This is a genomic window from Streptomyces sp. NPDC052721, from assembly GCF_040678315.1.
GTDB lineage: Bacteria > Actinomycetota > Actinomycetes > Streptomycetales > Streptomycetaceae > Streptomyces.
In genome coordinates, this window is the sequence record NZ_JBFATL010000008.1 from 168,327 (window position 1) to 225,641 (window position 57,315).

Here is a 57,315-nt window from a genome sequence, read left to right on the forward strand (position 1 = left end):
GAGGGCCTCGACCGGCTCGTCGGCGAAGAAGACCAGTTCGGCCAGCGGGCGGGGCAGGAAGCCCTCGGCCTCCATGCGGCGGAACTGTTCGCGCAGGCCGTCGTAGAAGCCCGCCGTGTTCAGCAGCACGACCGGCTTCCCGGTGCGGCCGTGCTTCTTCAGCTCCAGGATCTCGGTGGCCTCGTCCAGCGTGCCGGTGCCGCCCACCATGATCACCACGGCGTCGGCCTTCTCCAGCAGCAGCTTCTTGCGTTCGGCGAGGTCGGCCGCGATGACCATCTCGTCGGCGCCCGGCCGCGCCTTGTTCGCCAGGAACTCCACGGAGACGCCCAGCAGCCTGCCGCCCGCCTCCTGCACGCCGTCGGCAACCACCTTCATCAGACCGACGTCGGAACCGCCCCAGACGAGCGTGTGGCCGCCCTTGCCGAGCAGTTCCGCGAACTCGCGCGCGGGACGCGTGTAACGCTCGTCGAGGTCGGCGGCGGACAGGAAGACGCAGATGTTCATGGCCCCTACCGTACGGTCCCCGCGCCGGGCGGGAAGAAGCGCGGCCCGTCCGGGCGCTGAACGGGTATGACCCAAGGACACACGATCACGATCCAGAAGAGCGAGCGGCACGTGCGCGTGGTGCACGGCGACCAGGTTCTCGCGGAGTCCGACCGGGCCCTAGCGCTGCGCGAGACGGGCTGCCCGGTCAGGTACTACATCCCCGCCGAGGACGTCCGTCTCGATCTGCTGACGCCCTCCGACACGCACACCGTGTGCCCCTTCAAGGGCACGGCGTCCTACTGGTCGCTACCGGACGCGCCCGACCTCGTCTGGGCCTATCCGGACCCCAAGGACGGGGTGGCGGAGATCAAGGACCACTACTGCTTCTACGACACCGAGGTCGCATGACCACCCCCGGCATCGCCGTGTCGTGACCGATGAGTGCCGCGCCGTGCGGCAGTCTGCACGGCCATGGACAAGAAGACGACTTCCCGCGACGGCACCTCCCTCGCGTACGGAGTGATCGGCCAGGGGCCCACGGCGATCCTGGTGAGCGGCGCGATGTCCACCGGCGGCACCGTGGCGCCCCTGGCCCAGCGCCTCGCGGCCCGCTGCACGGCCGTCGTCTACGACCGCCGGGGCCGCGGCGCGAGCGGCGACACGGCGCCGTACGAGGTCGACCGCGAGATCGAGGACCTGGCCGCGCTGATCGACGCGGTGGGCGGCGATGCGGCGCTCTTCGGGGTCTCCTCGGGCGGCGCGCTGGTCCTGCGCGCGGCGGCGAGCGGGCTGCCCGTCGCCCGCGCGGCGGTGTACGAGGTGCCGTACGCCGACCACCTGGCGGGCGGTGCCGCACGTGAGGCCACCTACAAGGAGCAGCTGACCAAGGCGCTCGGCGAGGGCCGGCGCGGGGACGCGGTGGAGCTGTTCCTGCGCCTGACCGGCCTCGGCGAGGAGATGATCCAGCGTGCCCGGGAGTCGCCGATGTGGGCCGGAATGGAGGCCGTCGCCCCCAGCCTCGCCCACGACGACGCGGTCATGGGCGACGGCCTGCTCCCCCGGGACCGGCTCGCCGCGATCGGTGTGCCCGTGCTCGCGGTCGCGGGCGGCGCGAGCCCGGAGTGGATGCGCGCGGCGACCCGGGAGATCGCAAAGACGGTGCCCCAGGGCACGTACCGGGTGCTGGAGGGCCAGACCCACATGGTGGAGCCGGACGTGCTGGGGCCGGTGCTGGCGGAGTTCTTCGCGGGCTAGGCGTGTCGTTCCTCGCGGGACGAAGGCCGGTTCAGACCGCCGCGGCCGTCGCGCGCGTGGTCGACGCGATCGTCGCCGAGCCCACCACGCGCGTGCCGTCGTACAGGACGATCGCCTGGCCGGGGGCGACGCCGCGGACCGGCTCGGCGAACGTCACGCGCAGCTCGCCGTCGACCGGCTCGGCGGTCACCTCGGTCTCGCCGCCGTGGGCGCGCAGCTGGGCGGTGTAGGTGCCGGGGCCGGTGGGGGCGGTGCCGCACCAGCGGGGCCTGATCGCGGTGAGGGCGGTGACGTCCAGGGCGTCGGCCGGGCCGACGGTGACCGTGTTGGTGACCGGGGAGATGTCCAGGACGTAGCGCGGCTTGCCGTCCGGGGCCGGGGTGCCGATCCGCAGGCCCTTGCGCTGGCCGATGGTGAACCCGTACGCGCCCTCGTGCGTGCCCAGCTTGGCGCCTGACTCGTCCACGATGTCGCCCTCGGCCTTGCCGAGCCGCTTGGCCAGGAAGCCCTGGGTGTCGCCGTCGGCGATGAAGCAGATGTCGTGCGAGTCGGGCTTCTTGGCCACGGCCAGGCCCCGGCGCTCGGCCTCCGCGCGGATCTCCTCCTTGGTGGTGACCGTGTCTCCGAGCGGGAACATCGCGTGCGCGAGCTGCCTCTCGTCCAGCACCCCGAGGACGTACGACTGATCCTTCGCCATGTCGGAGGCGCGGTGCAGTTCGCGGGAGCCGTCCGGGTTCACGATCACCTTGGCGTAGTGGCCGGTGCAGACGGCGTCGAAGCCGAGGGCCAGCGCCTTGTCCAGCAGCGCGGCGAACTTGATCTTCTCGTTGCAGCGCAGGCAGGGGTTCGGGGTGCGGCCGGCCTCGTACTCGGCGACGAAGTCCTCGACGACGTCCTCGCGGAAGCGGTCGGCGAGGTCCCAGACGTAGAACGGGATGCCGATGACGTCGGCCGCGCGGCGGGCGTCACGCGAGTCCTCGATGGTGCAACAGCCCCGCGCACCGGTGCGGAACGACTGCGGGTTCGCGGAGAGCGCGAGGTGGACGCCGGTGACGTCGTGGCCTGCTTCCGCGGCGCGCGCGGCGGCGACGGCGGAGTCGACTCCGCCGGACATGGCGGCGAGGACGCGGAGGGGGCGGGTGCGCTGCGGGGTGTCAGTCATAGCCCTTCCAGGGTACGGGGCGCGGGAACCGCGTCGGCCTGATATCCGTTGACGATCGCAGAGGGTGACGACGGGGCCGGCGATGCCGGCGGCGACGGGGGCGGACATGGGCACGGCGAAGGACGACACGGACCGGCGGCTGGGACGGCGGGCCCTGCTGGTCGGCGGGGCCGCGGCGGCCCTGGGCACGGCCGTGCTGGCCCGGGAGGAGCTGTCCCGGCTGTGGTGGCGGATGCCCGGGGTGGACAAGCCGCGGGTGGCGGGCGCGGTGGACTTCCGGGGCGCGCGCTGGGTGGGAGCCTCGACGGCGAACTACCGGCTCGCGGACCGGCCGTCCGACTACCGGGTGGACCGGGTGGTCATCCATGTCACCCAGGGCGGCTACGCGTCCGCGGTGAAGGTCTTCCGGGACCCGGGGCACGGGGCGGCGGCGCACTACATCGTGCGCAAGGACGGGCGGGTCACCCAGCTGGTCCGGGAGCTGGACGTGGCCTTCCACGCGGGCAACCGGCAGTACAACGAACGCAGCGTCGGCATAGAGCACGAGGGCTTCGTGGAGGACTCCTCGTCCTTCACGGACGAGATGTACGCGGCCTCGGCGCGGCTGACGGCGGCGATATGCGAGCGGTACGGCATACCCGTGGACCGCGAGCACATCATCGGGCACGTGGAGGTGCCGGGGACGGACCACACCGATCCGGGGCGGTTCTGGGACTGGGACCGGTACATACGTACGGTCCGCGCCGAGCGGGAGAAGGCCGGGGCGTCTGCGTCCCCCCGCGCGGCTACGTGAGCCCGGCCGCGTGGGCGCGTTCCACCGCCGGGCCGATCGCCTTGGCCACGGCCTCGACGTCCGCCTCCGTGGAGGTGTGGCCGAGGGAGAAGCGCAGCGTGCCGCGGGCCAGGTCCGGGTCGGTGCCGGTGGCCAGGAGGACATGGCTGGGCTGCGCGACGCCCGCGGTGCAGGCGGAGCCGGTGGAGCACTCGATGCCCTGGGCGTCCAGCAGGAGCAGCAGGGAGTCGCCCTCGCAGCCGGGGAACGTGAAGTGGGCGTTGGCCGGGAGCCGGCCCCCGGGCGCCGGGTCGCCGCCGAGGATCGCGTCCGGTACGGCACTCCGCACGGCGTCGATCAGCTGATCGCGCAGGGCGCCGATCTCGCGCGCGAACCACTCGCGCTGCTCGGCGGCGAGCCGGCCGGCGACGGCGAAGGAGGCGATGGCCGGGACGTCCAGCGTGCCGGAGCGCACATGCCGCTCCTGGCCGCCGCCGTGCAGGACGGGTACGGGGGTGTGCTCGCGGCCGAGGATCAGCGCGCCGATGCCGTACGGGCCGCCGATCTTGTGCCCGGAGACGGTCATGGCGGCCAGGCCGGAGGCCTCGAAGTCGACCGGGACCTGGCCGAAGGCCTGGACCGCGTCTGCGTGCAGTGGGATGCCGGACTCGGCGGTGACGTCGGCCAGTTCACGGACCGGCATGACCGTGCCGATCTCGTTGTTGGCCCACATCACGGTGGCGAGGGCGACGTCGGCGGGGTTGCGGGCGATGGCCTCGCGCAGCGCCTCGGGGTGGACGCGGCCGTAGGAGTCGACGGGGAGGTACTCGACCGTGGCGCCCTCGTGCTCACCGAGCCAGTGCACGGCGTCCAGTACGGCGTGGTGCTCGACGGGGCTGGCCAGGATGCGGGTGCGGGCCGGGTCGGCGTCGCGGCGGGACCAGTACAGGCCTTTGACGGCGAGGTTGTCGGCCTCGGTGCCGCCGGAGGTGAAGACGACCTCGCTGGGGCGGGCGCCGAGGGCTTCCGCGAGGATTTCGCGGGATTCCTCGACCGTGCGGCGTGCCTGGCGGCCGGATGCGTGGAGGGAGGAGGCGTTGCCCGTGATGCTCAACTGGGCGGTGAATGCCTCCGCCGCTTCCGGGAGCATCGGGGTGGTCGCGGCGTGGTCGAGGTAAGCCATGGTGAGGCGATTCTACGGCTCCCCTGCAGTTGGCTTCGGCCTTGAGTGGGTGCCGTCGGCTTCGGGCGCCTCGCCTTGGCCGCACCTGGGCTTGGTGGCGGCGCACCCGGCGCTGTCGGCCGTGCCCACCCGTTCCGCCCTGGGGAACGATTGCCCACGGCGGGTGCGGCGGCTACGGCGGGGCGGCCGGTCAGCGGGTGCGGCGGCCGTGCGGGGGTGGCGGGGCGGCCGTGCCGCGTTGCCGTGGCACGCCGGCGTGGGTCACAGGCTCCAGGACACCGTGCCCGAGAGTTCCATCGCCGTCACCAGGACCGCCAGGTCGGCGATGCCCAGGGCCAGGCCGAGATAGGCGCGGCCCCGGCGGGTCGTACCGCGCCAGAGGGCGACCGCGGCCAGGACGATGGCGATCGGGCCGAGGAAGAGGTTGAGGACGAGCAGGCCGAGGAGGCCGAGGACGAAGGACGCGACGGCCATGCCGTCGGCGTCGCGGGTGCGCGGGCGGGCGTCGGTGCGGGTGCGGCCGGTGGCCGGTGCGGTGAGGTGCATGATGCTCAGCTCCTGAAGTCCTTTCCGGGGTCGGCTGGCCGAAGTCGGGCGGTCAGTTGGCCGAGGTGTGGCGGCGGCGCCCGTGGCGCTCGCGGATCGCGAAGACGCCGAGCCAGACGGCGATGACGGCGGCCAGGACGGCGGTGACGGTCAGCGGTGCGTGAGCGACGGTGCCCAGCACGACGCCGAGCAGCATGAGTGCGGCGACGAGGAACAGCATGGGATGAGATCCCCCCTCCGGTGGCCTCGTGTTCAGCCGGTGTGAAGTTTCGGTAAACAGTTGTAGTAACAGTTGTTCACTGACTTCGAGTCTAGCGCTCCCGACGGCTTCTCAATTCCAGAGAACAGTTGTTAACTGGATGACATGAGTCACACCCTCGGTATCCGGCAGGCCCAGAAGCAGAAGACCCGGCAGGCGTTCCTTGACGCGGCGCTCGCGCTGCTGGAGGAGCAGAGTCTGAGCAGCCTGGGTCTGCGCGAGGTCACCCGGGCCGTCGGTGTCGCCCCGACGGCCTTCTACCGGCACTTCCGCTCGACCGCCGACCTCGGTGTGGCCCTGGTCGACGAGGCGCTGGGCAGCCTGCATCCGATGGTGCGGACGACGGTGTCCACCACGGGCGACAGCGAGGAACGCATCACGCGTGCCATCGAGTTGATCGCCCGTCATGTAGACGCGTACCCCGCACATGTCCGTTTTATCGCCCGAGAGCGACATGGCGGAGTCCAGCCGGTGCGCGAGGCGATCCGGGCCCAACTGCACCGGTTCGCCGAGGAGGTGAAGGCCGAGCTGGCCAAGGATCCGGAGGCGGCGGGCTGGAGCGACGACGACCTGCTGATGCTCGCGCACCTCTACGTCGACCAGATGCTCATCACCGCCTCCCTGTTCCTGGAGGCGCTGGAGGCCCCGGCGGAGGATCGGGAGCGGGTGACGCGGCTCGCCACCCGCCAGCTGCGGCTCATCAGCATCGGCCGCAGCCACTGGCTGGATTGAGCCGTCCCCGACGCAGGAGCCGCCGCTCAGCCCTGCTGGTACAGGGCCGCCACGGAGCGGGCCCCGGCCAGCAGTTCCGCGCGGGCCTCGGGCGGGTCCAGGATCTCCACGCGGTCGGAGAAGGCGAGGAGCTGGCGTACGGCGCGCAGCACCGGGTAGGCCAGCCGCGCGGTGACCCACTCGCTCGCGCCGTCGTCCTCGGGCGGAGCCGTCAGCTGTGCGGCGACCATGCGCTGGAACATGTCGAGCAGTTCACGCCGTACCCGCACGGTGACCTCGATCTCGTTCTCCCGCTCCTCCACCTGCCGGCGCAACAGCTCCCAGACGTCGGCGAGTTCGACCCCGGGCCGGCGCCTTACGGGCTCGTCCAGCAGACGGGCCGAGCGCACGCGGTCGGCGCGGAACAGCCGGGGCCGGCCGCGCCGGTCGGCGACCAGGTACCAGACCCCGGCCTTGGCGACGAGGCCGTACGGATCCACGGTGTACGTCCGCGGTTCCCGCTCCCCGCCGTGCCGGTAGCGCAGCCTCAGCCGCCGGTCGGAGAACACCGCGTCCTGGAGCACGTCCAGGTCGACGGCCTGCCGCGGTCCGCTCTTCCAGCGGGTGGCGTCGACCAGGATGCGGCGGCTGGTCACCTCGGCGGCGGGCCGGTGCGGCGCCGGCAGCGCGGCCATCACCTTGCGCAGCGCCGAGCCGAGGGCCGCGTCGAGGCCGAGCGCGGCATGGGCGCCCTGTGCGGCGAGGATGAACAGGGCGCGGGACTCGTCGGCGGTCAGCCCCGTGACGTCGGTACGGAAGCCGGGGAGGAGTTCGATGCCGCCGTGCCGGCCACGCTCGGCGTACACCGGGACGCCGGCGGCGGACAGCGCCTCGACGTCGCGGTAGATGGTGCGGACCGACACCTCCAGCCGGTCGGCGAGTTCGGGCGCGGGGACGCGGCCCCGGGTCTGGAGGAGCAGCAGGATCGAGAGCAGTCGGTCGGACTTCACCGCGCCAGGATCTCGTCGTACGGGTGGCCGGATCAATGCCTGACAGTGGTTGTCAGGTTTTTCGGAGAGCCTCTTCCCAGCACCGACGCGCATCCATGTGAGAGAGGCCTGGCATGTCCATCGATCCCCGCCCCCTGTACGTCCGCGCCACCGCCCAGGCGGCCGAGCTCGTCCGGACCGTACGCACCGACCAGCTGACCCTCCCGACGCCCTGCACCGAGTTCGACGTGCGGGCGCTGCTGAGCCATGTCGTCGGCGGCACCCGCCGGATCGCGCTCGTGGGTGAGGGCGCCGACGGCCAGTCCGAGCCGATGACCGCCCCCGACGTCCCGGACCACCGCTGGGCGGAGGCGTACGACGAGGTCAGGGAGCAGGCCGTGAAGGCCTGGGCGAGCGAGGAGCGGATGGCGTCGTCCGTGCGCGTGCCCTGGGGCGAGATCCCCGGGCGGGCCGCGCTGTCCGCGTATGTGATGGAGATCGTGGCGCACACCTGGGATCTCTCCGAGGCGGTCGGCCATCCCCTCGCGCTCGATCCGGAGCCGGCCGAGTTCGCGCTGGCCGCCGCGCGGGAGACCCTGCCCGAGGGGCCGCGTGAGGGCCGCCCCTTCGAGGCGCCGGTGCCGGCCCCCGAGGGAGCCGGCCCCTACGAGCGGCTGGCGGCCTGGCTGGGGCGCAAGCCGCTCAGCCGAGCCTGACCCGGGCCAGCTGACGGGACTGGGCGACCAGGCGGTCCGCGCTGTCCCACACCTCGGCGTCCTCCTCCAGGAAGCCGCCGGCCAGGTTGCGGGTGGTGATGGACACCCGCAGCGGGCCGGGGGCCGGGCGGTGGCGGACGTGGACGGTGAGTTCCACGGTCGGCACCCAGCCCTTGAGGCCCAGCTCGAAGGCGGTGGGCGGGAGGGCGTCCACGGCGAGGAGCAGCGAGAGCGGGTCGGCGTCCCGGCCGTCGGCGAGGCCGAACCAGGCGCGCATCTCACCGTTGCCGGAGGGCGCGCCGAGTGCCCAGCCGAGGGTGGCGGGGTCGAGCTTGAGCATCAGCCGGTCGGCGATGGCGGAGCTGCCCTCGACCGGGGCAGGCCCGTCCTCGGGGCCGAAGCACTGCTCCAGCGGGGGCATCGCGGGCGGGGTGGCGGTCGTACGGACGTCGTCGGGGAGGGTGGTGAGGTCGCCGTAGGAGGCGAGGACGCGGATGCGTTCGACCTCGTTGCCCTCGTCGTCGTACTGGAAGAGCGAGGCCTGGCCGGTGGAGAGGGTGCGGCCGGTGCGGACTGTCTCGGTGCGGACGACCGCCGGGCCGGGCCGGGAGGCGGTCAGGTAGTGCGCGGTGATGGAGAAGGGGTCCGGGTGCGGGAGGGTGTCCGCGAGGGCCCGGCCGAGGACGGCCAGCAGATAGCCGCCGTTGACGGCGCTGACGATGGTCCAGCCGGCCGAGAGGTCGATGTCGTAGACGCCGGGCTCGCGCCGGGTGACCGCGGTGTCGCGGTCGAACTCGCTGTCGCCGGTCAGGGCCCGCGCTGGGGAGGGGGCGGAAGCTGCTTCTGGCATGGCTGCACGGTACAGCAGAAAACTACTAAGCGGTAGCTTTCTTGTCGTGCGGTGAGGCGATCGGCGGTTGATCCGCTCCCGCTCCCGGGTGAGGTTCCGGCAATTTCTCGGTAAGTGTCCGGACTCGTCCACAACCCGCTGCTGCGGATTCCCCTCTATGGGGACATGAGCCTCACCGGGACCGCGTTCCTCTACACGACCGTCCTGCTGTCGGTCGTCGCCCTCATACTGCCGCTCGTCCTGTGGTCGCGGATGCGCGGGCCGAAACCCCTGCGGATCACGGCCCGGGTCCTCATGCTGCTGTTCGCCCAGGGCACGGCCGTCACCCTGGTCTTCGTACTGGTCAACAACCAGAACAACCTCTACGACAACTGGGCCGACCTGCTCGGCACCGGCGACCACGTCCAGCAGGCCGCCGACCTCGGCAAGGACGGCACCGGCGGTATCACGGTGACCCGGCTGCCCAAGGTCGGTCAGACCTTCACGGCCGCCGACGGGCCCGGCATGCGCGCGGCCGGCGGAGTCCGCGTCACCCAGCTCAAGGGCCGGGTCTCCGGCGTGAACGCCGAGGTCTACGTCTGGCTGCCGCCGCAGTACGGCGAACCGGCCTACCGGAACAAGAAGTTCCCGGTGGTGGAGCTGCTGCCGGGCTACCCCGGTTCCGCGAAGGCGTGGTTCGGGTCGCTCAAGGCGCACGAGCAGCTGCTGCCGCTGATGAGGAGCGGCCGGGTGGCGCCGTTCATCCTGGTCGCGCCGCGCACCAACCTGCTGGCGGGCGTGGACACGGGCTGCGCCAACATCCCGGGTCAGGTCAACGCCGACACCTGGCTCAGCATCGACGTCCCGAAGATGGTCATGGACAACTTCCGGGCCCAGCCCGCCCCGCAGGGCTGGGCGGTGGCCGGGTACTCGGCGGGCGCGCACTGCGCGGTGAAGCTCGCCGTGGCCCACCCCGACCGGTACCGGGCCGCGGTGAGCATGTCCGGCTACAACGACCCGATCGGCGAACGCGACTCCCTCGCCGCCCAGACCCCCGCCCTGCGCGCCGCGAACAACCCCTGTCTGCTGCTCAGGCAGGCGGCCGTGCCGCCCCGGATCGCGCTGTATCTCTCCGGCGAGTCCGGCGACGGCTACCAGGCGGGCATGGCCCTGGAGGCCGTCGCCAAGGCGCCGACCACCGTGCGGGTGGTGTTCCTGCCGCGCAGCGCGGGCGGTCACACCATGGCGCTGTGGCGCCCGCAGGTCGACACCGTGTTCCGCTGGCTGACCCTCCAGATGGGCCAGAGCCACGCCGAGGGGCAGGACACCTCCGTCGTCGGGACGGCTCGCGGGACTACTCCTCGGTCACCGTCGACCGGCGGTTCCACGCACGCGGCGCTCGCCAGTGGAACCGCATCGCGAGCAGCCGCAGCACGAAGGCAGTGATCACCGCGAGCCCGCTGGTGAGCGGGGTCAGGACGTCGTAGCGGATGCACAGGACGACCATCGTGGCGCCGACCATCGCCGGGACCGCGTACAGGTCGCGGTCCCAGCGCAGCAGCGAGGGCACCTCGTTGGCCAGCACGTCCCGCAGGACGCCGCCGCCCACGGCGGTGGCGAGGCCCAGCGTCGCCGACGCGGTCAGGCCGAGGCCGTAGCTGTACGCCTTCGTCGTACCGCTGACACAGAACAGGCCGAGGCCGGCCGCGTCGAAGACGAGCACCGCCGCCTGGATGCGCTCCACGTGCGGATGCAGGAAGAAGACGACGAGCGTGGCGAGCAGCGGGGTGACGAAGTAGCCCAGGTCCGTGAAGGCGGCCGGGGGCACGGCTCCGATCACCAGGTCGCGGAACAGCCCGCCGCCCAGCGCGGTGACCTCGGCGAGGACGGCGATGCCGAAGACGTCGAAGTTCTTCCGTACGGCCAGCAGGGCGCCGGAGATCGCGAAGACGAAGATGCCGATCACATCGAGCGTGTGCTGGACGGAGGGACTGAAGAGTTGCTGGAGCTGCACCCTGACATTCTCACCTGTCGGAGTGCGCGCACCTTACAAAGCCAGGCTCACAGCGCGGGTTTCCCTGTGGTGAACAGCCAGGTGTCGAAGAGATCGTCGAGCTGCTGCCCACTGACGCGCTCGGCGAGGCGGATGAAGTCGGCGGTGTCCGCGTTGCCGTACCGGTGGAGCTTCGTCCAGGCCGGGATCAGCTTGAAGAAGGCCGTGTCGCCGATCCGCTCGCGCAGCATCTGGAGCGTCATCGCGCCGCGCTGGTAGACTGCGGAGGCGAACATGGTGTCCCGCTGGGGGTCGGCGACCTTGATCTTCCAGAAGGCGGAGTCGGCGGGGCGGGAGGTGTAGCCGGCCAGGAAGGAGTCGTGGGCGGTGCGGGTGCCCTGGTGCTCGGCCCACAGCCACTGGGCGTAGGTGGCGAAGCCCTCGTTGAGCCAGATGTCCTTCCACTGCGCGACGCTCACCGAGTCGCCGAACCACTGGTGGGCCAGCTCGTGGACGATGGTCGACTCGTTGCGCACGGCCGAGTAGGCGGGCTTGCTCTGCACCTCCAGCGAGAACCCCGCCTCCGGCATGTCGTCGACGATCGCGCCGGTCTCCTCGAAGGGGTACGGCCCGAAGACCTGCGACCAGTAGTCGGTGGCGGCGGCCGTGACGGCGTAGACGTCGACGTTGTTGCTGTTCTTCAGCACGGGGTCGACGGCGACGTAGATGGGGGTGCCGCCGGGCGTGCGCCCGGTGCGCACGTCGAACTTCCCGATGGTGGCGGTGGCGAGGTAGGTCGCCATCGGCTTCGACTCCCGCCAGTGGGTGTACGTCGAGCCGCCCTTGTCGTACGTCGACACCAGCCGGCCGTTGGAGACGCCGGTCAGGCCCCGGGGAGCCTTGATCCGGATGTCGTAGGTGGCCTTGTCGGCGGGGTGGTCGCTGGACGGGAACCAGGTGGAGGCGGCGTTGGGTTCGCAGGCGACGAAGACGCCGTCGGGGGTCTTCATCCATCCGTAGTCGGAGCCGAAGACGATCGGCCCCCCGAGGGCCTGCGGTACGCCGCCGTAGGTCACCGAGACGGTGAAGTCCCGTCCCTCGGGGAGCGGGTGGCGCGGAGTGACGGTGATCTCGTCGCCGTCGCGCGTGAACCGCGCGGATCTGCCGTCGACCTGGACACCGGTGACCTCCAGCTGCTGGAGGTCGAGGTCGAAGGAGGAGAGCTTCTGGGTGGCGCGCGCCGTGAGGGTCGTACGGCCGTCCAGGCGGCCGGTGTCCGGGGCGTAGGCGACGTCCAGGTCGTAATGGCGGGCGTCGAAGCCGCCGTTGCCCAGCCGGGGGAAGTAGGGGTCGCCGATGCCGGGGGCGCCGGGGGTCGGGGCGGAGGAGGCGGCGACGACGAGGAAGGAGGCTGCCGCGGTGGCGACAGCCCCCAGACGTGCCGAACGGGAGAGTGCCATGTGTCGTCCCTTTCGAGCGTGCCGATCAGTGGTCGGACACGGACGACTCTGCACTCTCCCGCTCAGGCATGTGCATGACTTTACCTAGTCGTCATGTGCTACTTGCCGGTTGACTCCTGAGAGTCGGCGCCGGACGCCTTGCCGGTGGCCTCGGCCTCGCGGCCGGTCTCCTCGGCGACGCCCCCCGTGTCACCCGACCCCTCCGCCGGATCGTCGGCCCCGGCACCGGTGGCGGCGGTGGGCTCCTCGGCGGGGGCGTCGGCCTCGGGCGCGGTCTTCCCGGCCGCGACCTTCGCGCCGGGACCGGTCTTCACACCGGAAGCCGCCACCTCTTCGGAAGCCGCCGCCTCAGAAGCCGCCACCTCTTCTTCGGAAGCCGATTCCTCCTGGGAAGCCGCCTTGGCGGAAACCGCCTCTTCCTCGGAAGCCGTCTCGTCCGTGGAAGCCGACTCCTCCTCAGAAACCGCCGCCTTGCCGGACGCGGCCCCCTCCTCGGAAGCAGCCGCCTCCCCAGAAGCCGACTCCTCCTCAGAAGCCGCCGGCTTCTCGGAGACCGCCGCCTGTTCGGCAGCCGTCTCCTCGGCAGCCGTGGCCTTCTCCGGCACCGGTTCCTTCTCGGCCGGACCCTCGGAGAGAACCGCGTCCGGTACCAGCTCCGACGCCTCCTTCGCCGCCGTCAGCAGGACCGTGTCCTGCGGGGCCTGGTCGGCGAAGTTCTCGGGGTGGTGGCAGGCGACCCGCTGGCCCGGCCGCAGCTCCACGAGCCGGGGCTCGGTGGTCTGGCAGATCTGCGTCGCCTTCCAGCACCGGGTGTGGAAGCGGCAGCCGGAGGGCGGGGCGATGGGCGAGGGCACATCGCCGCGGAGCAGGATGCGCTCGCTCTTCTGGCCCCGGCGCTTCGGGTCCGGCACCGGCACCGCCGACATCAGCGCCTTGGTGTACGGGTGCATCGGCGACTCGTACAGCGAGGTGCGGTCGGCGAGTTCCACGATCTTGCCGAGGTACATCACCGCGATGCGGTCCGAGACGTGCCGGACGACCGAGAGGTCGTGCGCGATGATCACGTAGGTCAGGCCCAGCTCCTGCTGGAGGTCGTCCATCAGGTTCACGACCTGCGCCTGGATCGACACGTCCAGCGCGGAGACCGGCTCGTCGGCCACGACCAGCTTCGGCTTGAGAGCGAGCGCGCGGGCGATGCCGATGCGCTGGCGCTGACCGCCGGAGAACTCGTGCGGGTAGCGGTTGTAGTGCTCGGGGCTGAGGCCGACCAGGTCGAGGAGCCGCTGGACCTCCTTCTTCACCCCGCCCTCGGGCTCCACGCCCTGCAGCCGGAAGGGCGCCGAGACGATGGAGCCGATGGTGTGCCGGGGGTTCAGGGAGCCGTACGGGTCCTGGAAGATCATCTGGATGTCGCGGCGCAGCGGGCGCATCTGCCCGGTGCTCAGCCGCGTGATGTCCTGGCCCTCGAAGGTGATCTTCCCGCCGGTCGGGTCCTGGAGGCGGGTGATGACCCGGCCCATGGTCGACTTGCCGCAGCCCGACTCGCCGACCACGCCGAGGGTTTCGCCCTTGCGCACCTCGAAGTCGATGCCGTCGACGGCCTTCACGGCGCCGACCTGGCGCTGCAGGATGCCCTTCTTGATCGGGAAGTGCTTGGTCAGCCCCTCGACCTTGAGCAGCACGTCCCGCTCCTCGGGAGCCGACGCCTGCTTCGGGACCGCGGCCTCGGCGACGGTGTCCGTCTTCTTGGTCTCACTCACAGCTTGGGCGCAATCTCTTCGGTCCAGATCCGCTGGCGGTCCTCGGCCGAGAGGTGGCAGGCGGACCAGTGCCCGGTGCTCACCTGCTCCAGCTCGGGGCGCACCGTGCGGGTGACGTTCCCCTTGGGGATGTCCGCGTACGGGCAGCGGGGGTGGAAGGCGCAGCCCGAGGGGACGTTGATGAGGCTCGGCGGCGAGCCCTTGACCGGGATGAGCCGTTCGGAGGTCTCGCGGTCGATGCGGGGCATCGAGCCGAGCAGGCCCCAGGTGTAGGGGTGCTGCGGCTGTTCGAAGACTTCGCCGGCCGGACCGCGCTCCACGCACCGGCCGCCGTACATCACGAGGACGTCGTCGGCGATCTCGGCGACCACACCGAGGTCGTGGGTGATCATGATGACCGCGGAGCCGAACTCCTTCTGCAGGTCACGGATCAGGTCGAGGATCTGCGCCTGGACGGTCACGTCGAGGGCGGTGGTCGGCTCGTCCGCGATGAGCAGCTCGGGGTTGTTCACCAGCGCCATGGCGATCATGGCGCGCTGGCGCATACCGCCGGAGAACTCGTGCGGGTAGCCGTCGACGCGCTTGGCCGGCTCGGGGATGCCGACGCGGTCGAGCATCTCGATGGCCCGCGCGCGGGCGACCTTCTTGCTGACGTCGTGGTGCACCCGGTAGGCCTCGACGATCTGGTCGCCGACCTTGTAGTACGGGTGCATCGCGGACAGCGGGTCCTGGAAGATCATCGCCATCTCACGGCCGCGGAGCTTGCGCACCTCGTCCGGGCCGGCGGAGACCAGTTCCTTGCCGTCCAGCCAGATCTCGCCGGACATCCGCACGTTCTTGCCGCGGGTGCCGAGCCGGTGCAGGCCCATGATGGCCTGCGAGGTGACGGACTTGCCGGAGCCGGACTCGCCGACGATGGCGAGGGTCTTGCCCTTCTCCAGCGAGAAGCTGAGCCCGTCGACGGACTTCACCAGGCCGTCGTCGGTCGGGAAGTGCACCTTGAGGTCGCGGACCTCCAGGAAGGCTTCGGGGGCCTTGCCGGACTCGGTGGGCTCGCCCACCGCGGCGCCGGTCTTGGAGAGTTCGGTCACGAGAGCCTCACCCGCGGGTCGGCGGCGGCGTAGAGCACGTCCACCACAAGATTTGCGATGACGACGAAGAAGGCGGCGAGCAGCGTCACGCCGAGGATCTTGGGCAGGTCGTTGTCGGTGATGCCCTGGACCGCGTACTGACCGATGCCGCCCAGCGAGAAGACGCTCTCGGTGATCACGGCGCCGCCGAGCAGCAGACCGAGGTCCATGCCGAACACGGTGATGATCGGGGTGAGGGCCGCGCGCAGACCGTGCCGGACCACGACGTTGCGCTCGCGCAGGCCCTTGGCGCGGGCCGTGCGGATGAAGTCCTCGTTCATCGTCTCCAGCATGCCCGAGCGGGTGAGCCGCGCGTAGATGGCGGAGTACAGCAGCGCCAGCGAACACCAGGCCGGGAAGAGGGTGTTGGCCCACTGCTCGGGGTTCTCGGTGAACGGGACGTAGTCGCGTCCGAAGATCGGCCAGTTGAAGACGAAGAGCAGGATCGCCAGGTTACCCGTGAAGAACATGGGCAGCGAGACACCGGCGAGTGCGACGCCCATGAAGGTGCGGTCGAAGACCGAGCGTGGCTTCAGCGCGGAGATGACACCGATGGCCACGCCCGAGACGAGCCACAGCACGGCGGCGCCCGCGGCCAGCGAGAGGGTGATCGGAATGCGCTGGGTGAGCTGCGGCCAGACCGCGACGTGGTCCTTGAAGGAGTAGCCGAAGCACGGCACGTCGCAGTGCACCGTGGTGGGCCCGAGGTTGTAGTCGGCGCCGGCCACGATCCCCTTGATGAAGTGCCAGTACTGGACGTAGACGGGCTGGTCCAGACCGAGGTTGTGCTTGACCGCGGCGATGTCCGCCTTCGACGGGCTCTTGCCGATGTACTGCTGCGCCAGCTGATCCGCTGTCTGGCCGGCGAGCCGTGGCAGCAGGAAGAAGATGGCAAAGGTGACCGCGGAGACGACCAGCAGCAGGATCACTGCCGCGAACGTCCGGCGGAGGATGTACGAGATCACGGGGATCGGCGCTGGTGCCCGCGGGCCGCGAAGCCCGCGGGCACCAATGCCTTCACCTGCCTTCCGGGGCTGCTACTTCGACGCGACGCCGATGTTGAGGTAGTCGTACTGACCGCTGAAGGCCGCCGTGGAAACCAGGTTGGTGTAGTTCTGCGGGCGGGCCAGCAGGACCTTGAAGTAGGTCAGCGGGACGAGGATGGCGTCGTCCATGGCCTTCTTGTCGATCTGCGTGTAGAGGCTGTTGCGCTCGTTGTCGTCCTGAGTGCCGATCGCCTTGGACAGCAGGGCGTTGACGTCCTTGTTGTCGTACTGCGACAGGTTGGTGTTACCGGACTGGCTGATCGCCTTGCCGTTCAGGATCTGCTGCAGGAAGCCGTAGCCGGAGGGCCAGTCGGCGCCCCATTGCATCATCTCCAGGCCGATGTTCTGCTTCTTGGTGAACTTCGGCACGCCCGCGTAGTCGGTGAAGTACTTACCGGACGGGTACTGCTTCAGGCTGGCGTTGATGCCGACCTTCTTCAGCGAGTTGATGATCGCCGTGGCGGCGTCGATCTCCTGCGGACGGTCCGAACGGGCCGAGATGTTCGTCGAGATCGAGGACTTGCCGCAGGCCTTCAGCTGCTCCTTGGCCTTGGCGACGTCACCCTTGTTGTCCTTGGTGGCGTAGACGTCGGACTTGGCGTAGCCCGGGATGTCCGGCGGGAGGACCGTGGAGGCGATCTCACCACGGATCGGGCCGCCCTCGGCGGTCTGCACGGAGACCTTGTCGATGGCGTACTGGACGGCCTTGCGGCACTCGACCTTGTCGAACGGCGCGACCTTGGTGTTGATCGCCATGTAGACCAGACGGCCACCGTAGGTGTTGTCCGTGTTGGCCTTCTTCGACGGGTCGGTGATGACCTGGGCCTGCGTCGCGGCCTGGACACCCGTGCCGCCGAGGTCGATCGCGTTGCCCGCGAGGACGTCCTTGTCGATCGTCTCCGGGTTGACCTTCAGCTTGACGACGATCTTGTCCGGCAGCTGCTTGCGCAGCGGGTCGGTCTTCGCGTCCCAGTTCTCGTTGCGGACGAGGACGGCCTGCTGGCCCTCCGCGTAGCTCTGGAACTTGTACGAGCCCGAGGAGACGATGTGCTTGACGTAGTCGACGCCCGTGTCCTTCGCCTTGGGCACCGGGGCCGTCTGCGGGGCGGCGACCAGGTAGTCGAACTCCTGGAAGGCCTGCTTCAGGTGGAAGACGATCGTGGTGTCGTCCGGCGTCTGGATGGAGGACAGGCCCTTGTCGCTCTTGTCCTTGTACGGGCCCTTGTACTTGTCGCCGCCGGCCAGGAACTGCTGGAAGTAGTTCGGGCCGAGGGAGAGCACGTCACGCGCGAAGTTGGAGCGCTCGACGGCGTACTTGACGTCCTTCGAGGTGATCGGCGTGCCGTCCTCGTACTTCAGGCCCGAACGCAGCTTGTACGTCCAGGTCTTGCCGCCGTCGCTCGGGACGCCCTTGCTCGCCGCGAGGTCCGGGACGAGGGCGTTGCCCTCCTCGCCGGGGCCGGGCTTGAAGGTCATCAGCGGGCGGGCCCACAGCCGGCTGAGGTTGTACATGTACGCGTAGTACGTGTTGCCCGGGTCGAACGAGTCCGGGACGTCGGACAGCTCGTAGGTGAGCGTGCCGCCCTTCTTGTCGGACGCGTTGACGACGCCCTTGGTCGCGGCGTTGGCCCCGGCCGACTTGGTGCCGTTCTCGTTCTTGTTGTCATCGGCCTTGCTGCAACCTGCAAGAAGCAGGCTGGCGGAGCCGATGGCCGCGATCGCGGCCAGCGCTGACCTTCGCATGATGGGCGCTTTCCCCTCCATTGATCGGAAAATTTTCGGGCTCTCCGCGGCAGGCGTCAGCGGCTGCGCGGGTCGAGAGCGTCGCGGAGACCGTCACCCAGCAGGTTGAACGCCAGGACGGTCACGAAGATGGCGAGACCAGGGACGATCATGAACATCGGGTCGACCTGGTAGAAGTTGACCGCCTCACGGAGCATGCCGCCCCAGGACGCCTGCGGGGGCTGGATGCCGACGCCGAGGAAGCTCAGGGACGCCTCGAAGAGGATGTTGGTCGGGATGAGCAGCGTCGAGTAGACGATGATCGGGCCGACCAGGTTGGGCATCAGCTCCCGGAACAGGATGTACGGGGCCTTGGCGCCCATGCCCCGGGAGGCGTCGACGAACTCGCGCTCGCGCAGGGCGAGGGTCTGGCCTCGGACGATCCGGCCCAGGTAGGGCCAGTTGAAGAAGCCGATGACGAAGATCAGCACGCTCAGGTGGAGCGGCAGTCCGTCCAGGCCGAACGCGCCGCCCTGGAGGGTGGCGGAGATGGAGATGGCGAACAGCAGGAGGGGGAAGGCGAGGAACGTGTCCATCAGCCGGCTGATGATCGAGTCCACCCGTCCGCCGTAGTAGCCCGCGATGACGCCCATGATGGCGCCGATCACGTTGGACAGGATCGTGGCGCCGAAGGCGACCACCAGCGACACCCAGGACCCCTCCAGGACGCGGGTGGCGATGTCCCGACCGAACTTCGGGTCCACACCGAGCGGGTGATCCGCGCTCATGCCGCCGAAACTGCCCTTCGGCAGCGAGGTGTCCGGGCTGATCAGGTCCTGGTTGAAGGCGTTGGGGTCGAGCCCGAACGCGGCCTGGATGGGGCGGGAGAGGATCGCGAGAAGGATCAGCAGGATCACGATGACGCCGCCCGCGACGGCGACCTTGTCCTTCTTGAACCGGGTCCAGGCGATCTGGCCCAGGGAACGACCCTCGATCTGCCCCTTACCGGCACCCTCCAGCACAGCCTCCGGCTGTGCCTCGGCTGCCGCCCCGGTGGTCTCGATCGGTGCGGTCACGGTGAGCGACCCCTCTCGCCGGTGGTGACCGGCCTGCGCCTGCCGCGGATTGCGGCTTTGTCGACTTGCCATCGAGCATGAGGTCTCGACCTCATGTCTGAGTCGGGAGTCTTCAGCGTCTTTGCGATCACCCGCCAGAGCTGACGGCGAAAGTATGCGCAACCGTGATGCAGTCCAGGGGATTCCGTTATCCGATCAGTGGGTAACGGGCATCGGACGCGGGCCAGTTGGGGCAGAACGGCGAAACTGCGCGGTTCGGGGCGATCCGGCGATGTCTACGCGCGCAGAAGTGTGTCGTCCGTGTAAATTCTGCGACCCGGTCTCAAAGTCCCGGCCACTCCGCTCAGTTGTCAGTAACCGCCGTGCACCGGTGGGTAGCCGTACCCGCCGGCCGGGGCCTGCGGCGGGACCGGGGCCTGAAGCTGCGGCTGCGGCACGGGGGCGTGCGCCTCGCGGTCGTAGAACGGGCGCGCGTTGGCCCGCATCCACATCACCACCGGGTCGTAGTCGTCGGTCATCGCGACCGTCGACACCGGCAGCCCCTCCGGGACCGCGCCGATGGACTGCTGCATCATCGCGCGCACCGAGTCGACCGCGGCGGGCGAGGTCTCGTACACGTCCAGGCCGATGGCGAGATACGGCGCCCCGAGCGCGGGCTGCACCCAGGCGCGGCGCAGCGAGCGGAGCGCGGGGGTGCGGTGCGCGTTCTGCGCGAGCAGGGCGTAGAACTGCGGGATCTCGATGCCGGGTTCCGACAGCCGGAGCGGGCCGGCGGGCTGGCGGTCCAGGCCGGTGGCGATGCGGCGCAGATCCAGCCAGGGGATGCCGACGCCGCCGCCCGGAGCGTGCGGGTTGAGCCAGAGGCCGTAGTGGTCGGGGTAGAGGGTGCGGGCCACATCGAGGCCGTCGACCACTTCGTACGAACGGTTCCAGCCACTGGCCGACAGCTCCTGGGCGGAGGTGACGCAGGGGGCGTAGTGGCAGCCGTCCACCTCCATGTCCCCGTACTGGGCGTCCGGGGAGCCGGCCTGGCCGTGCCACAGGAGCATCCAGATCTGGCCGGAGGAGGGGGTGGCGAGGGCGCGGAGCAGGGCCTCGTAGGCGTCGTAGCGTCCGGGGGTGACCTGGCGCAGCATGTGCTCGACGCTGCCGCTGTGGCTCGCGCTCACCTGTTGTACCGGCCCTTCTTCGTTTGCCCCTCGTTTGGAGACAGCTTAAGCGCCTGGCAGCCCGGGGCTTTGGGTTCGTGCGCGGGCGCGGGTTGCGGGTGACTGGTCGCGCAGTTCCCCGCGCCCCTGCGATGCCTTCAGTGGCCGTACTGGTAGAACGGCCGGACGTTCGTCTTCAGCCAGTCGGAGACCGGGTCCTCGGCCACGTCCATGAGGATCAGGTTGACCGGCCACTTGACCGGGACTTTGCCGAGCGCTCTGCCGAGGGCGTCCAGGGGCAGGGCCCGCAGGTCGCCTTCCCACTGGGAGAGTTCCACGCCCACGAACATCACCGGGTCGGCCGTCTCGATGGCGGCCAGGCAGCGGCGGGCGGTGAGGACCACGCCGGTCTCGGCGAACTCGGCGGAGGCCGCGGAGAGGAAGTCGACCGGGTCGTCCTGCCAGTCGGGCTCGAAGAGGCGGACCCGGGCGCCGGTGTTGGGGCCGTCGAGCGGGGTGCGGCCGGCGCGGCACAGCTCGGCCACGGCGTCGGGCGGCAGCGGGACACCGACCACACCGCCCGGGTTCACCGCGATGCCCGCCTGCGGCGGCAGGCCGCGCGCGAACTCCACGGCGGGGGCGATGGTGTACGACATGTGGGAACCGGTCACCTGGCGCAGCTGCTCCTCGGAGCTGAACACCGGGACGTAGACCTGGCCGTCGATGTCCATCGTCGGCAGGTCCAGCGGGCCGCTGTGCGGGCCCCCGCCGCCCGGCAGCGGTATCCACAGAAAGCTCCGGCCGAGGACCTCGATGATCCGGCCGCCCGCCGAGGGGATGCCGAGGGAGGCCGACAGCACCTCCTCCAGTTCGTTGCCGGGCCAACCGCCGTGCGGGTGGGGGTGTGCCTGTGCCGGGAAGTCCGCGGGAATGTCCGCCGGGAAGTCCATCTGCCTACCGCCTGCTGGGAACCACTGCTGTGAGCAAGAAGGCTAGCGGGTGGCGGTGACAGTGCCTCACCGCGCGAAGCCGACCCGGCTCAGGACGTCCGCGGCGTCCCGGTCCAGCAGCACCGCCGCGCCGCAGCCGGCGGGCAGCTCCCCCTTCTCCACCGCGCGCAGCAGCCGGGCGGTGGTACGGCGGTGGCGGCGGAAGGCGTAGCGGGAGACGCCCCGGCCGCGCTCGCGCTGGCCCGCCCGGGCCGTCTCAGCGCTGACGTCGAGGAGGAGCAGGTGCAGGGTGGCGCCGCGGCGCCGGGCCTCGCGGGCCAGCCAGGCGCGCACCCAGGGCTGGGTGCCGCAGTCGTGCACGACGACGCCCTCGCCGGTGCGCAGGGCCCGGCGCAGCCCGGCGTAGTGGGCGAGGCGGACCAGGGGGCGGTAGAGGGCGTACGGGACGAAGCGGGGGACCCGGCCGTCCCAGCGGTCGCGGGTGTCCTGGGAGTCGACGCGGTGGCCGGTGACCGCGCGGTGCATCAGGGTGGACTTGCCGCTGCCGGGCAGACCGGTGATCACCACCAGGTCGCGGGGGCCGAAGAGCAGGGCGTGCGGGCTGCGGCCCCCGCGGTCGCGCAGGTCGCGCACGACCGGGGCGGGGCGGTCCGCGCCGCGCTCGCGGGCCAGGGCGGAGGGCTGTCCCGGCACCGCGATGCCGGTGTCGGTGGCGTAGGCCGATGTCCTGTTCACCGTGATCGTCCTCCCCAGTGGGCTCGGTCATCCCCATGCCCGTTGTATGTAAAGAGAAGGTAATGGGCAACAGTAGGAGGTTCGTGTGCGTTGTGCCACAGCCCGGTCACAAGGAGCGCGCTCTGGATGGGCGGGGTGGGGCGTGCAATGATGTGCCCGCCAACTGCATACCGGCCGCTTGAATCCGCGCGGGAGAGTTCCCAGCCCCGGGCTGGGACGCCGAAGGAGCAAGTCCCTCCCTTGAATCTCTCAGGCCCCGTTACCGCGCGGGCGAGGCACATCTGAAAAGCGGGCCGCTGTGTCAGTGGCTCCACCCACGGTGCAAGCCGTGATCGTCCCTGTGGCGGTCGTGGCGAACCTCTCAGGTTCCGATGACAGATGGGGAGGAACGTTCCTCGCCTGTCCGCTCGCCTTGGGAGACGACCGTCCGATGAGCAGCACTGAACTCCGCCACACCGCGCTCGATGCCGTGCATCGCGCGCTCGGTGCGACGATGACCGACTTCGCCGGCTGGGACATGCCCCTGCGCTACGGCTCCGAGCGCGACGAGCACCTCGCCGTGCGGACCAGGGCCGGGCTCTTCGACCTCTCCCACATGGGCGAGATCACCGTCACCGGCGACCAGGCCGCCGCGTTCCTGAACCACGCCCTGGTCGGCGACATCGCCTCCGTCGGGGTCGGCCGCGCCCGCTACACGATGATCTGCCAGGCCGACGGCGGCATCCTGGACGACCTGATCGTCTACCGGCTGGCCGAGACCGAGTACATGGTCGTGGCCAACGCCTCCAACGCCCAGGTGGTGCTGGACGCGCTCACCGAGCGCGCCGCGGGCTTCGACGCCGAGGTCCGGGACGACCGGGACGCGTACGCGCTGATCGCCGTGCAGGGCCCCGAGTCCCCCGGCATCCTGAAGTCCCTCACCGACGCCGACCTCGACGGACTGAAGTACTACGCCGGCCTGCCCGGCACGGTCGCCGGCGTCCCGGCGCTGATCGCCCGCACGGGCTACACCGGCGAGGACGGCTTCGAGCTGTTCGTCAGGCCGGAGCACGCCGTCGAGCTGTGGCAGGCGCTGACCAAGGCGGGCGAGGGCGCCGGCCTGGTCCCCTGCGGGCTGTCCTGCCGGGACACGCTGCGCCTGGAGGCGGGCATGCCGCTGTACGGGCACGAGCTGACCACCTCCCTCACCCCCTTCGACGCCGGGCTCGGCCGCGTGGTCAAGTTCGGGAAGGAGGGCGACTTCGTCGGGCGCGAGGCGCTCGCCGAGGCCGCCGCGCGGGCCCAGGAGAACCCGCCGCGGGTCCTGGTCGGCCTGGTCGCCGAGGGCCGCCGGGTGCCGCGCGCCGGGTACGCCGTCGTCGCCGGGGGCGAGGTGGTCGGCGAGGTCACCTCCGGTGCCCCCTCCCCCACCCTCGGCAAGCCGATCGCCATGGCCTACGTCGACGCGGCGCACGCGGCGCCGGGCACCGAGGGCGTCGGCGTGGACATCCGGGGCACCCACGAGCCGTACCAGGTCGTGGCGCTGCCGTTCTACAAGCGTCAGAAGTAGACACTGGGCGCGGTCGCGCCTCCTCGGGACCCCGGTCCCGTGGCCGGGGCGTGACCCTGCGCACATTCGCCCGCTCACCAGCGGTTTCCGTAGTCCCCCCGTCATCAGCACCCTCGCGTGTACAGGAGAATTCAGGCCATGAGCAACCCCCAGCAGCTGCGCTACAGCAAGGAGCACGAGTGGCTGTCGGCCGCCGAGGACGGCGTCGCGACGGTCGGCATCACGGAGCACGCGGCCAACGCGCTCGGTGACGTCGTCTTCGTCCAGCTCCCCGAGGTCGGCTCCACGGTGTCCGCGGGCGAGACCTGCGGCGAGCTGGAGTCGACGAAGTCGGTGTCCGACCTGTACTCGCCGGTCACCGGTGAGGTCACCGAGGTCAACGAGGACGTCGTCAACGACCCGTCGCTGGTGAACTCCGCCCCCTTCGAGGGTGGCTGGCTGTTCAAGGTACGCGTCGCGGAGGAGCCGGCCGACCTGCTCTCCGCCGACGAGTACACCGCCTTTTCCGCCGGCTGAGGAGTCGTAGCCGTATGACTGTCCTGAACACGCCCCTGCACGAGCTGGACCCGGAGATCGCCGCCGCGGTCGACGCCGAGCTGCACCGCCAGCAGTCGACCCTGGAGATGATCGCCTCCGAGAACTTCGCGCCGCTCGCGGTGATGGAGGCCCAGGGATCGGTCCTGACCAACAAGTACGCCGAGGGCTACCCGGGCCGCCGCTACTACGGCGGCTGCGAGCACGTCGACGTCGCCGAGCAGATCGCCATCGACCGGGTCAAGGAGCTGTTCGGCGCCGAGTACGCCAACGTGCAGCCCCACTCCGGCGCCTCCGCGAACCAGGCGGCCCTCTTCGCGCTGGCCCAGCCCGGGGACACCATCCTCGGCCTGGACCTGGCGCACGGCGGCCACCTCACCCACGGGATGCGGCTGAACTTCTCCGGCAAGCAGTTCGACGTGGTCGCCTACCACGTGGACGCCGAGACCGGCCTGGTCGACATGGCCGAGGTCGAGCGGCTCGCCAAGGAGCACCGTCCCAAGGTGATCATCGCGGGCTGGTCGGCGTACCCGCGGCAGCTGGACTTCGCCGAGTTCCGCCGGATCGCCGACGAGGCCGGCGCCTACCTGTGGGTCGACATGGCGCACTTCGCGGGCCTGGTCGCGGCCGGTCTGCACGAGAACCCGGTGCCGTACGCCGACGTGGTCACCTCCACCACCCACAAGACGCTGGGCGGCCCCCGCGGCGGCATCATCCTCGCCAGGAAGGACTTCGCGAAGAAGCTGAACTCGTCCGTCTTCCCGGGCTTCCAGGGCGGTCCCCTGGAGCACGTGATCGCGGCCAAGGCGGTGTCCTTCAAGGTCGCGGCCTCGGACGACTTCAAGGAGCGCCAGCGTCGTACCGTGGAGGGTGCCCGCATCCTCGCCGAGCGCCTGACGGCCCCGGACGCCCGCGAGGCCGGCGTGAACGTGCTGTCCGGCGGCACGGACGTGCACCTGATCCTGGTGGACCTGCGCGCGTCCGAGCTGGACGGGCAGCAGGCCGAGGACCGCCTCCACGAGGTCGGCATCACGGTCAACCGCAACGCCGTCCCGAACGACCCGCGCCCGCCGATGGTCACCTCGGGTCTGCGCATCGGTACGCCGGCCCTGGCGACCCGCGGCTTCACCGCCGAGGACTTCGCCGAGGTCGCGGACGTGATCGCCGAGGCGCTGAAGCCGTCCTACGACGCCGAGGCCCTCAAGGCGCGCGTGAAGGCGCTCGCCGACAAGCACCCGCTGTACCCGGGCCTGAACAAGTAAGTCCCCGGTGGGGCATCCGCACAGGGTGCCCCGCCGCCCCCCTGCTGTCTTGAGGAGTGACCGTGGCCATCTCGGTCTTCGACCTGTTCTCGATCGGCATCGGCCCGTCCAGCTCCCACACGGTCGGCCCGATGCGCGCGGCGCGGATGTTCGCCCGCCGCCTGCGCAACGAAGGCCTCCTGGAGCAGGCCGCCGCCGTCCGGACGGAGCTGTACGGCTCCCTGGGCGCCACCGGCCACGGCCACGGCACCCCGAAGGCCGTCCTGCTCGGCCTGACCGGCGACTCGCCGCGCACGGTGGACGTGGAGACGGCGGACGCGCGCGTGGAGGCGATCAGGGCGGAGGGGCGGATCCGGCTCCTGGGCGAGCACGAGATCGCCTTCGACTTCGACCGGGACCTCGTGCTGCACCGCCGCAAGGCCCTGCCGTACCACGCCAACGGCATGACGCTGTGGGCCTACGACGCCGACGGCAAGGAGCTGCTCTCCAAGACGTACTACTCGGTGGGCGGCGGCTTCGTCGTCGACGAGGACGCGGTGGGCGCGGACCGGATCAAGCTGGACGACACGGTCCTGAAATACCCGTTCCGCACGGGCGACGAGCTGCTGCGCCTGACGAAGGAGACGGGCCTGTCGATCTCCTCGCTGATGCTGGAGAACGAGCGGGCCTGGCGCACCGAGGAGGAGATCCGCGCGGGCCTGCTGGAGATCTGGCGGGTGATGCGCGCGTGCGTGGAGCGCGGCATGTCCCGCGAGGGCATCCTGCCCGGCGGTCTGAAGGTCCGCCGCCGCGCGGCCGTCTCGGCCCGCCAGCTGCGCGCCGAGGGCGACCCGCTGGCGCACGCCATGGAGTGGATCACGCTCTACGCGATGGCGGTGAACGAGGAGAACGCGGCGGGCGGCCGGGTCGTGACCGCCCCCACGAACGGCGCGGCCGGCATCATCCCGGCGGTCCTGCACTACTACATCAACTTCGTGCCGGGCGCCGACGAGGACGGCGTCGTGCGGTTCCTGCTGGCCGCGGGCGCGATCGGCATGCTCTTCAAGGAGAACGCCTCCATCTCCGGCGCCGAGGTCGGCTGCCAGGGCGAGGTGGGCTCCGCCTGCTCCATGGCGGCGGGCGCGCTCGCCGAGGTGCTCGGCGGCTCCCCCGAGCAGGTGGAGAACGCGGCCGAGATCGGCATGGAGCACAACCTCGGCCTGACCTGCGACCCGGTCGGCGGTCTGGTCCAGATCCCGTGCATCGAGCGCAACGGCATGGCCGCGGTGAAGGCGGTCACGGCCGCGAAGATGGCGATGCGCGGCGACGGCTCCCACAAGGTGTCCCTGGACAAGGTCATCAAGACGATGAAGGACACCGGCGCGGACATGAGCGTGAAGTACAAGGAGACGGCCCGGGGCGGGCTGGCCGTGAACATCATCGAGTGCTGATCCGGTCGCCTGGTCACCGCCCGGCACCGGCGGTGCGGTGACCGGTTGCGTCACGGCGGGCGCCCGTCCGGTGCCGTCGAACGCTCCCCGCCGCTCCCGCCCGCGGGTCCGTCCTGATGTTCCCTCAGGGGCTACCGCACAGTAACCGTTTGGCCCTACGCTGCCGCCGACTCGACGGCAGCGAAAGGGAGTTCGGTGATACGCGGGATGGGACGGCCGGCGGCGCTCATGGGGGCCGCCGCTCTGTTACTGGTGGTGCCGGGCAAGGCTCACGCGGCGTCGCCGAAGTTCTCCGAGACGACGGCCATCGGCACGCACAACGCGTACGACAAGGCCAAGTACACGTACTTCGCACAGGCGTTGGACTCCGGCGCCTCGCTGCTGGAGCTGGACGTCTACGTCGACAGCATCAGCCGCCGCTGGCGGGTCAGCCACAGCAACCCGCTGGGCAACGACAACAACTGCGAGGCGGCGAAGACCCCGGGCGAGCTGTACGGCAAGAGCCGCAACCAGGACCTCGGCAGCTGCCTGGACAACATGGCCGCCTGGAACCAGCTCCACCCCGACCACCCGCCGATCGTCGTCAAGGTCGAGATGAAGGTCGGCTTCAACGACAAGGCGGGCCTCGGACCGGACGAGTTCGACACGCTCGTCGCGCGGAAGCTGGGCAGCAGCGTCTACAAACCGGCCGATCTGCTCGGCGGGACGTACGGCACGCTGGACGCGGCGGCGAAGGCCAACGCCTGGCCCTCCCGGGACTCCCTCAAGGGCAAGTTCGTCTTCGACCTGATCCCGGGCACGGTGGAGCAGTCCAACCCGTTCGACAGCTACTGGACGGACGAGGAGTACGGCGACCACCTGCGTGACCTGAAGGCGGCCGGGAACATCTCGGCGGCCCAGGCCTTCCCGGTCGTCCTCGGCGCCGCGGACGGCGATCCGCGCACCAGCCGCTACGACGCCTCGATCCGCCCCTGGTTCGTGTTCTTCGACGGTGACGCTGCCACGTACGTCGACAACGGCTACGACACCTCGTTCCACTCCGCGAACCACTACATCCTGATCACCACGGACGCCCACAACGTGTCACCGGCGATCTCCTCCACCAACCCGACGGACGCCGAAGCCGTCGCGCGCCTGGCCCTGTTGGCCAAGAACCACGCGAGCCTGATCACCTCGGACTGGTCGGCGAAGCCCGCGTCGCTGCTGAGTTCGGTGACCACCCGAGGCTGAGGTTCCGCAACGGCGCTCACGGGGGACAACCTTCACATGCTGCATGGCATCGACGTAAGCGCCTACCAGTCCTCCTCCTACGCGACGAACGGTCTCTCCTTCGTCTTCATCAAGGCGACGGAAGGCCGTTCGTACGTCAACCCCAGACTCGCCGCCCAGACCAAGCACGCACGCGACGCGGGCCTGGTCGTCGGCTTCTACCACTTCCTGTGGCCCGGCAACCTCACCGCCCAGGCCGAGTACTTCCTCAGCCACGCCCCGGACCGCCGCGGCGACCTCCTCGCCGTCGACTGGGAAACCACCGGCGACGGCACCCACGCGAGCAACGCGGAGAAGGACCGCTTCATCCGCAAACTCAAGGAATTACGGCCGGACAACCGGGTGGTGCTCTATTGCAACCGCCACTTCTGGCTGAACATCGACACCACGTCCTATGCCGGGGACGGGCTGTGGATCGCCGACTACGTCACCGCGGGCAAGCCCCGCATCAAGGCCAGGTGGCGGTTCCACCAGTACACCAGCGAACCGCACGACAAGGACGTGGCGAACTTCGCGAGCAGGGCGGCACTGAAGGAGTGGGCCACGAGCGCGTGACGGGCTCATGGTCCCCACTCGCCTCACCAGGGTCAGCCCCGGAAGTCCGCCGGGCGTTCCGGGGAGGCCTCCGTGAGGGCCTTGCGTACCGCTTCCGTGCCGGCGCGGAGGCCGTAGACCGGGGTGCCGGGCTGCTGGCGCCAGGAGTCGGCGATGGTGCCGGCGTCGACCGTGTCGAAGCCGAGTTCGTCGATCAGGTCGCGGACGATGCGCTTGGCCGCCTCGTCGTCGCCGGCGACCGGGAGGGCCATGCGCTCGGGGTCGCCCGCGGGGCGGGGCCGGTCCAGGATGTCCTGGGCGTAGGTGCCGTTGAACGCCTTGATCACCGGGTGGCCGAGGTGCTGCTCGGTCCAGCGGCTCTCGGTGAGGCCCTCGTCCTCGATGGCCGCGATCCGGCCGTCCCGCTGCCGCGGGTAGTAGTTGCCGGTGTCGATCACCGCGACGCCCTCGGCCGCGCCGTCCAGCAGGCCGGCGGGCAGGTCCGGGACCGCCTTCAGCGGCACGGTGACGACCACGACCTGGGCGCCCTTGGCCGCCTCCTCGGCCCGGACCGGGGTGGCGCCGGTCTCCGCCGCGAGGTCGCGGAGCGTCTCGGGACCACGGGAGTTGGCGACGGAGACGTCATGGCCGAGGGCGGTGAGCCGCCGGGTGAGGTTGCCGCCGATGTTCCCCGCGCCGATGATGCCGATCTTCATGGCTGACCCTCCGGATGATCTATGCACACGCATGCGAATGTTCCCGGGTCAACCTCGCTGAACCCTGGACTATTCCGCATCGGGAGCAGTTGACCGAGGCGCTGGAGGAGTTGCGGGCGGCTCACCCGGCGCTGGCGACGGTACTGGCCACCCACCATCTGGAGGAGCTGCCGGCGGGCACCACGCACGCCGTGCTGTCGCGCGACGGACGGGTGCCGGCCGCGGGGCCGGTCGCGTCGGTGCTCACCGGCGACCGTGTCGGCACGTGCTTCGATCTGCCGTTGGCGCTGGAGCGTGCGGATCCGGCGCACGGTGTGACGGTATGACGAAGGGGGCGCCCGGTCCGCTCGGGGCGGGCACCCCCTGTCGCCGGCGGGTCACTTGCTCAGGTAGGCCCAGAACTCGTCGAACGACAGCACCTTGTCGCCGTTGAGGTCGCGGGTCTTGATGACGGCCTCCGCGACCGTCTCGGTGACGTTCCAGTCACCCTGCTGCGCGAGGGCGGACTTGAACTCCGCTGCGGTGATGAATCCGTCACCGTCCGCGTCGATCCGCTGGAACTGCTTGCGTGCTTCCTCGATGTCCGCCACCGATCCGCCCCTTTTGGTCGTGTTTCTCATGCCGTGCTGGCGTACTGACGCTGGTCAGATTAACGGCCCGCACGAGCGCGGAGTGCGGCGACCACCCAGGCGAAGTCCTCGGCGTGCGGTGGCGCGGGCTGCCGGTTCACCACGGCGAGCAGTTCCCGGTAGCGGGCCACCCGCTCGTCGAAGCCGGCCGTCATGCGCTCCAGGACGTCGGCCCGGTCGGCGTCGCCGAACAGTTCGCCCAGCACCTCCTCCGCGCCGGGCCCGGAGGGGTCGACACCGCGCTCGCGGGCCGGCGCCACCAGCTCCACGAGCCGCTTGGCGAACCACGGCGACCGCCCGCGCGGCTCGCCGGGCCGCCCGTCGGCCGCGTTGAACTCGACGGTCCGGCGCATCTGCGCCCGGAACTCCGGGTCCTGGAGCATCTCGGCCAGTTCCACCCAGGCGTCGGCCTCCTCGGGCGTGGGGTCCTCCGCCAGGTGGACGGCGGTGCGCCGCATCCGTTCCCGGATGTCCGGGTCCACGGTGTCGAACCCGTGCAGCGTCTCCGCCACGAACTCCTCCATGATCCGCTGCCGTTCGGCGGCGGACAGTCGCGCCAGCTTGTTCACGAGTGTCATCTCCTCAGCGGTCGAACCGCGTCGCGCCACGGTCGACAGCACCGCACGGGTCACCCTGAGCGACCGGATCTGCGCGTCCAGCGCCGCCACGTGCGTGGCCGCGACCTGGGCCACGGTCCGCTCGCCGGCCAGCACTGCGCGCACGTCCGCCAGGCCGAGGCCCAGTTCGCGCAGAGTGCGGATCAGCTCCAGGCGGGCGACGCCGCCGGCGTCGTAGAGCCGGTAGCCGCCGGGCGACCGGGTCACCGGGGTGAGCACGCCCGCGTCGGACCAGTAGCGGATGGTGCGCACGCTCAGTCCGGTGGCGCGGGCCAGCTCGCCGATGGTGAAAAGTCCGGTGCCGTCCTCGATCATGTCTGCGAGTCTGGGCCTTCCAGTGGGTGGAGACTCAAGGAGCGGGCCTTGGAGACCTTGCGGGACATTCTCGACGCGGTGGCGGCCGGTGTCTTCCCGCCGGCGGACGGCGGTACGACGGTCGTCGCGCAGCCCTCACCGCGGGACGCCGGGGTGCTGTCCTTCACCGCGCACTCGGTGGTCTTCACCGACGAGGACCCGCGGTGGGTGCACGGGACGCTGCGCGGCCTGGACTGCGATCCCCTGGCGGCCACGATGAACCCGCGCTTCCTGACCGCCCTCCTGGACCGGACCGGACGCCGGGCGGAGACCATCGACGCGGTACTGGTGGGCGACCCGCTGCCGGGTGAACCCCCGCTCGCGCTGACGGAGATCGAGGACGCCGACCACCCACGCATCCGGTACGCCCACGGGCGCCGGGACGAGGTGCGGGCCTGGGTGGCCGACGGCGGGGTGCTGGTCATGGGGCGCGGGGTCGCCGGACGGCTGGAGGTGTCGGTGGAGGTGGCCGAGGACGCCCGGCACCGGGGGCTCGGGCGGCTGCTGGTGACCGCCGCCCGGCAGCTGGCCACGGAGCCGCTGTGGGCGCAGGTCGCCCCGGGGAACGCCCGCAGCCTGCGGGCGTTCCAGGCCGCCGGGTACCGTCCGGTGGGCGCGGAGCTGCTGCTTCAGCGGAAGATGCCGGTGTGCCCCAGTGAGTAGCGGCCCGGCTGGGGGTAGACGGCGAGACCGTGCGGGCCGCTGCCGACCCTGATGCGGGCCACTTCGGCGCCGGTGCGGGTGTCGATGGCGTAGACCTCGGAGTTGTAGCGGCCGGAGAGCCACAGGACCTTGCCGTCGGCGGAGACGCCGCCCATGTCGGGGCTGCCGCCGCCGGGCAGGCGCCACTTCTTGGTGAGCCGGTTCCGGGTGAAGTCGAAGATCGAGATGGTGCCCTCGCCGCGGTTGGAGATGTACATCTCGCGGGAGTCGCGGCTGACGTAGAGGCCGTGGGTGCCCTTGCCGGTGGCGAGGAACCGGGGGCGGGTGAACTTGTCGCCGTCGAGGATCCACAGCCCGCCCGCCATCATGTCGGCGATGTAGAACAGCTTGCCGTCCGGTGAGATCTTGACGTCCTGCGGCATGGCGCCGTGGAGGGGCAGCTTCTCCTGGGCGACGACCTTCATCCGCGCCGTGTCGACCTTGAGGATCTCGCCGCTGAACTCGCAGGAGACGATGAAGTAGCGGCCGTCGATGGAGAAGTCGGCGTGGTTGACGCCGTAGCAGCTGACCGGGAGGGCCTTGACGACCTTCATGGTGTGCGCGTCGCGGAAGACCAGCTGGCGGTCCATGGAGGCCATGACGACGGCGTACTTGCCGTCGGGCGTGAAGTACAGGTTGTACGGGTCGTGCACGGCGACCGGCTCGCCGGCCCGGCCGGTCCGCGGGTCGATCGGGGTGAGGCTGTTGCCGAGGTCGTTGTTGACCCACAGCGTCTTCAGGTCCCAGGACGGCACGACGTGCTGGGGCTGGCGGCCGACCGGGATGGTCTCGACGACCCGGTAGGTGGCGGGGTCGATGACGGTGACGGTGTCGGAGTTGGTGTTGGGGACGTACACCCGGGAGGGGAAGTCCTTGACCACGGGCGAGAGCCGGTTCGGCCGGTCGGCGGCGTAGAGGTCGGCCGGGTCGTCCACGGGCGGCATCCCCGGCAACACGTTGACCAGTGGCTTCTTCACCTTCGGCTGGACCGGCGCCTTGCTGCCGACGGCCTCGTCCGCGTGGTCGCGGGACCCGCCGCCGCACGCGGAGAGCAGCGTCAGGGCGGTGACGGCGGCACCGGCGGCCAGCAGGCGGACGGCTTTCGTGGTTCGCATCAGCTCAGCAGCTCCGTGGTGGTGACCGCGCGCAGTCCGCGGCGGCCGAGTTCGGTCAGGACGTCGGGGAGGGCGGCGACCGTGTCGGGGTATCCGAAGTGCAGGCTCACCACCGATCCGTTGCGGACGCCGGCGAGGACCTCGCGGGTGACGGCGGCGGCGCCGGGGCGGGTGTAGTCGAGCGAGTCGACGTCGTACGACAGCACGTGCGGGTAGCCGGCGGCGCGGGCCAGCCGGGTGACGAGCGGGGAGGCGGCCGGGGCACGGGAGGGGCGGAACCAGGTGCCGATGGAGCCGGTGAGCCGCTTGAGCCGCGCGGCGCAGTCGGTGATCTCCCGGCGGGCCTCCGCCTCGGGCAGGGTGTTGATGGCGATGTGCCGCTGGGTGTGGTTGCCGAGGTCGTGTCCGCCGTCGAGGATGCGGCGGGCGAGGTCCGGGTGCTGGTCCAGCCAGGCGCCGACGGCGAGCACGGTGAGCCGCGCACCGCGCTGTTCGGCGGTGTCGAGCAGGGCGCGGGCGAGGGCGGGGTCCCCCTGGCCGTGGAAGGTGAGGGCCACCTGGGGGCGGGTGCGGGGGCCGTGGGTGATCTGGGTGGGGTGGCCGGGGTAGGCGTGGGGTCCCGCCGGGGGTTTCGCGGAGGGCGGCGCCGGGGTGGCCGGGGCGGGGCGCTGCGCGGCCTGGCCGGTGCCGCACCCGGCGGCGAACGCACCGCCGACGACGACCCCGGCGCCGGTGCGGAGCAGATCACGGCGGTGGGTAGAGGTCACCCGCACCATTTAAGGGGTGATTGGTAAGAAATCGGGCGATTGGCGCCGGAGCTTCGCGCGGCACAGATGACGCACGGGGCTCTGCCGAACCTCAGCGGTCGGCGACCCGCATCTCGAACCACGTCGTCTTGCCGCGCGGCAGCAGGTCGACGCCCCAGCGGTCGGCGAGCTTGTCGACGAGGAACAGTCCGCGTCCGCTGACGTCCAGTTCCTGGACCGGCATCAGACAGGGCAGCCCGCGCGAGGGGTCGCGGACCTCGATCCGGATCCAGCCGGTGCGGCGGCGCATCCGCAGGCCGAAGACGCGGGCGCCGGTGTGCCGTACGGCGTTGCCGACGAGTTCCGACACGAGCAGGACGGCGTCCTCGGCCAGTTTGGGGGTGAGCCGCCAGGTGCGCAGGACGACGACCTGGGTGAGCCGGCGGGCGGTGGCCGCGGACTCCGGGCGGGACGGCAGCGGGACCTCCGCCTCCGTCGGGTTCCCGAACAGTTCGAGCGCCTTGAGCCCCTGTTCGTCCTCGACCGCGGGTGACCAGCGTGCCGCGGCCGCACGGCTGTCTCCCCGCGGCTGTTCGATGCCCTCCAGCCCCGCCATGCCCCCATGATGGCCGTCCGGAGCCGTCTTGGGGGCCGTTCCGGTGGAATACGCCCCCCGCACGCCCCCGCCCCGCACCCTCCGATCGGCATATGCCATTGACATGTCGATGTCCGACACAACTCGGTTGACCTGCGGCGACGGCTCACTTCCTGGCAATCGTCGGACTCCCTCGACAAGGCAGGCTTAAGGCTGCGTTAAGGCTCCCATAAACCGCCCCATCGAGGGACCCGAAGGAGACGACGCGTCAATTGCAAGGCGACCCGCGGCAGTCGGCGGAACGCTCACACGGTCGGCGGTCAGACGAACTCGGCCTTGCCCGGCCCCTCCTCCACGAAGCTGCGCATGCCGCGCTCGCGGTCCTCGGTGGCGAACAGACCCGCGAACCAGTTCCGTTCGACGGCGAGCCCGGTGTCGATGTCGGCCTCCAGGCCGGTGTCGACGGACTCCTTGGCCGCGCGCAGGGCGATGGCCGGGCCCCGGGCGAGCCGCGCGGCCCAGGCGTGCGCCTGCTCGTACACCTCGGCGGCCGGTACGACGCGGTCCACCAGGCCGATGGCGAGGGCCTCGTCGGCCTTCACCTGACGGCCCGTGAAGATCAGGTCCTTGGCCTTGGAGGGGCCGATCAGCCGGGGCAGCCGCTGGGTCCCGCCGGCGCCCGGGATCAGGCCGAGCAGGATCTCGGGCTGGCCGAGCTTGGCGTTGTCGGCGGCGATGCGGTAGTCGGCGCACAGGGCCAGCTCGCAGCCGCCCCCGAGGGCGTAGCCGGTGATGGCCGCGACGACGGGCTTGGGGATGCGGGCGACGGCGGTGAAGGAGTCCTGCAGGGCGCGGGAGCGCCGGACCATCGCCGCGTGGTCCATGTTCTGCATCTCCTTGATGTCCGCGCCCGCCGCGAACACCCGCTCGCCGCCGTAGATCACCACGGCGCGCACGTCGGCGCGGTCCGTGGCCTCCCCGGCCAGCTCCTTCAGCCGGTCCTGGGTGGCGATGTCCAGCGCGTTCATCGGAGGCCGGTCGAGCCGCAGGGTGCCGACGCCTTCGGCGACTTCGAGAGTGACGGTCATGGGGGTCAGGTTAACGGCCACTAACGGCACGGGGCCCGGTGCCGTAGGTCACAGCACCGGGCCCTTACGTCAGACGGGGCTCACTTCTTCCACTCGGCCCACGACATGTTCCACCCGTTGAGGCCGTTGTCGGGGGCCACCGTGCGGTCGTGGGAGTTCTTGACGACCACCACGTCACCGATCATCGAGTGGTTGAAGAACCAGGCCGCCGGGACGGAGCTGTCGTAGCCGCCGCGCACGTCGCGCAGGCCGACGCAGCCGTGGCTGGCGTTGTAGTTGCCGAAGGCGCCGCCGCCCCAGTAGTTGCCGTGGATGAAGGTTCCGGAGGTGGTGAGGCGGATGGCGTGCGGGACGTCCTTGATGTCGTACTCGCCGCCGTAGCCGACGGTCTCGCCGTTCATACGGGTGACGGTGAGCTTCTCGCTCATGACCATCTGGCCGTTCCAGGTGTCGTAGCCGGGCTTGCCGGTGGTGACCGGGATGGTCTTGATGACCTTGCCGTCCTGGGTGACCTTCATCGTGTGCTTCTTGGCGTCCACGACGGAGACCTGGTTGCGGCCGATGGTGAACTCGACGGTCTTGCGCTGCTTGCCGTAGACGCCGTCGCGGCCCTCGACGCCGTCCAGGTCGAGGTCGACGGTGACCTTGGTGCCTTCCTTCCAGTACTTCTCGGGGCGGAAGTCCAGGCGGTCGTTGCCGAACCAGTGGCCCTCGACGTCGACGGCCGGCTCGGTCTTGACACGGATGGCCTTCTCCACCGCTTCCGGGCTGGTGATGCCCCGGGTGAAGCGTATGGAGAACGGCATCCCGACGCCGACCGTGGAGCCGTCCTCGGGGGTGAAGTATCCGACGAAGGTGCTCTTCGGGGTCAGCGTGGTGAAGGTGGAGTCCTCGGCGGCCTCGCGGCCCTCGGAGTCCTTGGCGACCGCGTGCACCGTGTACTTGGTGCCGGCGGCCAGATGGGTCGACGGCGTCCAGGAGGCGCCGCCGCCGGATATCGCGCCCTCGACCTTCGCGCCCTTGGCGTCCTTGACGGTGACCTCGGTCAGCTTGCCCCGGGCGACGCTGACCTTGAGCGCCCCGCTGGTGTCGACGCCGGTGGCACCGGGCCCGGGCGCGATGCTGACCGCGGCCGTGGACTGTTCACCCTTCTGGCTGCCGGCGCCCTTGCCCTTCCCGGAACCGGACCCCGAGTCGTCGCCCCCGCCGCACGCCGAGAGCGACAGCACCAGGGCACTGGCTATGAGTGCCAGTCCCCCACGGCCTCGCCGCCCCCGAGCCGACGCCCCCGCCACAGGCCGCGTGTTCACGTTGTTCTCCCCTCCAGCGGACCTGGTCAGGCCCGCTCCCCACCACATTGTGCGCGCATATTAACTGCCAGGATTTGAGCGGGGTGTCAGGCGAATGTCACCGTTCCGTCGCAACTTCCGCCCGGCACCCGCAGCGCGCGCCCCGCCCCCTCACCTGGTTACTTCACCGCGCTGCCCGCTTTCCATTCCGTCCAGCCCATGTTCCACCCGCCGAGGCCGTTGTCCGGAGCGACGGTCCTGTCCTTGCTGTTGACCACTTCGATGACGTCTCCGACGAGGCTGCGGTCGAAGAACCAGCCCGCCGGGGTGTCCGAACTGCCGCCCTTGACGTCCATGAGGCCCACGCAGCCGTGGCTGACGTTGACCTGGCCGGGGGCGTCCGGCGCCCAGTAGTTGCCGTGCAGGAAGGTGCCGGAGTCGGTGAGCTTCATGGCGTGCGGGACGTCGGGGATGTCGTACTCGGCGCCCAGGCCGACCGTCTGGCTGTTCATGCGGGTGACCTCCAGCATGTCCATCACCACCATCTTCCCGTTGTACGTCGGGTGCTTGGGGGCGCCCGCGGTGATGGGGACGGTGGCGAGGAGCTGTCCGTCGCGCCGGACGTCCATGGTGTGCTCGGCCGCGTCGACCACGGAGATCTGGCTGCGGCCGACGGTGAAGGAGAACGTCTTGTCCTGCAGGCCGTAGATCCCGCGGGCGCCCTGGACGTCCCGCAGGTTCAGGTCGACGGTCACCTCGGTGCCGGGCTTCCAGTAGTGCTCGGGACGGAAGTCCAGGCGGCCTTTGCCGAACCAGTGCGGGCGGATCTCGACCGGGGGCCGCGCGCTGACCCGGACCGCGCGCTGGACGGCGGCGCGGTCGGTGATCTCCTGGCTGAAGGAGAGCGAGACGATCATGCCGGTGCCGACGGTGGCGCGGTTCTCGGGGCTGACGTAGGCGATGAACCGCTGGTCGGGGACGTAGGTGGTGAAGGTGGTGTGCCGGGCCGAGCGGCGGCCGTGCGAGTCCAGCGCGACCGCGTCGACGGTGTACCTGGCGGCCAGCGCCAGCCGGTCCTCGTCGGGCCGCCAGGTCAGCCCGTCCTCGCTGATGCGCCCCGGGACCGGTGTCTCCTGCGCGTCCTGCGACTTGACCACGGTCACCTTCTCCAGGCGCCCGCCGGGCACCCGTACCTGTAGCCGGTCGCCCGGACGTACGGCCTTGCTGCCGTCGTCGGGGGTCACCCGGATGACGTCCTCGGGGGCCGGGGGCTTGCCCAGCGCCCCGCCCGTGCCCAGGGGGCCCGAGCCGTCCATGGAGCAGCCCGCGAGCAGCCCCGCCCATGTCAGTGCGGCGGCCAGCGCGGCCCCCACGCGCCGTGCGCGTCCAGTTACGTGCCTCACGCGAGGCTCAACGACCGGGCCCGCTCCGGGGAAACGTGAGTGCGAGCCACGCGCTGGGCAGAACAGAGGGAAGGACGACACGTTGGGGGGTCTCCCCGCAGGAGATCCCCGGCCCGCGTCGGAGCCGTCGGGGCGCGGTCGGACCGGGTGGCCGGGGTGCCGAGAACGCCCCGGCCGCTCGGCGCGGCCGGTCGCGTCCCGCGGGCGAGCCACTGGGAAGAGGGGCGGCAGTGACGAGCGCAGCCGAGCAGCGGGCACCGGCCGGGGGGCCGCCCGCGGGGAGCGGGCAACCGGCGGCGGTGAACGGCGCCCGGCGGGCCGTACCGCCCGTCCCGGCCGTGTGGCCGGGTGCGCCGACCCCGCTGGGGGCCCGGTTCCGGGTCGGCCCGGACGGGGTCGCGGGCACCAACTTCGCGCTGTGGGCGGCGGGTGCGGAGGCGGTCCGGGTGTGCCTCTTCGACGAGGGCGGCCGGGAGACGCAGATCCCGCTGGCCGAACTGACGCACGAGATCTGGCACGGCTTCGTGCCCGGTGTGATGCCTGGTCAGCGCTACGGCTACCGGGTGGACGGCCGCTGGGACCCGTGGACCGGCGCCCGCTGGAACCCGGCCAAGCTGCTGCTGGACCCGTACGCCCGGGCGGTGGACGGCGAGTTCGGTCTGCCGCCGGAGGTGTACGGGCACGTGCGGGACTGGCCGGACCAGTCGGTCGCCGACACCGTGCGCGACGAGCGGGACTCGGCGCCGTACGTCCCGAAGGGGGTCGTCGTCCACGATGACGACGACTGGTCCGACGACCGGCGCCCCAAGACGCCGTGGGCGGACTCGGTGATCTACGAGCTGCACGTGCGGGGCTTCACCCGCATGCACCCCGGCATCCCCGAGGAACTGCGCGGCACCTACGCGGGGCTGGCGCACCCGGCCGCGGTCGAACACCTCGTCAGGCTGGGCGTCACGGCCGTCGAGCTGCTGCCGGTGCACCAGTTCGCGCACGAGGACCACCTGCTGCGCCGGGGCCTGAGGAACTACTGGGGCTACAACTCCATCGGCTACTTCGCCCCGCACGCGGCGTACGCGGCCTCCGGTACGACCGGACAGCAGGTCGGCGAGTTCAAGCGGATGGTGCGCGCGCTGCACGCGGCCGGCATCGAGGTCATCCTGGACGTGGTCTACAACCACACCGCGGAGGCCGGCGAGCTGGGCCCCACGCTGTCCCTGAAGGGCATCGACAACCGCGGCTACTACCGGCTCCAGGACGACGCCCGCCGGTACGCCGACTACACCGGCTGCGGCAACACCCTGCACGTGGTACGGCCCCAGGTGCTGCGCCTGATCACCGACTCGCTGCGCTACTGGGTGACCGAGATGGGCGTGGACGGCTTCCGCTTCGACCTCGCGGCGGCGCTGGCCCGCTCGATGCACGACGTCGACATGCTCTCCCCGTTCCTGGCGGTCATCGCCCAGGACCCCGTGCTGCGCCGGGTCAAGCTGATCGCCGAGCCGTGGGACATCGGCTCCGGCGGCTACCAGGTCGGCGCCTTCCCGCCCCTGTGGACCGAGTGGAACGACCGCTACCGCAACGCGGTCCGGGACTTCTGGCGGCACGCCCTGCCCGACGTGCGCGAGATGGGCTACCGCCTCTCCGGCTCCAGCGACCTGTACGCCTGGGGCGGCCGGCGCCCCTACGCCTCCGTCAACTTCGTCACCGCGCACGACGGCTTCACCCTGCGCGACCTGGTGTCGTACGAGACCAAGCACAACGAGGCCAACGGCGAGAACAACCGGGACGGCACGAACGACAACCGCTCCTGGAACTGCGGCGCCGAGGGCGAGACGGACGACGAGGGCGTACGGGCCCTGCGCCGCAGGCAGCTGCGGAACCTGCTGACGACCCTGCTGCTGTCCACCGGGGTGCCGATGCTGGTCGCGGGCGACGAACTCGGCCGCACCCAGCGCGGCAACAACAACGCCTACTGCCAGGACAACGAGATCAGCTGGCTGGACTGGTCGCTGCTGGAGCAGCCCGGCTGGCGGGCACTGTTCGACCTGACCTCGCGGCTGATCGCGCTGCGCCACCGGCATCCGGTGCTGCGCCGGCGGGCCTTCTTCTCCGGCCGGGCCCAGACCGCGGACGGGCTGCGCGACCTGGCCTGGTTCACCGCGCGGGGCGCGGAGATGACCGAGGGCGACTGGTACGCGCCCGCCGCCACGCTCGGCATGTATCTGTCCGGCCGGGACATCCCGGGCCGCGACGAGCGGGGCGCGCCGGTCGTGGACGACAGTTTCCTCGCCGTGCTGCACGCGGGCGACGGTCCGACCGGCTTCGTGCTGCCCGGTCCGCCGTGGGCGCAACGGTACGAAGTGGTCGTGGACACCTCGGTGGAGGAGCAGGACCAGGCGCCGGGCACGGTGCACCGGGCGGGGACGGAGATCACGGTCCCGGCGCGGGCGGTGCTGCTGCTGCGGGTGGCCTGAGCGTGAGCCCCCGGCCGGGGCTATGACGACGGGGCGGTCGCCGGTCCCAGGAACGCCGCGACGGTCGCCGCGAACCGGTCGGCGTCATCGCGCCACGGGTAGTGTCCGGCGCCGGGCTGGACGACGAGCCCGGCGTCCGGGAAGAGGTCCGCGAACTCGGCCATGGTGCCGGGAGGGGCTCCCGGGTCGACCTCGCCGGCCAGGACGAGGACGGGCCGTGTGAAGCGGGCGAGCGCGGTGCGGGTGGCGTCCGGGTCGAAGGCGCCTTCGGCACCGAAGGCAGCCACGATCTCCGGGTTCATCCGCTCGTCCTCGGTGGCCTGACGGGCCTGGGCCGCCTCGTCCCAGCGGCCGTGGGAGAACGGTGCGACGGCCTTCCAGCGGTCGGCTGTGGCCTCGCCCGCCACGATCGCCTCCAAGGCCGCGAACGCCTCCGGGAACCACGGTTCGTCCCGGCGGAGCCGCGCGGTCCGGAGCCGGAGGTCACCGGTGATCGTGAGGCCGACGGCCCGGACGCTCGGCGTGATCAGCGCGAGCTTGCCGACGTTGTCCGGACGGCGGCTCGCCCAGAGCGCGGCCAGATTCGCGCCGGCGCAGTGCGCGAGCAGATCCATCCGCTCCAGGCCCAGGTGTTCGCGCAGGGCCTCGACGTCGTCGACGAGCCGGTCGCAGCGGTAGGAGGCGGTGTCCTCCGGTGTCGCGGACCGGCCGGTGCCCCGGAGGTCCAGCCTGATCACCTGCCGGTGCGCGGACAGCCCGCCGAGGTCCGCGAGGTAGGCGGAATCCGTCGGGCCTCCGGGCAGACAGACCACCGGAGGGCCGTCCCCGGCCACGTGGTAGACGAGCCGGGTCCCGTCGTACGCGGAGAAGGTAGGCATGGCCGGGACCCTGCCACCGGCGCTCAGGCGCGGGCAAGCGGGTTTCGGCAGATGCTTGGACCCCGCGACGTCAGGTCAGGCTGTCCCGCCACGCCTTGTGGAGGTCCGAGAACCGGCCCGTGCCGCTGATGAGTTCGTCCGGGTGGCCGTCCTCGACGATCCGGCCGTGTTCCATCACCAGCACCCGGTCCGCGATCTCCACCGTGGAGAGCCGGTGTGCGATCACCACGGCGGTACGGCCCCGCAGCACCGTCGCCATCGCCCGCTGCACCGCCCGCTCTCCCGGGATGTCCAGCGAACTGGTCGCCTCGTCCAGGATCAGCACGGCCGGGTCGGCGAGCAACGCCCGTGCGAACGCGACCAGTTGGCGCTGGCCGGCGGAGATCCGGCCGCCGCGCTTGCGGACGTCGGTGTCGTAGCCGTCGGGCAGCGCGCTGATGAACTCGTGCGCGCCGATCGCCTTCGCGGCCCGCTCGATCTCCTCCCGGGTGGCCTCGGGCCGGCCGATCGCGATGTTGTCGGCGACCGTGCCGGAGAACAGGAACGCCTCCTGCGTCACCATGACCACGCCGCGCCGCAGTTCGGGCATCGACAGCTCGCGCAGATCCACGCCGTCCAGCAGCACGCGCCCGGCGGAGGGGTCGTAGAACCGGGCGAGCAGCTTGGCCAGGGTCGACTTGCCCGCGCCGGTGGAGCCGACGACCGCGACCGTCTGTCCGGCGGGCAGGGTCAGGTCGAAGCGTGGCAGCACCTCGCCGCCGGTGCGGTAGCCGAACCGGACCCCGTCGAAGACGACCTCGCGCCCCGGGAACTCGCTCTTCCGCGGGGGCAGTTCGCGCGGGTGCTGCGGCTCCGGCACGGACGGCGTCTGCGCCAGCAGCCCGGCGATCTTCTCCAGGGAGGCGGCGGCCGACTGGTAGGAGTTCAGGAACATGCCGAGCCGGTCGATGGGGTCGTACAGCCGGCGCAGATACAGCACGGCCGCCGCCAGCACACCCAGCTCCAGCGAGCCGGACGCCACCCGGTAGGCGCCCCAGAGCACGATCCCGGCGACCGCCGTGTTGGCCACCAGCCGGGAGCCGACCACATAGCGGGCCATCTCCAGCAGCGAGTCGCCGTTCGTGCGCTCGTGCCGCGCGTTCAGCACGGCGAACTCGGCGTCGTTCGCGGCCTCGCGGCGGAAGGCGCGCACCGGCCGGATGCCGTTCATCGTCTCCACGAACTTCACGATCACCGCCGCGATGGCCGTGGACCGCGCCCCGTACACCCGTGCCGCGCGCCGCCGGTAGAGCCGGACGAGCAGATACAGCGGCAGGAAGGACGCCACCGCGACCGCGCCGAGGCCGGCATCGAGCCAGAGCAGCGTCGCCGAGATGTAGACGAAGGACAGGATGACGGTGACCAGCTCCTGGAGCCCCTCGTCGAGGAGTTCGCGCAGCGACTCGACGTCCGTCGTGGACCGGGAGATCAGCCGGCCCGAGGTGTACCGCTCGTGGAAGTCGACGCTCAGCGCCTGCGCATGCCGGAAGATCCGCCCGCGCAGGTCCAGCAGCACGTCCTGGCTGACCCGGGCGGAGGTCTCGATGAACGCGAACTGGAGCACACCTGAGGCGAGCGCGCACAGCAGATAGCCGGCGGCGACCGCGAACAGCGGTCCGTGCCGGTCGTCCCGGAACGCCGGTACGGCGGTGTCGATGGCGTACGCCACGAGCAGCGGGCCCGCCTGCACCGCCGCCTGCTGGAGCAGCAGCAGGAGCGTGGTGAGGGTGACCCGGGCCTTCATGGGCGCGAGCAGCGAGCGCAGCAGGGCCGCCGTGGCGCCGGGCGGGCTGGGCAGGACGTCCCGGTCGAAGTGGTCGCCGGTGCCGCTCGGGTCGCCTCCGCCTCGGGGGCGGGCCGGCCCGTCGCGGTCGTCGTCGCTGACGGCGGGAGTGGAGGGGGTCGTGGTGGTCAACGGGAGTCCTCCTGTTCCCCGGACATCAGACGGGCGTACTCGGCGTTCTCGCGCAGCAGTTCCTGGTGGGTGCCGACGGCGGCGATCCGGCCGCCCGAGAGCAGGGCGACCCGGTCGGCGAGCAGCACCGTGGACGGACGGTGGGCCACGATCAGCGCGGTGGTGTCGGCGAGCACCTGGCGCAGCGCGGCCTCCACGGCGGCCTCCGTGTGCACGTCCAGCGCGGACAGCGGGTCGTCCAGCACCAGGAACTCGGGCCGGCCGACCACCGCGCGGGCCAGCGCGAGGCGCTGCCGCTGGCCGCCGGACAGACTGAGGCCCTGCTCGCCGACGCGGGTGTCGGTGCCCTGCGGCAGCGCGTGCGCGAAGTCGGCCTGGGCGATGGCGAGGGCCCGGTCGAGTTCCGGTTTCCCCGCGGCGTCCCGGGCGCCCATGAGCACGTTCTCTCCGACGCTCGCGGAGAACAGCGTGGGTTCCTCGAAGGCCACGGCGACTCTGCCGCGCAGTTCCTCGCGGGACATCGTGGCGATGTCGACGCCGTTGAGCGTGATCCGCCCGGAGGTCACCTCGTGCAGCCGTGGGACGAGCGCGGTGAGCGTCGTCTTCCCGCTGCCGGTGGCTCCGACGAGGGCCATGGACTCACCGGGGCGGATGTGCAGGTCGACGGAGGTGAGCAAGGGCGGGGAATCGGGGGGCGCGTCGGGGTAGCGGAACGACACGTTCTCGAACCGGAGTCCCGGCGCGGCGGCACGGCGCACGGCACCCCGCGAGCGCGGGCGAGCGTCCCCGTCCAGCTGATCCTCCGGCACCTCGTCCATGACCTCGAAGTACCGTTCCGTGGCGGTCGCCGCCTCCTGACTCATCGCCAGCAGGAACCCGATCGAGTCCACGGGCCACCGCAGGGCGAGCGCCGTGCTCAGGAAGGCCACCAGCGTCCCGGCGGACAGCTCCCCGTCGGCCACCCGAAGGACCCCCAGCACCAGCGCCGCCCCGATCGCCACCTCCGGCAGCGTGACGATGACACCCCAGATCGTGGCCAGCAGGCGCGCCTTGCGCAGCTCCGTCCCCCGGAGCCGGCCGGAGAGTTCCCGGAAGGCGCGCGCCTGGCTGCGGTGGCGGCCGAAGCCCTTGATGACGCGGATGCCGAGCACGCTCTCCTCGACCACCGTCGTCAGGTCGCCGACCTGGTCCTGGGCGCGCCGCGCCACCTGCGCGTACCGCCGTTCGAAGACCACGCACGTCCACATCACGGGGACGGCGGGGCCGAGGATGACCAGTCCCAGCACCCAGTCCTGGAGCAGCATGATGACCAGGCCGGCGAGGATGGTGACGCCGTTGACGAGGAGGAACGTCAGCGGGAAGGCGAGGAACATGCGCAGCAGCATCAGGTCGGTGGTGCCGCGCGAGAGCAGCTGACCGGACGCCCAGCGGTCGTGGAAGGCCACCGGCAGCCGTTGCAGATGCCGGTACAGGCCGGCGCGCATCTCCGCCTCGACGTGCGACAGCGGCCGGGCCACGAGCCAGCGCCGTATGCCGAACAGCACCGCCTCGGCGATGCCGAGCAGGAGCAGGTACAGCGCGCCGAGCCATACGCCCGCCGGGTCGCGGTCGGCGACCGGCCCGTCGACCATCCACTTCAGGACGAGCGGGATCACCAGCCCCGTACAGGAGGCGACGACCGCGACGAACGCGGCGCTGAACAGCCGGGCGCGTACGGGACGGACGTACGGCCACAGCCGGAGCAGGGTCCGTACGGCGGAACGGTCGGTGGTTTCACGTGTCGTGGCCATCAACCGCGAGCGTACGGACCACCACTGACAACGCCCACCGAGTTTCGGCCCGGTCCCGCTCCGGCTCTGGTCGTGGGGCCCGCCTGAGCAGGGGCCGGCGACGTGGGTTCCCTGTCACCCGGTCGGGTCGCCGTGTTCCGCCGGACGGGGCGCCTCGGGGAAAATGGCCGGGCGCGCCGAGGGGGCGGCCGGGCGGATCGGGGGATGGATGATCGACGCGTACGAGGATCCGGGCACGCCCGACACCCGTGGCGGCTGGTGGTTTCTGTGGTGGCTGGTGCGGTGCCAGCGGGGACGCTCGGCGGCCGGGGCGCTGCTGGGCAGTACGTGGATGGTGCTGCTGGCCGCACAGCCGTACCTGATGGCGCGGGCCGTGGACGACGGGCTGCTGCCGGGGCGGCTCGGGGTGCTCGCCGGCTGGGCCGGGCTGATGTTCGTCGTCGGGTCGCTGAACGCCTGGGTGAGCATCCTGCGGCACCGGGTGATGACGCGGGTCCGGATGGACGCCAACTTCCGCACGGTCAAGGTGGTCGTGGGGCATGTGGTGCGGCTGGGGGCCGCGCTGCCGCGCCGGGCCGGGGCCGGGGAGGTCGTCACCATCGGGGTCGGGGACGTACAGACCCTGGCGCAGGCGCTGACCGTGGTCGGGCCGGGGGTCGGCTCGATCGTCGTCTACGGGGTGGTGGCCGGGCTGCTGCTGGCGATCTCCGCGCCGCTGGCCGCGGTGGTGCTGCTCGGGGTGCCGGTGATCGCGCTGCTCACCGGGCCGCCGGCGCTGAGGCTGCAGAGCGCGGAGAGCCAGTACCGCGAGTTGCAGGGGGTGCTCACCGCGCGCATCGGCGACCTCGCGGGCGGGCTGCGCGTCCTCAACGGGCTGGGCGGCAAGGGACTGTTCGCGGACGCCTTCCGAGACGACTCGCGGCGACTGCGGGCGCAGGGGTACCGGGTGGGCGCGGTGGCCAGCTGGGTGCAGGCGCTCGGGGTGGGCCTGCCGACCCTGTTCCTCGCCGTGGTGACCTGGCAGGCGGCCCGGCTCACCGCTCAGGGTTCCCTGACGGTGGGCGAGTTGGTCTCGGTCTACGGCTATGTGGCGGTGCTCATCGGGCCGGTCGCCTTCTTCGTGCGGATGGCCTACGACCTCAACCGGGGCGTGGTGGCCGCGCGCCGGGCGGTACGGCTGCTGCGGCTGGAACCGGAACCGGACACCGGCACCCTGCCGGCGCCCTCCGGACCGGCCGAGCTGCACGACCCGGCGTCCGGGGTGCGGGTGGAGCCGGGCCGGCTGACCGCGCTGGCCGCCGCCCGGCCCGCCGAGGCCGCCGCCGTGGTCGACCGGCTCGGCCGGTACGGGCCGACCGACGCCACCTGGGGCGGGGTACGGCTCGACGCGATCCCGCTGGCGGACGTACGGCGGCGCGTCCTGGTCGCGGACAACGAGGCGGACCTGTTCGCCGGGCCGCTCCGGGAGGTACTGGCCGCGGCGCGCCCGGCCGACGAGGCGGCACTGCGCCGGGCGGTGTACGCGGCGGCGGCCGAGGACGTGGTCCGGGGCCTGCCGGACGGCCTGGACTCGGCGGTGGCCGGGCAGGGCCGCAGCCTCTCCGGCGGTCAGCGGCAACGCGTGCGCCTCGCCCGGGCGCTGCTGGCCGACCCCGAGGTGCTGCTCGCCGTGGAACCGGCCTCGGCCCTGGACGCCCATACGGAGGCAACGGTCGCCGACCGGCTCCGGGCGGCACGGGAGGGCCGCACCACGCTGGTGACGACGACGTCCCCGCTGGTCCTGGCCCGAGCGGACACGGTCGTGTTCCTGGCCGACGGCAAGGTCGCGGCGACCGGCCCGCACCCGCGGCTGCTGGCGGAGGAACCGGCGTACCGGGCGCTGGTCGCACGGGACGGCGGGGAGACGGCGGACGCGACGGGCACGACGGGCACGACGGGCACGACGGGCGCGACGGACATGACGGGCGCGACGACCCCACCCGCGAAGGAGCCCCGCGATGACCTCCGGTGATGCCCTGCTGCCCGTCGCCGGCCGGGCTGCCGTGCGGCGGGCCACGGTGCGGCTGGTGTCGGCCGACCGGTGGGCGTTCGCCGGGGCACTGGGGCTGAACGCGCTGGCCGCGGCGGCGGGGCTGGCCGGGCCCTGGCTGGTGGGCCGGATCGTCGACGCGGTGCGGGACGGGCACGGGGCCGGCACGGTGGACCGGCTGGCGTCCTGGATCGTGGTGTGCGCGCTGGCGCAGACCCTGCTGGCCCGCTGGGCGCGGTACGTCGGGTACCGGTTCGGGGAGCGCACGCTGGCCCGGGTCCGCGAGGAGTACGTCGAGCGGGTCCTGGCGCTGCCCGCGTCCGTGGTCGAGCGGGCCGGTACCGGCGATCTGACCGCGCGGGGCACGGCGGACGTGGCGACCGTCGGCACGACACTGCGGGACGTCGGCCCGGAGCTGCTGGTCGACACCGTGCAGGCGGTCTTCGTCCTGGGCGCGGTGTTCGCGCTCGACCCCCTGCTGGGGGCGTTCGGCCTGTTCGGTCTCACCCCGATCTGGCTGGCGCTGCGCTGGTACCTGCGGCGTGCCCGGGACGGCTATCTCGCCGAGGGGGCGGCGACCTCGCAGGTCGCGGAGATCGTCGCGGCGACGGCGGCCGGCGCGCGCACCGTGGAGGCGTTCGGGCTGCGGGAACGGCGGACCGCGGCGAGCCGGGACGCGCTGGAGGCGGCCCGCCGCACCCGCCTGTACACCCTGCGCCTGCGGTCGGTGTTCTTCCCGGCGGTCGAGGTGACGTACACCGTCCCCGTGGTCGGCGTGCTGCTGCTCGGCGGCTGGCTGCACGCCCGGGGGACGGTCGGGGTGGGCGCGGTGGTGGCGGCGGCGCTGTACCTGCGGCAGTTCACGGAGCCGCTGGACCAGATCCTGATACGGGTGGAGCAACTCCAGAGCAGCGGCGCCTCGTTCGCGCGCGTGGAGGGGCTGGCGCAGGCGCCCCGGGGCGAGAGCGAGGGCGCGTCCGCGGTGCCGGCGGACGACCGGATCGAGGTGCGCGGGGTGCGGTACGCGTACGAGCGCGGCGGCGAGGTGCTGGGCGGGGTGGACCTGACGGTGCGGCCCGGGGAGCGGCTCGCCGTGGTGGGGCCGTCGGGCGCCGGGAAGACGACCCTGAGCCGGCTGCTCGCGGGCATCGACCGGCCCGGTTCCGGCACGGTGACGGTGGGCGGGGTGCCGGTGGCCGAGCTGGCGCCGGAGCTGCTGCGCCGGCAGGTGGTGCTGGTCACCCAGGAGCACCATGTCTTCCTGGGGACGGTGCGGGACAACCTGCGCATCGCCGAACCCACCGCCGACGACGCCGCGTTGTGGTCGGCGCTCGCGGCCGTCGGCGCCGGCGACTGGGTGCGCGGTCTGCCGGACGGGCTGGACACCCGGCTGGGCGAGGGCGGCCGGCCGACGGACGGTTCGCAGGCCCAGCAGCTCGCCCTCGCGCGCGTGGTCCTGGCGGATCCGCACACGCTGATCCTGGACGAGGCGACGGCCCTGCTGGATCCGGCCACGGCCCGGCACACCGAGCGCGCCCTCGCCGCGGTGCTTCAGGGCCGTACGGTCATCGCCGTCGCCCACCGCCTGCACACGGCGCACGACGCGGACCGGGTGGCGGTCATGGAGGGCGGCCGGCTGACCGAACTGGGCACGCACGAGGAGCTGGTGGCGGCGGGCGGGGCATACGCGGCGTTGTGGCGGACCTGGCACGGGCGGGCCCCCGAACGGTGATCCGCCACCGCCTGATCCGAGCGGTGATCCGCCACCGCCCCGAGCGGCGATCCACCTACCCGACAGTCCGGATACCGAACACGAACACCCGGTCAACGAACCATTTCCGGCCAAATTGGTGACGCGGTCCTGACAAGTGGCGAGATCTCCTGCCACTCTTCCCTGGCCGACTCACAGCAACCCCACAGTTTCTGCGCGTCTGTGTGAGCCGGCTCCGCACCTGCACGTGGCTTTCGCGTAACGCCCTGTTCTGCCCGGACGCCCCAACCCACCGTCCGGTCTCCCCGGCCGCGCGACCCGCGGTCACGCAGAAGGAGTCAGTGTTGAGAAGCAATTCCTCTCGCGGACGCACCTCCCACACCCCGCACCGCCCCACCGCGCACCGCCGCACCGTCACCGTCGCCCTCGCCGGTGTCGCCGCCCTGATCGCCGCCGCCGTCCAGTCCGGCGCGGCCACCGCCGCCCCGGCGACGCCGCAGGCCGGCAAGGCCGACCCGGCCCACGCGGCGGTCAGGCTCACGCCCGCGCAGCGCGCCGAGCTGATACGCCACGCCGACGCCGGCACCGCCGCCACCGCCCGGCAGATCGGCCTGGGCTCCGAGGAGAAGCTGGTCGTCAAGGACGTCGTCAAGGACGCCGACGGCACCCTGCACACCCGCTACGAGCGCACGTACGGGGGCCTGCCGGTGCTCGGCGGCGACCTGGTGGTGACCACCGCCAGGTCCGGCAAGACCATGGACGTGATCCGGGCCACCAACGCCACGCTGAAGGTCGCCGGTCTCACCCCGGCCGTGTCGAAGGCCACCGCCGAGAAGCAGGCCGTCCAGCGGGCGAAGGCGCTCGGCGGGACGAAGCCGGCCGCGGACAGCGTCCGCAAGGTGATCTGGGCGGCGAGCGGAAAGCCCGTGCTGGCGTACGAGACGGTCGTCGGCGGCCTCCAGGACGACGGCACCCCGAACCAGCTGCACGTCATCACCGACGCGGCCACCGGCAAGAAGCTCCACGAGTACCAGGGCGTCAAGATCGGCGTCGGCAACACCCAGTACAGCGGGCAGGTCACCCTGACCACGACCCAGTCGGGCTCGGCGTACACGCTCACCGACGGGGCGCGCGGGGGCCACAAGACGTACAACCTGAACCGGGGCACCTCCGGCACCGGCACCCTGTTCTCGCAGACCAGCGACACCTGGGGCAACGGGACCACGTCGAACGCGGCCACCGCGGGCGCGGACGCCCACTACGGCGCGGCCCTCACCTGGGACTACTACAAGAGCACGTTCGGCCGCACCGGGATCAAGAACGACGGCGTCGGCGCCTACTCCCGCGTGCACTACGGCAACGCGTACGTGAACGCGTTCTGGGACGACAGCTGCTTCTGCATGACGTACGGCGACGGCTCCGGCAACGCCAAGCCGCTGACCTCGATCGACGTGGCCGGCCACGAGATGAGCCACGGCGTCACCTCCGCCACCGCGAACCTCAACTACAGCGGCGAGTCCGGCGGCCTGAACGAGGCCACCAGCGACATCATGGCCGCCGGGGTGGAGTTCTACGCGAACAACGCCACCGACCCCGGCGACTACCTGGTCGGCGAGAAGATCGACATCAACGGCAACGGCACCCCGCTGCGCTACATGGACAAGCCCAGCAAGGACGGCGCGTCCAAGGACAGCTGGTACTCGGGCATCGGCGGGATCGACGTGCACTACTCCTCCGGACCCGCGAACCACTTCTTCTACCTGCTCAGCGAGGGCAGCGGCGCCAAGGTGATCAACGGCGTCAGCTACAACTCGCCGACGGCGGACGGCCTTGCCGTCACCGGCATCGGCCGGGACAAGGCGCTGCAGATCTGGTACCGGGCGCTGACGACCAAGTGGACGTCCACGACCAACTACGCGGGCGCCCGCACCGGCACGCTCGCGGCGGCCGGCGAGCTGTACGGCACCACCAGCGCCGAGTACAAGGCGGTGCAGGACGCCTGGGCGGGCGTCGGGGTCGGCTCGCGCTCCGGCGGCGGGGGCGGCGGCGGTACGTCGTACGAGAGCACCACGCCGGTGTCGGTGCCGGACAACGGCGCCGCCGTCACGTCGAGCATCACCGTCTCCGGCCGCAGCGGGAACGCGCCGGGCAACCTCCAGGTGAGCGTCGACATCACCCACACCTGGCGCGGTGACCTGGTGATCGACCTCGTCGGCCCGTCCGGCACCGCCTACCGGCTGAAGAACTTCAGCTCCTCGGACTCCGCCGACGACGTGAACGAGACGTACACGGTCAACGCCTCGGCCGAACCGGCCAACGGCACCTGGAAGTTGCGGGTGCAGGATCAGGCCACCTACGACACCGGAACGCTCAACGGCTGGAAGCTGACCTTCCCGTAAACCGCACGCCACGGGCCCGGGATCACGGCGCTGTCCGGGGGTCGAGCACCCTCGGACAGCACCCGGTTCACACGCCCGAAACGTTTCTCGGACAGTTGACTTTCGGCCAACATCACGTCAAGGGCCTGACATGTACGCGCCCTTGATGTCACTCTCTCTCCACCCGCCGCAGCAGCACAGCAACTTCACAACGCCACACACTCCGGCCAGTAACCCCACGCTGCCCGGACTCCCCCACGAGAAGGAGCTTCTGTGAGCCCCCTCTACGCGCGTCACAAGCGCACCACTCTGGCCATCGCCACCGCTGTCGCCGCCGGAGCCCTGCTCGCCACCGGTGTCACCACCAGTGCCACCGCCCAGCCCACGGCGGGGCCCCTCGCCGCCGCCCCGACCGCGCTGTCCGCCGCTGCGCGCACCACCCTGATCCAGCAGGCCCAGGCCGACGCGGCCGGGACCGCCCGGCAGATAGGCCTCGGCGCCCAGGAGAAGCTGGTCGTCAAGGACGTCGTCAAGGACGTCGACGGCACCGTCCACACCCGCTACGAGCGCACCTACGCGGGCCTGCCCGTGCTCGGCGGCGACCTGATCGTCCACACGGCCAAGTCCGGCAAGACCCAGGGCGTCACCAAGGCGGCCAAGTCGGCCATCAAGGTGGCCTCGCTCAAGCCGCAGATCACCGCCGCCAAGGCCGAGAAGCAGGCGGTGTCCGCCGCCAGGACGCTGGGCTCCGCCAAGACCACCGCGGACGGCGCCCGCAAGGTGATCTGGGCCGGCTCCGGCAAGCCCGTCCTCGCCTACGAGACGGTCGTCGGCGGCCTCCAGGACGACGGCACCCCGAACCAGCTGCACGTCATCACCGACGCGGCCACCGGCAAGAAGCTCTACGAGTACCAGGGCATCGAGACCGGCACCGGCAAGAGCCTGTACTCCGGCACGGTCACCCTCAACACGACCCTGTCCGGCTCGACGTACCAGCTGTACGACACCACGCGCGGCGGCCACAAGACGTACAACCTCGCGCACAAGACCTCCGGCACCGGCACGCTGTTCACCGACGCGGACGACGTGTGGGGAACCGGCACCGCCTCCAGCTCGTCCACGGACCAGACGGCCGCCGCCGACGCCGCCTACGGCGCGCAGGCGACGTGGGACTTCTACAAGTCCACCTTCGGCCGCAGCGGCATCAAGAACGACGGCAAGGCCGCCTACTCCCGCGTGCACTACGGCAACGCCTACGTGAACGCGTTCTGGGACGACAGCTGCTTCTGCATGACCTACGGCGACGGCAGCGGCAACACCCACCCGCTGACCTCGCTCGACGTCGCCGGGCACGAGATGAGCCACGGCGTCACCTCCAACACCGCCGGCCTGAACTACAGCGGGGAGTCCGGCGGCCTGAACGAGGCCACCAGCGACATCTTCGGCACGGGCGTGGAGTTCTACGCCAACAACTCGTCCGACGTCGGCGACTACCTCATCGGCGAGAAGATCAACATCAACGGCGACGGCACCCCGCTGCGCTACATGGACAAGCCCAGCAAGGACGGCGGCTCGGCCGACTACTGGTCCTCCTCCGTCGGCAGCAAGGACGTGCACTACTCGTCCGGCGTCGCGAACCACTTCTTCTACCTCCTGGCGGAGGGCAGCGGTTCGAAGACGATCAACGGCGTGACCTACAACTCGCCGACCTACAACGGCGCCGCGGTCACCGGCATCGGCCGCGCCAAGGCGCTGCAGATCTGGTACAAGGCGCTGACCACGTACATGACGTCGACGACCAACTACAAGGCCGCCCGCACGGCGACCCTGAACGCGGCGTCCGCGCTGTACGGCTCCACCAGCACCGAGTACAGGGCGGTCGCGGCGGCCTGGACGGCGGTCAACGTCAGCTAGTCCGCGCCGGCTCGTGAGGGGGCGGCACCCGGGAAGCGGTCCTTCCGGGTGCCGCCCTACCCTTGTGACCCATGTCCTCGGCGCCCTTCACCTATGAGCCGGTCGGCGCGACCCGCGACGATCTCACCTTCTGCCCGCCCGGCTTCCACCCCATGCTGGTCCGCACCCGTCTCGGCGAGGGCCAGGAGGTGTTCCAGCGAGCCGCCGAGGCGGTCCTGACCTGGGAGATGCACCGCGCGCTGGGCGTCGGCATCGACGCCACCGCCGACCGCGCCGCCCCCGGCGTCGACGTCACCGTCACCCTGGCCGGCGTCATCAAGGCCCCCTGCCGCATCATCTGGACGGCCGAGGAGCCCCGGCGGGCCGGCTGGGCCTACGGCACCCTCGAAGGCCACCCCGAGTGCGGCGAGGAGGCCTTCGTGGTCGACCGCACCGGCGACGGCACGGTCTGGCTGACGGTGGCGGCCTTCAGCAGGCCGGCCAAGTGGTACGCCCGCGCGGGCGGCCCGGCGACCCGGGGACTGCAGCACGCGTACGCGCGACGGTGCGGGGCGGTACTGCGGAGGCTGTGCGGGGGCCTCTCCAGAGACTGACCGAGCCACAGCTCACCGCCGCCGGGCCGTCCGCTGGCCCCGCCGGTCAGGTTCACCGCAACACCATCCCCGCCCCCTCCACCACCTCCTGCGACGGCACCGTCAGGAGGCCCAGTTCTGCGGCGGAGGACAGGAGGGGGTGGGTGGGGAGGATGCGGACCGTGTAGCCGTAGGGGCCGGTGCGGTCCAGGGAGAGGGGGCCCTCGTACAGCAGGCGGCCCTCCAGGTCGGGGGTGCCGGCCGGCTTCAGGGGGACCACCGTGGCGTCCGTGATGCGGTCCTCCGCGTCCACCCGCCCGGACACCGCCTGCACCTCCACGTCGTCCGGGCTCAGTTCGCCGAGGCCGACCCGGACCCGCAGGCCCACGGTGCCGCCCAGTTCCGCCGTGGCCGTCGTCGCCGTCGTCTCGACGTGGTCGACGCTCACGCCCGGCCAGGCGGCCCGCACCCGGGCCTTCCACTCGGCGAGGTCCCGGGCGGTGTCCGGGGTCAGCGCGCGGTGCGCCCGGGCGGCGGGGGCGTAGAGCCGGTCGACGTACTCCCGGACCATGCGGCCGGCCAGCACCTTGGGGCCGAGCAGGGAGAGGGTCTGGCGGACCATCTCGATCCAGCGGTCGGGCAGCCCGCCGCGCCCACGCTCGTAGAAGCGGGGGGTGATCCGCTGCTCCAGCAGGTCGTACAGGGCGGCCGCCTCGATGTCGTCCCGCCGGTCGGGGTCGGTGCCGGCGCCGTCCGCGGTCGGGATCGCCCAGCCGAAGTCCGGCTGGAACCACTCGTCCCACCAGCCGTCCAGCACCGAGAGGTTGAGGCAGCCGTTCAGCGCCGCCTTCATGCCGGAGGTGCCGCAGGCCTCCAGGGGGCGCAGCGGGTTGTTCAGCCAGACGTCACAGCCCGGGTAGAGCTTCTGCGCCATCGCCATGCCGTAGTCGGGGAGGAAGACGATCCGGTGGCGGACCCGCGGGTCGTCGGTGAAGCGGACCAGCTCCTGCACCAGGCGCTTGCCTCCGTCGTCCGCCGGGTGTGCCTTGCCCGCGACCACGATCTGGACGGGGCGCTGCGGGTGCAGCAGCAGCTCCATCAGGCGGTCGCGGTCGCGGAGCATCAACGTCAGGCGTTTGTACGACGGGACGCGTCGCGCGAAGCCGATCGTCAGGACGTCCGGGTCCAGCACCCCGTCGATCCACCCCAGCTCCGCGTCCGCTGCCCCGCGTTGCCGCCAGGAGGCCCGCAGCCGCTCCCGTACCTCCAGCACCAGCTGCTCGCGCAGGGTGCGGCGCAGCTCCCAGATCTCCTGGTCGGGGATGTCCGCGACCGCGTCCCAGCGCTCGGAGCGGCCGACGCTCAGCGCGTCCTCGGCCCGCTGGGCGCCGATCTGCCGGACGCCGAGCCGCAGCACCTCCGGCGCCACCCAGGTCGGCGCGTGCACCCCGTTGGTCACGGAGGTGATCGGCACCTCCTCGGCGTCGAATCCCGGCCACAGCCCGGCGAACATGTTCCGGCTGACCTGCCCGTGCAGCAGCGACACCCCGTTGGCCCGCTGGGCCAGCCGCAGCCCCATCACCGCCATGTTGAACAGATTCGGCTCGCCGCCCGGGTAGGTCTCCATGCCCAGTGCCAGGACGCGCTGCACGTCGATGCCGGGCAGTTCGGCGTCCGGGCCGAAGTGCCGGCCCACCAGCTCCCGGTCGAAGCGGTCGATGCCGGCCGGGACCGGGGTGTGCGTGGTGAACACCGTGCCGCCCCGCACGGCTTCCAGCGCCGAGTCGAAGTCCAGCCCGTCGGCGCACAGTTCGGCGATCCGCTCCAGGCCGAGGAAGCCCGCGTGTCCCTCGTTGGTGTGGAACACCTCCGGCTCCGGGTGCCCGGTGAGCCGGCAGTACGTCCGTACGGCCCGCACGCCTCCTATGCCGAGCAGCATCTCCTGGAGCAGCCGGTGCTCGCTGCCGCCGCCGTAGAGCCGGTCGGTCACCCCGCGTTCGCCGAAGTCGTTCTCCTCCACGTCCGAGTCGAGCAGCAGCAGCGGGACCCGGCCCACCTGGGCCAGCCAGATCCGGGCGCGCAGCGCCTTGCCGCCGGGCAGTGCGAGGGAGACCTGCGCCGGGGTGCCGTCGGCCTCCTTCAGCTGGGTGAGCGGCAGTTCGTTGGGGTCGAGCACCGGGTAGTGCTCCTGCTGCCAGCCGTCCCGGGAGAGGGTCTGCCGGAAGTACCCGTGCCGGTACAGCAGCCCCACCCCGATCAGCGGCACCCCGAGGTCGCTGGCCGCCTTCAGATGGTCGCCGGCGAGGATGCCGAGGCCGCCGGAGTACTGCGGGAGCGCGGCCGTGATGCCGAACTCGGGCGAGAAGTAGGCGACGGCGGCGGGCAGACCGTCGGCCTGTTCCTGGTACCAGCGGTCGCCGGTCACATAGTCGTCGAGGTCGTCGGCGGCGGCGGTGAGGCGGCGCAGGAACCGCCGGTCCCCGGCCAGCTCGGCCAGCCTGGCCGGGGGGACGCTGCCGAGCAGCCGCACCGGGTCGCCGCCGGCGCCGGCCCAGCCCTCGGGGCAGACGGACTGGAACAGGTCGCGCGTTTCGGCGTGCCAGGACCAGCGCAGGTTGCGCGCCAGGTCGCTCAGGGGCCGCAGGGGGTCGGGGAGAACGGGACGGACGGTGAACCGACGGATCGCCTTCACATGCCACCTCGACGCGTCGCGGGATGAGACGCACGGCGTTGTACGTCTCGTCGTCTTCTTCGACGGTAGTGGTTACCGCGCGGTCGGTGGGGACGTACCCGTCGGGGGTGTCGGAGGGGGCGTCAAGACCCGGTCACCGGGCACTCGGGAAAAAGGGGCCGGTCTTGTGGGTGGACGTACGCGTGAGTAGTTAACAAAGTGCCGGATTGCCCACCCGAACCGGGTGGGAAGGCTCCTGCGGTACGCACCCCACAGGAGCACCACAGCACCTCCGCAGGACCCACCTCCCCATATCCATCCGCCCATACCCTCGTTGAAGCGGACAGGAGCGGTCATGCCCGCCACGCACCACTCGTCAGCACCCCCGACAAGCAGCGAAGCCAAGGCAGCAGGAAAGAAGACGACGGGCAGGAAAGGCGTGACGCCGGCCGGCGCGGCCGGTCCGTCCGCCGCCGCCGCCGCCGGGGAACGGTCCTCCCCGGACGCGGCCACCACCGTGGGCCGTATCCCCGTCCTCGACGTACGTCCCGTGGTCCAGCGCGGTCGCCGGCCGGCCAAGGCGGTGACCGGGGAGTCCTTCGAGGTGTCGGCCACCGTGTTCCGGGAGGGCCACGACGCCGTCGCGGCGAACGTGGTGCTGCGGGACCCGGCGGGCCGGCCGGGTCCCTGGACGCCGATGCGGGAACTCGCCCCGGGCACCGACCGCTGGGGCGCCACCGTCACCGCGGGCGAACCCGGCCACTGGACCTACACGGTGGAGGCCTGGTCGGACCCGGTCGCCACCTGGCGGCACCACGCCCGGATCAAGATCCCGGCGGGCATCGACACCGATCTGGTCCTGACCGAGGGCGCGCTGTTGTACGAGCGTGCGGCCGGCGGGGTCCCGGAGGACCGGCGGCAGGTCGTCCTGGACGCGGTGGCGGCCCTGCGGGACGAGAACCGCCCGGCGGCCTGGCGCCTGGCGGCGGCCCTGGCGCCGGAGGTGGAGTCGGTCCTGGCCCGGTATCCGCTGCGGGAGTTGGTCACCGCGTCGGATCCGATGCCGTTGCTGGTGGAGCGTGAACGTGCCCTGTACGGCTCGTGGTACGAGTTCTTCCCCCGCTCGGAGGGCACCGCCGAGGAGCCGCACGGTACGTTCCGCACGGCCGCGCGCCGGCTGAA

At 71.6% G+C, this 57,315-nt stretch carries 50 protein-coding genes, 1 pseudogene and 1 riboswitch (1 of these 52 cut by a window edge); of the genes and pseudogenes, 21 read left to right on the top strand and 30 right to left on the bottom strand.

Annotated elements, in window-relative coordinates:
- A protein-coding gene (locus AB0L21_RS11185; protein WP_365707772.1) for a TIGR00730 family Rossman fold protein crosses the window boundary here: on the bottom strand, positions 1-507 show its 5' portion. The gene continues 24 nt to the left of window position 1, outside the view; the window shows 507 of its 531 coding nt (coding positions 1-507); the start codon lies at positions 505-507; the stop codon falls past the left edge of the window.
- Between the two features lie 66 nt (positions 508-573).
- On the opposite strand from AB0L21_RS11185, the gene AB0L21_RS11190 reads away from it, so the two are divergent.
- A complete protein-coding gene (locus AB0L21_RS11190; protein ID WP_365707774.1) occupies positions 574-897 on the top strand; it encodes a DUF427 domain-containing protein in 324 nt (107 codons plus the stop codon).
- A gap of 63 nt (positions 898-960) precedes the next feature.
- Positions 961-1,743 carry an alpha/beta hydrolase gene (locus AB0L21_RS11195; RefSeq protein ID WP_365783464.1) on the top strand — a complete coding sequence of 261 codons (783 nt, stop codon included), beginning with the start codon at positions 961-963 and terminating at the stop codon, positions 1,741-1,743.
- 31 nt (positions 1,744-1,774) lie between these two features.
- Here AB0L21_RS11195 and mnmA read toward each other — a convergent pair whose 3' ends face one another.
- Complete coding sequence (gene mnmA, locus AB0L21_RS11200; RefSeq protein ID WP_365707778.1) at positions 1,775-2,905, bottom strand: tRNA 2-thiouridine(34) synthase MnmA; 1,131 nt, start codon at positions 2,903-2,905, stop codon at positions 1,775-1,777.
- 106 nt (positions 2,906-3,011) lie between these two features.
- On the opposite strand from mnmA, the gene AB0L21_RS11205 reads away from it, so the two are divergent.
- Complete coding sequence (locus tag AB0L21_RS11205) at positions 3,012-3,698, top strand: N-acetylmuramoyl-L-alanine amidase (protein ID WP_365783519.1); 687 nt, start codon at positions 3,012-3,014, stop codon at positions 3,696-3,698.
- Here the strand turns inward: AB0L21_RS11205 and AB0L21_RS11210 are convergent.
- The 3 genes from AB0L21_RS11210 to AB0L21_RS11220 all read right to left on the bottom strand — a co-directional run bounded on the left by AB0L21_RS11210 (position 3,691) and on the right by AB0L21_RS11220 (position 5,626).
- The gene (locus AB0L21_RS11210; protein WP_365783466.1) at positions 3,691-4,860 is read right to left on the bottom strand and encodes a cysteine desulfurase family protein; all 1,170 of its coding nucleotides are present in this window, start codon (positions 4,858-4,860) and stop codon (positions 3,691-3,693) included. The genes AB0L21_RS11205 and AB0L21_RS11210 overlap by 8 nt on opposite strands.
- Positions 4,861-5,121: 261 nt before the next feature.
- A complete protein-coding gene (locus AB0L21_RS11215) occupies positions 5,122-5,406 on the bottom strand; it encodes a DUF4190 domain-containing protein (RefSeq protein ID WP_365783468.1) in 285 nt (94 codons plus the stop codon).
- Between the two features lie 52 nt (positions 5,407-5,458).
- On the bottom strand, positions 5,459-5,626 hold the full coding sequence (locus tag AB0L21_RS11220; RefSeq protein ID WP_014675136.1) for a hypothetical protein: 168 nt from the start codon (positions 5,624-5,626) through the stop codon (positions 5,459-5,461).
- 144 nt (positions 5,627-5,770) lie between these two features.
- Here AB0L21_RS11220 and AB0L21_RS11225 point away from each other — a divergent pair, with 144 nt between their 5' ends.
- The gene (locus AB0L21_RS11225) at positions 5,771-6,397 is read left to right on the top strand and encodes a TetR family transcriptional regulator (protein WP_365707784.1); all 627 of its coding nucleotides are present in this window, start codon (positions 5,771-5,773) and stop codon (positions 6,395-6,397) included.
- A gap of 26 nt (positions 6,398-6,423) precedes the next feature.
- On the opposite strand, the gene AB0L21_RS11230 is transcribed toward AB0L21_RS11225, so the two are convergent.
- Complete coding sequence (locus AB0L21_RS11230; protein ID WP_365783470.1) at positions 6,424-7,386, bottom strand: YafY family protein; 963 nt, start codon at positions 7,384-7,386, stop codon at positions 6,424-6,426.
- 113 nt (positions 7,387-7,499) lie between these two features.
- Here AB0L21_RS11230 and AB0L21_RS11235 point away from each other — a divergent pair, with 113 nt between their 5' ends.
- Positions 7,500-8,081: a TIGR03086 family metal-binding protein gene (locus tag AB0L21_RS11235; protein ID WP_365783472.1), complete on the top strand. Its 582-nt coding sequence runs from the start codon at positions 7,500-7,502 to the stop codon at positions 8,079-8,081.
- Here the strand turns inward: AB0L21_RS11235 and AB0L21_RS11240 are convergent.
- Positions 8,068-8,931, bottom strand: a complete 864-nt coding sequence (locus AB0L21_RS11240) for a thioesterase family protein (protein WP_365783474.1) — start codon at positions 8,929-8,931, stop codon at positions 8,068-8,070. The two genes, AB0L21_RS11235 and AB0L21_RS11240, sit on opposite strands and share 14 nt — an antisense overlap.
- A 165-nt stretch (positions 8,932-9,096) precedes the next feature.
- Between AB0L21_RS11240 and AB0L21_RS11245 the strand changes: the two genes are divergently transcribed.
- Entirely contained in the window at positions 9,097-10,356 is a 1,260-nt protein-coding gene (locus tag AB0L21_RS11245) for an alpha/beta hydrolase-fold protein (RefSeq protein ID WP_365783521.1), read from the top strand.
- Here AB0L21_RS11245 and AB0L21_RS11250 read toward each other — a convergent pair.
- From AB0L21_RS11250 to AB0L21_RS11295, 10 genes are all read right to left on the bottom strand, one after another.
- Positions 10,265-10,924: a trimeric intracellular cation channel family protein gene (locus AB0L21_RS11250; protein WP_356340089.1), complete on the bottom strand. Its 660-nt coding sequence runs from the start codon at positions 10,922-10,924 to the stop codon at positions 10,265-10,267. The genes AB0L21_RS11245 and AB0L21_RS11250 overlap by 92 nt on opposite strands.
- 47 nt (positions 10,925-10,971) lie before the next feature.
- Positions 10,972-12,363 carry a M1 family metallopeptidase gene (locus AB0L21_RS11255; protein WP_365783476.1) on the bottom strand — a complete coding sequence of 464 codons (1,392 nt, stop codon included), beginning with the start codon at positions 12,361-12,363 and terminating at the stop codon, positions 10,972-10,974.
- Positions 12,364-12,461: 98 nt separating this feature from the next.
- On the bottom strand, positions 12,462-14,123 hold the full coding sequence (locus AB0L21_RS11260; protein ID WP_365783478.1) for a dipeptide ABC transporter ATP-binding protein: 1,662 nt from the start codon (positions 14,121-14,123) through the stop codon (positions 12,462-12,464).
- Positions 14,120-15,214, bottom strand: coding sequence for an ABC transporter ATP-binding protein (locus AB0L21_RS11265; RefSeq protein WP_365707796.1), 1,095 nt, complete (start codon positions 15,212-15,214; stop codon positions 14,120-14,122). Before AB0L21_RS11265 ends, AB0L21_RS11260 begins: the two co-directional genes overlap by 4 nt.
- On the bottom strand, positions 15,211-16,218 hold the full coding sequence (locus AB0L21_RS11270) for an ABC transporter permease (protein ID WP_365707798.1): 1,008 nt from the start codon (positions 16,216-16,218) through the stop codon (positions 15,211-15,213). The genes AB0L21_RS11265 and AB0L21_RS11270 overlap by 4 nt, the downstream gene beginning before the upstream one ends.
- Before the next feature lie 72 nt (positions 16,219-16,290).
- The gene (locus AB0L21_RS11275; protein ID WP_365707800.1) at positions 16,291-18,063 is read right to left on the bottom strand and encodes an ABC transporter substrate-binding protein; all 1,773 of its coding nucleotides are present in this window, start codon (positions 18,061-18,063) and stop codon (positions 16,291-16,293) included.
- Positions 18,064-18,098: 35 nt separating this feature from the next.
- A complete protein-coding gene (locus tag AB0L21_RS11280; protein ID WP_365707802.1) occupies positions 18,099-19,097 on the bottom strand; it encodes an ABC transporter permease in 999 nt (332 codons plus the stop codon).
- 350 nt (positions 19,098-19,447) lie between these two features.
- Positions 19,448-20,266, bottom strand: a complete 819-nt coding sequence (locus AB0L21_RS11285; protein ID WP_365707804.1) for an enhanced serine sensitivity protein SseB C-terminal domain-containing protein — start codon at positions 20,264-20,266, stop codon at positions 19,448-19,450.
- Positions 20,267-20,403: 137 nt separating this feature from the next.
- Positions 20,404-21,195, bottom strand: coding sequence for an enhanced serine sensitivity protein SseB (locus AB0L21_RS11290; protein ID WP_365707806.1), 792 nt, complete (start codon positions 21,193-21,195; stop codon positions 20,404-20,406).
- 66 nt (positions 21,196-21,261) lie between these two features.
- The gene (locus tag AB0L21_RS11295; protein ID WP_365783480.1) at positions 21,262-21,930 is read right to left on the bottom strand and encodes an AAA family ATPase; all 669 of its coding nucleotides are present in this window, start codon (positions 21,928-21,930) and stop codon (positions 21,262-21,264) included.
- 179 nt (positions 21,931-22,109) lie between these two features.
- Positions 22,110-22,205, top strand: a riboswitch (glycine riboswitch).
- Between the two features lie 155 nt (positions 22,206-22,360).
- Between AB0L21_RS11295 and gcvT the strand changes: the two genes are divergently transcribed.
- From gcvT to AB0L21_RS11325, 6 genes are all read left to right on the top strand, one after another.
- Positions 22,361-23,479, top strand: coding sequence for a glycine cleavage system aminomethyltransferase GcvT (gene gcvT / locus AB0L21_RS11300; protein WP_365707810.1), 1,119 nt, complete (start codon positions 22,361-22,363; stop codon positions 23,477-23,479).
- Positions 23,480-23,617: 138 nt separating this feature from the next.
- Positions 23,618-23,995 (top strand): glycine cleavage system protein GcvH, encoded by a 378-nt coding sequence (gene gcvH, locus AB0L21_RS11305; RefSeq protein WP_014675120.1) that lies wholly within the window; start codon positions 23,618-23,620, stop codon positions 23,993-23,995.
- Between the two features lie 14 nt (positions 23,996-24,009).
- On the top strand, positions 24,010-25,275 hold the full coding sequence (glyA, locus tag AB0L21_RS11310; RefSeq protein WP_365707812.1) for a serine hydroxymethyltransferase: 1,266 nt from the start codon (positions 24,010-24,012) through the stop codon (positions 25,273-25,275).
- 62 nt (positions 25,276-25,337) lie between these two features.
- On the top strand, positions 25,338-26,705 hold the full coding sequence (locus AB0L21_RS11315; protein WP_365783481.1) for an L-serine ammonia-lyase: 1,368 nt from the start codon (positions 25,338-25,340) through the stop codon (positions 26,703-26,705).
- A 207-nt stretch (positions 26,706-26,912) separates the two neighbouring features.
- Complete coding sequence (locus tag AB0L21_RS11320) at positions 26,913-27,935, top strand: phosphatidylinositol-specific phospholipase C domain-containing protein (protein WP_365783483.1); 1,023 nt, start codon at positions 26,913-26,915, stop codon at positions 27,933-27,935.
- 36 nt (positions 27,936-27,971) lie between these two features.
- Positions 27,972-28,529 (top strand): glycoside hydrolase family 25 protein, encoded by a 558-nt coding sequence (locus AB0L21_RS11325; RefSeq protein WP_365707818.1) that lies wholly within the window; start codon positions 27,972-27,974, stop codon positions 28,527-28,529.
- 32 nt (positions 28,530-28,561) lie between these two features.
- On the opposite strand, the gene AB0L21_RS11330 is transcribed toward AB0L21_RS11325, so the two are convergent.
- Positions 28,562-29,224: an NAD(P)-binding domain-containing protein gene (locus AB0L21_RS11330; RefSeq protein ID WP_365707820.1), complete on the bottom strand. Its 663-nt coding sequence runs from the start codon at positions 29,222-29,224 to the stop codon at positions 28,562-28,564.
- 71 nt (positions 29,225-29,295) lie between these two features.
- Here AB0L21_RS11330 and AB0L21_RS11335 point away from each other — a divergent pair.
- A pseudogene (locus AB0L21_RS11335) lies at positions 29,296-29,550 on the top strand (ABC transporter ATP-binding protein); the annotation flags it as partial.
- Positions 29,551-29,601: 51 nt separating this feature from the next.
- On the opposite strand, the gene AB0L21_RS11340 reads toward AB0L21_RS11335, so the two are convergent.
- Positions 29,602-29,814 carry an EF-hand domain-containing protein gene (locus AB0L21_RS11340; protein ID WP_014675107.1) on the bottom strand — a complete coding sequence of 71 codons (213 nt, stop codon included), beginning with the start codon at positions 29,812-29,814 and terminating at the stop codon, positions 29,602-29,604.
- A 59-nt stretch (positions 29,815-29,873) separates the two neighbouring features.
- Complete coding sequence (locus AB0L21_RS11345) at positions 29,874-30,785, bottom strand: MerR family transcriptional regulator (protein WP_365783485.1); 912 nt, start codon at positions 30,783-30,785, stop codon at positions 29,874-29,876.
- A gap of 48 nt (positions 30,786-30,833) precedes the next feature.
- Between AB0L21_RS11345 and AB0L21_RS11350 the strand changes: the two genes are divergently transcribed.
- The gene (locus AB0L21_RS11350) at positions 30,834-31,487 is read left to right on the top strand and encodes a GNAT family N-acetyltransferase (protein WP_365783487.1); all 654 of its coding nucleotides are present in this window, start codon (positions 30,834-30,836) and stop codon (positions 31,485-31,487) included.
- On the opposite strand, the gene AB0L21_RS11355 is transcribed toward AB0L21_RS11350, so the two are convergent.
- From AB0L21_RS11355 to AB0L21_RS11380, 6 genes are all read right to left on the bottom strand, one after another.
- Positions 31,454-32,641, bottom strand: a complete 1,188-nt coding sequence (locus AB0L21_RS11355; RefSeq protein WP_365783489.1) for a YncE family protein — start codon at positions 32,639-32,641, stop codon at positions 31,454-31,456. The genes AB0L21_RS11350 and AB0L21_RS11355 overlap by 34 nt on opposite strands.
- Positions 32,641-33,417, bottom strand: coding sequence for a polysaccharide deacetylase family protein (locus AB0L21_RS11360; protein ID WP_365783491.1), 777 nt, complete (start codon positions 33,415-33,417; stop codon positions 32,641-32,643). Before AB0L21_RS11360 ends, AB0L21_RS11355 begins: the two co-directional genes overlap by 1 nt.
- An 82-nt stretch (positions 33,418-33,499) precedes the next feature.
- Complete coding sequence (locus AB0L21_RS11365; RefSeq protein WP_365707828.1) at positions 33,500-34,108, bottom strand: ATP-binding protein; 609 nt, start codon at positions 34,106-34,108, stop codon at positions 33,500-33,502.
- Between the two features lie 194 nt (positions 34,109-34,302).
- Positions 34,303-35,070, bottom strand: coding sequence for an enoyl-CoA hydratase-related protein (locus AB0L21_RS11370; protein ID WP_365783493.1), 768 nt, complete (start codon positions 35,068-35,070; stop codon positions 34,303-34,305).
- An 80-nt stretch (positions 35,071-35,150) separates the two neighbouring features.
- Complete coding sequence (locus AB0L21_RS11375; protein ID WP_365783494.1) at positions 35,151-36,380, bottom strand: Ig-like domain-containing protein; 1,230 nt, start codon at positions 36,378-36,380, stop codon at positions 35,151-35,153.
- 158 nt (positions 36,381-36,538) lie between these two features.
- Complete coding sequence (locus tag AB0L21_RS11380; protein ID WP_365707834.1) at positions 36,539-37,762, bottom strand: Ig-like domain-containing protein; 1,224 nt, start codon at positions 37,760-37,762, stop codon at positions 36,539-36,541.
- A gap of 230 nt (positions 37,763-37,992) precedes the next feature.
- Between AB0L21_RS11380 and glgX the strand changes: the two genes are divergently transcribed.
- On the top strand, positions 37,993-40,236 hold the full coding sequence (gene glgX, locus AB0L21_RS11385) for a glycogen debranching protein GlgX (protein WP_365707836.1): 2,244 nt from the start codon (positions 37,993-37,995) through the stop codon (positions 40,234-40,236).
- A gap of 20 nt (positions 40,237-40,256) precedes the next feature.
- Here the strand turns inward: glgX and AB0L21_RS11390 are convergent, their stop codons facing one another.
- From AB0L21_RS11390 to AB0L21_RS11400, 3 genes are all read right to left on the bottom strand, one after another.
- Positions 40,257-41,114: an alpha/beta hydrolase gene (locus AB0L21_RS11390; RefSeq protein ID WP_365783496.1), complete on the bottom strand. Its 858-nt coding sequence runs from the start codon at positions 41,112-41,114 to the stop codon at positions 40,257-40,259.
- A gap of 70 nt (positions 41,115-41,184) precedes the next feature.
- Positions 41,185-43,068, bottom strand: a complete 1,884-nt coding sequence (locus tag AB0L21_RS11395; RefSeq protein WP_365783498.1) for an ABC transporter ATP-binding protein — start codon at positions 43,066-43,068, stop codon at positions 41,185-41,187.
- Positions 43,065-44,858 (bottom strand): ABC transporter ATP-binding protein, encoded by a 1,794-nt coding sequence (locus AB0L21_RS11400; RefSeq protein WP_365783500.1) that lies wholly within the window; start codon positions 44,856-44,858, stop codon positions 43,065-43,067. Before AB0L21_RS11400 ends, AB0L21_RS11395 begins: the two co-directional genes overlap by 4 nt.
- Before the next feature lie 208 nt (positions 44,859-45,066).
- Between AB0L21_RS11400 and AB0L21_RS11405 the strand changes: the two genes are divergently transcribed.
- The 5 genes from AB0L21_RS11405 (at position 45,067) to AB0L21_RS11425 (ending at position 53,483) form a co-directional block, all read left to right on the top strand.
- A complete protein-coding gene (locus tag AB0L21_RS11405; protein ID WP_365783502.1) occupies positions 45,067-46,869 on the top strand; it encodes an ABC transporter ATP-binding protein in 1,803 nt (600 codons plus the stop codon).
- Entirely contained in the window at positions 46,856-48,619 is a 1,764-nt protein-coding gene (locus AB0L21_RS11410) for an ABC transporter ATP-binding protein (RefSeq protein ID WP_365783504.1), read from the top strand. The genes AB0L21_RS11405 and AB0L21_RS11410 overlap by 14 nt, the downstream gene beginning before the upstream one ends.
- A 323-nt stretch (positions 48,620-48,942) precedes the next feature.
- Positions 48,943-50,997, top strand: coding sequence for a M4 family metallopeptidase (locus AB0L21_RS11415; protein ID WP_365783506.1), 2,055 nt, complete (start codon positions 48,943-48,945; stop codon positions 50,995-50,997).
- 252 nt (positions 50,998-51,249) lie between these two features.
- Positions 51,250-52,890 (top strand): M4 family metallopeptidase, encoded by a 1,641-nt coding sequence (locus AB0L21_RS11420; RefSeq protein WP_365707849.1) that lies wholly within the window; start codon positions 51,250-51,252, stop codon positions 52,888-52,890.
- Positions 52,891-52,961: 71 nt separating this feature from the next.
- Positions 52,962-53,483, top strand: coding sequence for a DUF1990 domain-containing protein (locus AB0L21_RS11425; protein WP_365707851.1), 522 nt, complete (start codon positions 52,962-52,964; stop codon positions 53,481-53,483).
- Between the two features lie 52 nt (positions 53,484-53,535).
- On the opposite strand, the gene AB0L21_RS11430 is transcribed toward AB0L21_RS11425, so the two are convergent.
- Positions 53,536-56,154, bottom strand: coding sequence for a glycosyltransferase family 1 protein (locus AB0L21_RS11430; RefSeq protein WP_365707853.1), 2,619 nt, complete (start codon positions 56,152-56,154; stop codon positions 53,536-53,538).
- Between the two features lie 334 nt (positions 56,155-56,488).
- Between AB0L21_RS11430 and AB0L21_RS11435 the strand changes: the two genes are divergently transcribed.
- Positions 56,489-57,315 (top strand): maltotransferase domain-containing protein (locus tag AB0L21_RS11435; RefSeq protein WP_365783508.1); only part of this gene is annotated, 827 nt, incomplete at its 3' end.

Bases quoted from the DNA above. Each gene is read 5' to 3' on its own strand.
- AB0L21_RS11205 (WP_365783519.1), top strand. From the start codon at position 3,012: ATGGGCACGGCGAAGGACGACACGGACCGGCGGCTGGGACGGCGGGCC.
- AB0L21_RS11365 (WP_365707828.1), bottom strand. From the start codon at position 34,108: ATGTCAATGGCATATGCCGATCGGAGGGTGCGGGGCGGGGGCGTGCGG.
- AB0L21_RS11370 (WP_365783493.1), bottom strand. From the start codon at position 35,070: ATGACCGTCACTCTCGAAGTCGCCGAAGGCGTCGGCACCCTGCGGCTC.
- AB0L21_RS11255 (WP_365783476.1), bottom strand. From the start codon at position 12,363: ATGGCACTCTCCCGTTCGGCACGTCTGGGGGCTGTCGCCACCGCGGCA.
- AB0L21_RS11410 (WP_365783504.1), top strand. From the start codon at position 46,856: ATGACCTCCGGTGATGCCCTGCTGCCCGTCGCCGGCCGGGCTGCCGTG.
- AB0L21_RS11215 (WP_365783468.1), bottom strand. From the start codon at position 5,406: ATGCACCTCACCGCACCGGCCACCGGCCGCACCCGCACCGACGCCCGC.
- AB0L21_RS11345 (WP_365783485.1), bottom strand. From the start codon at position 30,785: ATGATCGAGGACGGCACCGGACTTTTCACCATCGGCGAGCTGGCCCGC.
- AB0L21_RS11360 (WP_365783491.1), bottom strand. From the start codon at position 33,417: ATGGTGCGGGTGACCTCTACCCACCGCCGTGATCTGCTCCGCACCGGC.
- AB0L21_RS11220 (WP_014675136.1), bottom strand. From the start codon at position 5,626: ATGCTGTTCCTCGTCGCCGCACTCATGCTGCTCGGCGTCGTGCTGGGC.
- AB0L21_RS11240 (WP_365783474.1), bottom strand. From the start codon at position 8,931: ATGCCAGAAGCAGCTTCCGCCCCCTCCCCAGCGCGGGCCCTGACCGGC.
- AB0L21_RS11195 (WP_365783464.1), top strand. From the start codon at position 961: ATGGACAAGAAGACGACTTCCCGCGACGGCACCTCCCTCGCGTACGGA.
- glyA (WP_365707812.1), top strand. From the start codon at position 24,010: ATGACTGTCCTGAACACGCCCCTGCACGAGCTGGACCCGGAGATCGCC.
- AB0L21_RS11190 (WP_365707774.1), top strand. From the start codon at position 574: ATGACCCAAGGACACACGATCACGATCCAGAAGAGCGAGCGGCACGTG.
- AB0L21_RS11355 (WP_365783489.1), bottom strand. From the start codon at position 32,641: ATGCGAACCACGAAAGCCGTCCGCCTGCTGGCCGCCGGTGCCGCCGTC.
- AB0L21_RS11330 (WP_365707820.1), bottom strand. From the start codon at position 29,224: ATGAAGATCGGCATCATCGGCGCGGGGAACATCGGCGGCAACCTCACC.
- gcvT (WP_365707810.1), top strand. From the start codon at position 22,361: ATGAGCAGCACTGAACTCCGCCACACCGCGCTCGATGCCGTGCATCGC.
- gcvH (WP_014675120.1), top strand. From the start codon at position 23,618: ATGAGCAACCCCCAGCAGCTGCGCTACAGCAAGGAGCACGAGTGGCTG.
- AB0L21_RS11225 (WP_365707784.1), top strand. From the start codon at position 5,771: ATGAGTCACACCCTCGGTATCCGGCAGGCCCAGAAGCAGAAGACCCGG.
- AB0L21_RS11425 (WP_365707851.1), top strand. From the start codon at position 52,962: ATGTCCTCGGCGCCCTTCACCTATGAGCCGGTCGGCGCGACCCGCGAC.
- AB0L21_RS11290 (WP_365707806.1), bottom strand. From the start codon at position 21,195: ATGGACTTCCCGGCGGACATTCCCGCGGACTTCCCGGCACAGGCACAC.
- AB0L21_RS11235 (WP_365783472.1), top strand. From the start codon at position 7,500: ATGTCCATCGATCCCCGCCCCCTGTACGTCCGCGCCACCGCCCAGGCG.
- AB0L21_RS11400 (WP_365783500.1), bottom strand. From the start codon at position 44,858: ATGGCCACGACACGTGAAACCACCGACCGTTCCGCCGTACGGACCCTG.
- AB0L21_RS11325 (WP_365707818.1), top strand. From the start codon at position 27,972: ATGCTGCATGGCATCGACGTAAGCGCCTACCAGTCCTCCTCCTACGCG.
- AB0L21_RS11210 (WP_365783466.1), bottom strand. From the start codon at position 4,860: ATGGCTTACCTCGACCACGCCGCGACCACCCCGATGCTCCCGGAAGCG.
- AB0L21_RS11405 (WP_365783502.1), top strand. From the start codon at position 45,067: ATGATCGACGCGTACGAGGATCCGGGCACGCCCGACACCCGTGGCGGC.
- AB0L21_RS11275 (WP_365707800.1), bottom strand. From the start codon at position 18,063: ATGGAGGGGAAAGCGCCCATCATGCGAAGGTCAGCGCTGGCCGCGATC.
- AB0L21_RS11245 (WP_365783521.1), top strand. From the start codon at position 9,097: ATGAGCCTCACCGGGACCGCGTTCCTCTACACGACCGTCCTGCTGTCG.
- AB0L21_RS11320 (WP_365783483.1), top strand. From the start codon at position 26,913: ATGGGACGGCCGGCGGCGCTCATGGGGGCCGCCGCTCTGTTACTGGTG.
- mnmA (WP_365707778.1), bottom strand. From the start codon at position 2,905: ATGACTGACACCCCGCAGCGCACCCGCCCCCTCCGCGTCCTCGCCGCC.
- AB0L21_RS11390 (WP_365783496.1), bottom strand. From the start codon at position 41,114: ATGCCTACCTTCTCCGCGTACGACGGGACCCGGCTCGTCTACCACGTG.